The sequence below is a fragment of the Gemmatimonas sp. genome (assembly GCF_036405635.1).
Classification (GTDB): domain Bacteria; phylum Gemmatimonadota; class Gemmatimonadetes; order Gemmatimonadales; family Gemmatimonadaceae; genus Gemmatimonas.
The window spans coordinates 1-41,151 of the sequence record NZ_DASWXE010000244.1; the positions used below are offsets into that span (position 1 = coordinate 1).

Genomic DNA, 41,151 nt, shown 5'->3' on the forward strand with positions numbered 1-41,151 from the left:
GAGCGGCATCACACCACCCGAACGCTCCAGCGTGGGACGCGCGAGGTGCGGCAGGCCGCCCGGCTGCAGCTCACGCAGATAGCGCAGCAGCGCACCGGCAGCGCCCACCGCGGCCGCATCATCGGCACCGAGCCCAAAACCTTCGAGGCTGCGAATCTCGAACTGACGAGAGAGGTCATCGGCGGCGAGCTGGGCGTCGAACTCCCACCCTTCACGAGAGGTCACCAGCGCCTGCTCGGCCTGACGCAGCACCGGCGCGAGCTCGGCGTGCGCCGTGTTCTTCACCAGCAGCAGTTCGCGTGGTGCGAGACGGGCCAGCACGGCCGGCGCGTCGGCAATGGTCGCCCCGAACAGACGCAGCTCACCCGTGCTGAGGTCTGCAGCGGCGATGCCCACCGGCACGGCATCACGCGGCACATCACGCATGACATCGCGTGCCATGGCCAGTGCGCACACGTAGTTGGCGCGCGCACCATCGAGCAGGTCATCGGCGAATGCGGCGCCCGGCGTGATCGTTTCGACCACTTCGCGCTTGACGATGCCCTTGGCGAGCTTCGGGTCTTCCACCTGCTCGCAGATGGCGACGCGATGTCCCTGGCTCACCAGGCGGCGCAGGTACTCGGCGGCCGCCTTCACCGGAATGCCGGCCAGCGGCACTTCAGCCGCGCCACCGTTGTTACGCGACGTGAGTGTCAGCCCGATCGCACGCGACGCCGTCTCGGCGTCTTCGTAGAACATCTCGTAGAAATCGCCCATCCGGAAAAACAGAATCGCATCCTGATGGCGCGCCTTGATCTCCCGGTACTGCTGCATCAACGGTGTTGCCGTACCACTCACGGACTGATCTCCGCGACGAATCCGCCCTGCCCCTGCTTCTTGAGCTTGGCCAATGCCGCCGTGGCCTCGGCGCGCGTGGCATAACGACCGGTACGCACGCGGAACGGCTTCCGACTGCCATCGATGCGGGCTTCCACGCCGGCGCGCTTGAGGCGTGCCACGGAGGTTTCCGCTTCCTTGCGTGTGTCGAATGCAGCGAGCTGCACACTGAAGCGTCCCGAGCCTGCCGTTGGCTTCTCGGGTTCGGCGGCAGCGGTAGTTGTGGTGGACTCCACCGGCGCAGCCGGCGCCGGCCTGGTGGCAGGAGCCACAGCGGTGTTCTTCGGCGCCGCCGTCGTCGCGGCATCCGTCACCACCGACGTGCACCGACGACGCAGCTCATCCGCCTGCAGGCGGAGTTCGCCCTCCGGCACATTGCCCACCGGCAACGCGCGCAGCGTCTGACATCCGCGCGGCAGTTCGCTCTCGTCGAAGTAGCTGCGCACCAACCAGATGGTGCCACGCGCAATGCGGGTGCTATCGGGGAACTCCCGCACCACGCGCTCGAAATACGGACGCGCATCGGCAGGGCGCCCACGCAGCATGTCGAGTTCGCCCAGGCGCAGCAGCGCGTCGGGCGTGCGAGGCGACAACGGGGCCTCAATCACGAGACGCTTCCAGTCGCGTTCTGCATCGGAGATGCGTTCGGCCAGCACCGCGCGCCAATACAATGCTTCGGCGAGGTCGAGGCTGGCCAGTGGTGCGGCCTGCACCAACGAATCGAGCACTGTACGCGCATCCGCACCGTCACCCTGCTCGATGAGGGCACGAGCCCGCGTGACTTCGCGCGCCAGCCCGGCGCTCACCCCTTCGCCGCCCGTGGCCTGTGCTGTCACCGCGCGCATCGGAAGCGCCAACGCGCCGGCGATGCACAGTGCAGCGGCTCGCCGCATGAACGGCGATGACGTGGACCATGTCTGCATGGCCTTCATGCCGCACTCCGCGACGAGGTGTGCGAAGCGCACAGCCCGAGAATCAGCGACATCAGGATCTGCTCCGCATTCGATACCGTGGTTTCCTTGAGTGCCATATCTGCTTCCAGCAACAACCGGAGCGCACGATCACACGCCGTGCGACTCCATTTGTCCGTGACCTTGGTCCAGGCCGAGGCGGCATCGCCCCAGGGCCTGCCGGGAAAGCCGCCGGTTTCCTTGAGAAACGCGAAGTACTCCTGCGGCAGCCGATTGGTGGGGATGCCGGCATCACGGCGCGCGCGACCAAACGACAGGGCAAACGCCTGTGTGCTCAGCATCATCACGATCTGCACGCCGGTCACCTTGGGCTGGCCGAGCACGTGTCCCACCAGCGTGATCGCGGTGGCCGCGTCCTGTCGCGCTACGGCGTCGAGCAGGTCGGTGACCGTTTCACCGCGCCGTACACCCACTACTGCCGACACCGCATCGATGTCGATCGTGACACGCATGGAGTCTTCACCTGCTGGTGCACTTGCTGGTGCACTTGCTGGTGCACTTGCTGGTGCAGCAGTACCCGCTGCGTCGTGTGCGCCCAGCACATAACTCGCGCACTTGTCGAGTTCTGCCGCGAGCAGGTGCAGATCGTTGCCCACGGCTTGTTGCAGCAGCTCGGCGGCATCGGCCGTGATGTCGACGTTGAGCGCCGTGCTGGCGTGGTGCGCAATCCACCGGCGCACCCGTTCCGGCGTGAGCGGCGTGAAAGCCAGCGACGTGGACGCATCGACCAGCGCTGTGTCCACCTTGATACCGGCTGCACTCACCAGCAACAGCAGCGTGTCCGACGCGGGTCGCGTGAGATAGCGATCGAGTTGCGCGCGGGCCGCTTTCTTGAGGGCGTTCACATCGCGCAGCACCACCGCGCGGCGTTCGGCCAGCATGGGCGGGGTATTGAGCAAGCTGCCCAGCGTCTCGGCGTCGATATCACCGCCGCGGCGCATTTCGCTATTGAAATCGCGTGTGCTGGGATCGATGGCCGCTTCGAGCAAATCGCGGATCGCGCCGTCCTTCAGGTAGTCGTCATCACCGTGCAGGTAGTACACGGGATCGAACTGGCGCGATTGAACGGCCGCCTGCACGGTGCGCAGGGGTGACGCTTCCTTGCTGGGGGCAGCGGCTCGTGGCGGCATCCCTGCAATCTAAACCGATTGCCCCGCGGTGCCCTCGTGGAGCATCACGCGGGGACGTGCGCCTTAGCGAACCTCGAAGGAGAAGTGCGCGCTGACCAACTGCATCGGCGCATCCTCAACGATCATGGCGGCGGGCCACACCGGGTTGCCGGTCGCCATCACCTGCACGAGTGCCGGCGTCACGTACGTCGGCGCGCCATTCAAGGCGTCGTGGTGAGCAGGCAGGACCGCAGAAAGCGGAACGGGGCGGGAAGGCTGCGAGGCAATCACCGGCTGCATCGACAGCTCGGACGGGCGATCGCCCTGGAAACTCTGGATCGCGATCACGCCCAGTACGGCGCTCGCGGCGACGGCGATCAGGGCCTTGGTGGCGCGCGGTCGGGGAAGCCCCAGTTCATCGCCCGCCGGATATCGACCATCGGCCGATCGACAGGTGGCGAGCCGCTCGCGCAACCGAGCCTGGAACTCGTCGCTCGGCGAGAGCGACGGCAGGCTCCTGGCGACCATGAGTGAGCGTCGGACCATGGTGTCATGCGCCGCACACGGGTCACAGGCCATCACGTGACGCTGGGCGGCGGAAGTCGCCTCTCCCGACAAGGTGTTGTCGAGGTAGGCGAGATGCTGTTTGCGAAATTGCTTGCAGTCCATCGGTACGGATCGGAGTCCTGCGGAAAAACCGGTGGCACCCGCTGCAGTGGGGCGGCTGCATGCGAGGATACCCGGGGGGCCATCGGACGGTTCCGACGAGCACCGGCACGGGGAAAATCCCCGTGCTGACTCCTGGAGGCAATACCCGTCCCGGCTCTGGCTGGGACGAATGACATGGCATTGAAGAAACGGGCCGGCGGCTGCGCGCCGGTTTTATATCAAAAGGGAGCAGGGGGCAGTTGGAGAGAGTGCAGATCGATAGGATCAGGTCCTGTTGATCTGCTTCCTCTCCAACTGCCCCCTGCTCACTCCAGAAATCAGACGCCTTTCCTCTTACCGAACCATGGGCGCGATGATCTCGGCGAAGGCCGTGCGGGCGCGGTTGAGGCGCGACTTCACGGTGCCGAGGTTCACGCCGGTGATGTCGGCGATTTCCTCGTAGGACTTGCCTTCGAGTTCGCGCAGCACGAACACCTCGCGGTGATGCGCCGGCAGCTTGCCCACCGACTGTTCGACCATCTCCCGCAGGTGACGCTTGCGGAACAGGTCATCGGGGCGCGTGTGCACGTCCTCGAACTGCAGGGGACGATCTTCGTCCTCGAACTTCGCCTTGATCGTCTGGAAGAGCACGAGCGGATTGCGCGAACGGTTGCGCAGCTCGTTCTTCGCCAGGTTCGAGGCGATGGTGTAGATCCACGTCGAGAACTTCTTCGAGCGGTCGAAGCGCGCGATGTGGCGATAGACGCGGATGAACACTTCCTGCACCAGATCTTCGGCGCGGTCGCGGTCACCGATCGTGCGATACACAAAGTTGAGGAGCCGTCCCTGATAACGGTCGACGAGCTCCTCGAACGCCCGCTCCTCACCCGCGAGGAAGGACGACACCACATCTCCGTCTTCGAGCGTGCGCAGGTGTTCGCGCACAGGCACGGTGGAGGTGTTCTGTGAAGTCCGCTGCGTACGAGTCAGTTCGGCCAAGGCCATGGGTCGAGTCCTCCAACTGCGGTGACGCGAGCCTGAGATCCTGCACGCTCGCGGCGCTCACGTCCTGCCGGGTGGACATCCCGGTCCGAGGTCGGTGCGCACCACCCCATATCGCACGGGTCGTGCCGCGAGGGAACTTTTGGGAACATTTCCACTTAACACGTTTCCAGTCAACAACTTACGGCGACACCGTCGAGTTTGTCTCCGAGAGAGATCATCGGGAAACGTCCCCATTTCCAAGCTTGGCGTCCGAGAAAGTGGACACCAAGACCGTCATTTCGGCTCAGCCGATCCGGAACTCTGCCGCATAGAACAGGGCCAGCGCCGTTTTGGCGTCCTGAATCTCACCATTCCGAATAAGCCCCATCGCGGCTGAGAGCGGCATCGGTGCCAATTCGACGAACTCATCCGCTTCACGGTGCGCCTCGCCTTCGGTGAGACCGGTCGCCAGAAACAGGTGGATCTTTTCGTCGGTGAAGCCGGGTGTCGTATACATCGTGAACAGGTGGTCCACCCGTTCTGCTGTGTACCCCGTTTCCTCCTGAAGCTCCCGATGGGCGCACTGATCCGGTGATTCGCCCGGATCGAGTCGGCCGGCCGGGATCTCATACAGGTACTGCTCGGCGGCATAGCGGTACTGCCGGATGAGCAACACGGTGGGGTCAGCGGTCAGCTCCCCGATCACCGGTACCACGGCGCTCGCACCCGGATGCCGCACCATTTCCAGCGACCCGATGGAGCCATCGGGAAACCGGACCTGGTCGAGATCGACGGAAATCACGCGCCCGGTATAGGCGCGCGTTCCGCCGACCTTGCCGACCGGGCCGGTCTCTTCGCTGCTCACCGCTTCACCGCGCGCGCGGATTTCTTGGCCGACTTTTTTGCGGCCTTCTTCACCGTCTTTTTCACGACCTTCTTGGCCGCCTTTTTCGCAGCTTTCTTGGCCACCTTCTTCGCGCTCTTCTTCGCCGTCTTGGCGGACTTCTTCGCCGGCTTGCGGGGCTTCTTCACGTCGTTGCCGGCCAGCCACTCGCGCACGGTGGCGCGCAGGTACACCGGCACGCGCAGGATCGTCCCGCGGCACTTCTTCGATCCGCAGCGACAGGCGTAGTACCGCACGTCTTCCGGTTCGTACTCGTCCTGCCACTCGAACCGGTAGTCGTACACGAGCTCTTCATCCACTTTGATCGGCTTGATCGCGGCAATGTTGATGTGCCCGTCCTCGATCTCCGTCTCGCAGTTCGGATCACACGAGTGATTGATGAACCGCGCGTCCGTGCCCTGGCGACGTGCGTCAATCACGGTGTTGTCGTCCAGCACGAACAGGAACGTGTGGTGCCGGCCCTCGGTGTCGTCGTAGCGGCGTTCCGCTTCGTCGTGCGTGATGCGTTCGCCCCAGTACTCGTCGATGTGTTGCCCTTTGCGGATCGGCTTCACGGCGAACGCACCGCGTCCCTGAATGCGCGAACGCCGCACTTCATAGAGCTCGGACTTGGGCGGCTTCGCGGGAGTGGCGGACTTCCTGGCTGGACTCACGACGGTGGATGCAGGGGGGCGGTAGTCCCGGTCTTCAAACCGGGGTGACGACATCGTCGTCCGTGGGCTCGTACACACTAATCGGTCCGAGTGCCAATGCGGCAATCGGCTCGCGGATGGCGTCGGCATCGCCGACCACCACGACCTGCAGGCGCGACGGGTCGAGATGGGCGCGCGCCACACGCAGCACATCGTCTGCGGTCACGGCGGCGATGCGCTCGCGATACGTATCGAAGTACGTTGGCGGAAGGCGGAAGATTTCCACGTTGGCCAGTCCACCCGCCACTTCGGCCGTCGTCTCGAAACGAATGGGGAACACCCCCACCAGGTAGCTGATGGCCAGTGACAGCTCGGCGTCCGTCACCGGCGCCTCGCGCATGCGCGTGAACTCCAGCGCGATTTCACGCAGGGCATCGGCCGTGACGGCGGTTTCCACGGCCGTGGAGATCTCGAACGGGCTCGCGCCGCGCCGCCAATCGAACGCCGAGTGCGCGCCGTAGGTGTAGGCGTGCTCTTCGCGCAGGTTCAGGTTGAGGCGGGAGGAGAACAGTCCGCCCAGGATCGCGTTCATCACGACGACGGGGAAATAGTCCTCGTGCAGACGCGGAATGGCCACGTGTCCCACGCGCACCTCCGACTGCGGTGCGCCCGCCTTGTGCACCAGGTGCACACGCGGCTCGAGATGTCGCTGCACCGCCGAGGGCTCGGCGATTGCCGGCGCCTTGCCGGTCCAGTCACCGAAGTGCGTGGTGGCGAGTTGCACCGCATGCTCCACATCGATGTCGCCGACGATCATCAACGACGTGGCATCGGGGCGGAAACACTGGGCATGGAACGCCAGCACATGCTCGCGCGTGATGCGCGCGATGCTGCGCTCATCGCCACCGGCCAATCGTGCAAAGCGCGAATCCGGCTCGTACAACAGACGCGAAAAGAACACGTCGGCCAGCCCGCGCGGTTCGGCCTGCAGCTGCGCGAGATCGGCCAGACGTTCGGCCCGCAGTCGCTCCAGCTCGGCTTCGGGGAATGCCGGGTTGCGCAGCACGTCGGCCAATACCGCCATCGCATCGTCGATACGCGTCGACAGTGCGGTGAGCTGGGCGATGGCCGAGTCCCAGTCGGCGCCGGTGTCGAGCGTGGTGCCAAGCATTTCGAGTCGTGTGGCCAGAGCCAGCGCGTCCATGTTAGCGGTGCCCTCGGTGAGGGCATGCGTGGCCAAGCGGGCGAGCCCTTCTTCGTCACGCGGGTCGCGCGTAGCGCCGGCCTCGATGACGGCGAGGGTGGTGACCACCGGATACGCCGGCACCGGCGCCACCGTGACGCGCAGACCGTTCGGCAGCACGCGGGTCTCGAACGCCGGAAAGCGATACGCTCGCGGCGCTCCGGGTCCCGGACGCGGCGGTCCGACGGGTGCGTTGTCTGACACAGGCTCTGGCACGGGCTTGGTGGATTCCTGACTCATGCCGTGGCCTCGACCAAAACTTCGGCTTCGTCGGCGCTCGCTTCGGCGGGCACAAACATGAGCAGGACCCGATTGTCAGGCCCCAAGCGCTCGCGAGCCAACGCCGATACATCGGCGGCCGTGATCGCGCGATATCGATCGACCTGGGTGTTCACCAGCGATGCGTCACCGAAGTAAGTGGCAAACCGGGAGAGCTGGTCGGCCCGTTCGGCCGCCGACTGCATGCCGGTCACGAAACTGGTTTCGATGAGCGCACGGGCGCGGGTGATTTCCGCCTCGGTCACGCCATCGCGATGAATGGCATCGAGTTCGGCCAGCACCGCAGCCTCGAGTTGTTCGGGCGAGACGCCGGGGTGGGCCGTGGCATCCACCACCAGCATGTCACTGCCCTTGGCGAGGTCGTACGTGAAGGCGCTGGCCTGTGAGGCGACGCGCTGACGGCGCACCAGTGACTGTTCGAGACGGCACCCGGTGCGCAGACCGAGCACAGCCGCGGCCAGGCTGGCCGCGTAGTAGCCATCGGTCCCGAACACCGGTGTGCGGCAGGCCACAAACAGGCGGGGCAAAGCGACGGCGTCGGGTACAACTTCCCGCCGCGTGTCTCCAAAGACGGGCGGAAGGGTCATGTCGCGAAGCGGCGGCCGGTCCTCGCCACGCGGAATGTCACCGAAGTATTCCGCGATCCACCGCATCGCCTCACCGCGATCAAAATCGCCGGCTACCGTCAGCACGGCATTGTCGGGCGTGTAATACAGCTTGAAGAACGCAGCGATGTCATCCAGGGACGCATCGGTGAGATGCTCCATCGAGCCGATCAGCGAATGGTTGAACGGATGGCCTTCGGGAAAGACCAGTGCGGGCAAGCGCTCCCACCACGTCCCGTAGGGCTGGTTGTCCACCGTCCAGCGCCGTTCGTTCTTCACCACATCGCGCTGCGTATCGAGCTTCTGCTGTGTCATCGCAGGCAGCATGCGTCCCATGCGGTCGGCTTCGAGCCACAGGGCGAGCGCCAGTTGGTGGGACGGCAGAGTCTCGTAGTAGTTCGTGCGGTCGAGCCAGGTGGACCCGTTCAGGGTGCCGCCCGCACGCTGCACGAGTTCGAAATGTTCGTTCGCTTCCACGTTCGCCGACCCCTGAAAGAGCATGTGCTCGAACAGGTGGGCGAACCCGGTGCGTTCCAGTCGCTCGTTCGCCGAGCCGACGTGATACCACAAGTTGACCGCGACGATCGGTGCCGTGTGGTCCTCTGAGAGTACCACCTGCAAGCCGTTCGGGAGGCGGTAGCTCTCGACAGGGATGTGCATGAGTCAATATTCAGGGCCGGTCATGCAACCCGGAACCCCGGGTTCTCCTCTTTCCGTATCTGCGATGCGCTTTGCGCTGTGCTCCATTCCGAATGCCGTGCGTGCTGCCGGCGGGACACTCGCACACACCGTGCGTGCGATCACGCGACTTTCCGCGCGCACCGCTGCGGGTGTGGCGTCGGTGGCGGCACTGACCATGCTGGCCGCTTGCGGCGATGATCCGCAGGTGCCCACCGAAGCGGTGCCCACGGGCAGCCTCACAGCCAATGCGACGGTGGCCACCGCAGTGGGCGCGGCGCCATCGGTGCGCATCACCGACGCCAAGGGCAAGGGCATCCGCAATGTGCTGGTGCGCTGGCGTGTCGCGAGCGGTGGTGGGCGGGTGGTGAATGACTCCATCCGCACCAACGCCTCGGGAGAGGCGTCATCGGGCGGGTGGACGCTGGGCACCACATCCGGCACACAGACGCTGCAGGCGCTGGCCGATGGTGTCCCGACAGTGACTTTCACCGCCACCGCGGCCCCCGGCCCCGTCGTGCAACTCACACGCGTCAGCGCCGAGGTGCAGAGCGGCACGGTCAATACGCTGGTGACGGCGCCGCCATCGGTGCGCGCCGAGGATCAGTATGGCAATCCAGTGCCCAATGTCGTCGTACAGTTCGCGGTGACCTTGGGCGGCGGCAGCATCACCGGCGAGCAACAGACGACCAGCACGCTTGGCATAGCCACGGTGGGTTCGTGGCGACTGGGCACGACGGCGGGCCAGCAGGTGCTGAGCGTGTCGGCTACCGGCACGCCGGGTACCGTGTTTGGCGCCACCGCTCTGGCTGGCCCCGCGGTGGGATTGCTCAAGATCGCGGGCGACAACCAGCAGGCCGTGGTGGGATTGCCGGTACCCATCGTACCTGGCGTGCGCGCGGTGGATGCCTTCAACAATCCGGTGGGCAACGTGCCGGTGAGCTTTACACCAGGGCCGAACTCGGGCACAGTCACCGGCGCCACGGCTGTCACCGACTTGGCCACTGGAGCGGCCTTTGTGGGCAGCTGGACATTGAGTGCGGAGCCCACGCAGACACTGGTGGCCACCAGTTCGATGCTGCCGGGCGTTTCGGTCACGTTCACCGCGCGCGCCACCACATCCCTGTATGACATCGACGTGCGATTCATCGGCGAGGGCGGCAGTACAGTGGTGCGCAGCGCCTTCACGAATGCTGCCGCGAAGTGGCGTCAGATCATTGCCGGAGACATGCACAACACGCGCGTCACCGTCGCGGCGGGCAGCTGCACCACCTGGATGCCGGCGATGAACGAAGTCGTGAACGATGTCGTGATCTTCGCGCGCATCACACCCATCGACGGCCCCGGCAAGATTCTTGGTCAGGCCGGGCCGTGTTTTGTGAATACCGGCTCGCGATTGTCGGCCGTCGGCATCATGGAATTCGATGAAGACGACATGGCCTCGCTCATCGCCAACGGCAGCCTGACCGAGGTCATCCTGCACGAGATGGGGCATGTGCTCGGCATCGGCACGCTCTGGAACTTCCAGCGTACGCTGCTCGTGGGTAGTGGCGGCGACGATCCGTATTTCCAGGGCACCACGGGTCGGGCGCAGTTCGCCGCCATCAGCACCCTCGCATACAGTGGCAACGCGGTGCCGGTGGAGAACACGGGCGCTGCGGGAACGCGTGACAGCCACTGGCGTGAATCGGTGCTGACGCGCGAACTGATGACGGGCTTCCTCAATCGCAACGTGACCAACCCGCTCAGCCGACTCACCGTGGGCTCACTGCAGGACCTGGGCTACGTCGTCAATCTCAGCGCGGCCGACCCGTACTCCATCACCGCACAGCTGCGCTACGCGTTCCCGTTCGTCGAGAGCGATGTGGTCTCGCTGGGCAACGACATCGCAGACCTCCCGTTGTTCGAAGTCTCGCCGGCGGGCACACCGGTGCTGGTGCGCGCTTCGCTACGCAGCCGGTGAGTCGTCGCTGAGTGACATCCCGCACCACGTGGAGGCTCGGCGGAGGCCAGTCGGTCTCTGCGTGGTGTTGGTGTCAGCGCTCCACCATCTCGCGCCCAGTGGCCTTGAGCCACAACATCAGCGCGACATCGGCCGGCAGAGCAATGGATTCCCGCACCATGTACTCGAGCACCGCGCGATTGGCGGAAATGGGACTGGTGCGCGTGGGTGACGTCATCGGCTGCAAGCCATGCAGTCGCGCCAGCAGATCCAATCGCAGCATGTGAAACGGGTCGCTCACGAGCAGCACCCGTGGCCGATCCGCCAGCGGCGCACGCGCATTCTGTCCCGTCCCCCGTGGCGCCGCGGCGAGCGAATCACGCAACGCGTGCAACAGGTTCGACGCACCCTGCATCGACGCGAGTGACGTACGTCCCACCTGCTCGAGCCGCACCGTCTGGTTGGGCACGCCACGGCGCACGAGATAGCGCCGACCGGCCGCGGCTTCGCTGATCTGGTCGCCCGGGCGGCGGCCTCCCGTCAACACCACCCATGGTGCGCGTTCACTGCGCCAGAGCCCCAGTGCGTGATCGAGACGTGCTCTCAGCACGGGGGACGGTCGGCCTCCATACTGCGCGGCGCCCAATACCACGATGGCGTCGGCCGATCCCTCGTCGCTGCCGCGCGACCAGTACACGATCGCGCCAAGACAGACCAGCCACCCCATGAAGGCGCCGACCAGGATACTGGCGATCAGTTGCTTGTAGGAGAATCGGCGCACGCGGGCCATGCGGCCAAACTATTCAGTCCCCCTGCTTTCGGTACTGGACCACGTCGCGCGAGCGCCGTCTCAGAGTGACACAGTCGTCCCTGGCGCCGGAATGTCGACATGAAACCCGTCGGCGCGCAGCCGTTCGGCAAAACTCTCCTGCGCCGGCGCTTCACCGTGTACCAGACACACATGCGGATGGTCGCGCCCGTCAGCCGCACCCGATGCGCGCACCGACTGCAGCCAGCGGTGCAGCTCTCCGCGATCGGCATGGGCGCTGTAGCCCTGCAGCACCTCCACCTGCGCCCCCAGCGGCACCTCTTCGCCGAAGATGCGGAGTACGTCGCGCCGTTCGACGATGCGGCGGCCCAGCGTATGCTCGGCCTGGAATCCCACGATGAGAATGGTGTTGCGTGGGTCGCTCGCCCCGTTGCGCAGGTGGTGCAGGATGCGCCCCGATTCGGCCATACCCGACGCGGCGATCACCACCATGGGTCCATGCAGGCTGTTCAGTCGCTTCGATTCCGCCACGTCCCGCGTGAACGTCACCATGGGGAAGTCGAACAGATCCTTGGTGCGCCGCACGAGATCTTCGCTGTGATCGAACACTTCGGGGTGCATGGCAAACACCGATGTCGCATCGGTGGCGAGCGGCGAGTCGATGAAGATGGGAATGGCGGGAATCTTCCCCTCGCGGCGAAGTCCATGCAGGTCGTACACGAGCTCCTGCGTGCGTCCCACCGCAAACGAGGGAATGATCACGCGGCCGCCACGCGCCGCCGTCTCACGGACCACGCGCGCCAGTTGCTCGCGTGCGCCCTCGACCGATTCATGATCGCGATCGCCGTACGTGCTCTCGCAGATGATCACATCAGCGCCCGTGGTGGGCGGCTGAGGATCGCGGATGATGGCCAGGCCGCTGCGTCCCACGTCGCCGGAAAACACGAGGCGACGGAAGGTGTCTCCCTCACGAAGCTCCAGCGTGACGGAGGCGCTGCCGAGGATGTGTCCGGCGTCGGTGTACATGGCCCGCACGCCGTCGGTGACGTCGAACCATTTGTAGTACGGCATGCCGATCATGCGTTCGAGCGTACGCGTGGCGTCCTCGACGCGGTACATCGGCTCGACGATTTCATCGCGGTGGCGCGCCAGAAATTCGGCGTCCTTTTCCTGGATGTGCGCGGAGTCGGCGAGCATGATCGCGCAGAGGTCGCGCGTGGCCGACGTGGCCCAGATGCTGTTCTTGTAGCCCTGCGCGACGAGGTAGGGCAGGCGACCGGCATGATCGATGTGGGCGTGAGAGAGCACAATGGCATCGATCTCATCCACGGGCACCGGCAATCGCGCATTCTTCTCGCGCGACTCGCTGCGCTTGCCCTGAAACATGCCGCAGTCCAAGAGAACCGTGCGGTTTCCTACGCGGAGAATGTGGCAGGAGCCCGTGACTTCCTGGGCAGCGCCGGAGAACTCGATATGCATGAGCGGTGGGCTAGCGGTTGGTCGTCAACAGCGGACTCCTCTCCCATCGGCATACACACGAGTGGGCCCGTCCGGCAATGTTAGCCAACCTCGCTCGCACCTACCAGCGTGGGGGTGGTGCGTGTGCGCGACGCGCCCGCAGCGGGCGCGCGGGTGCCTGCTACCAGTCCCGCTGGCGCGGCCAATGCGCGATCGATTCAGCCCGATGCGTGGACAACCAGTCCCGCATCGCACCCCAGCACTGCATGAACCAGCGTCGGCCCATGTCGGTCATCGTCAGTCTCCTGCTCAGATATTCGTGGCACCGCCGTCGGCACCCGTGTTGTGACAGTATAAGCACCGCGCGGAAACAGCACAGTGACGGAGCGCATTATGTGCGCTGTGACATGAAACTTCCGTTCGTCGTGACATCGCTCCGTTTCATGGCTGTCGCTGGGCCCGCCACTGCACGACTCAGATCACTTGCGTCACACCACATGGCACATCGCATGCCGCTCCAGCCCCTCTCTATCACGGAGCCGGCATGCCCAAAGAACCCCAAGAACCCAAACCACCCTTTCCCGCGCAACACCAAAAGCGCCCGGGACTCGAAGCCCGTATGGAGCCACGCCCGAATTTCGAGGGCGCGGAATACCGTGCGGCCGACAAGCTCAAGGGGCGGGTGGCGCTCATCAGTGGGGGCGACTCTGGCATTGGACGGTCGGTTGGCGTGCTTTTCGCGCGTGAGGGTGCCAACGTCGCGTTTCTCCATCTGGAGGAGGAACGTGAGGATGCCGCCGAGACGCTGCAGCACATTCGGGACGCCGGCGGTGAAGCGCTCGCCCTGGCCGGCGACATTCGCGATCCGGCATTCTGTCGCCGCGCCGTCGCGCATGTCGTGGATACCTTCGGCGCCGTGGACATCCTGGTGAACAATGCGGCATGGCAACATCGCCAGGATTCACTCGAAGACATTTCCGACGAACAACTCGATCGCACGATCAACACGAATATCCTTGGCAGTTTCTACCTCACACGGGCGGCACTGCCGCACCTGCCACGCGGAGGGGCGATCATCAACACAGGATCGATTACCGGTCTGGAAGGCAGTGAAGACTTGCTGGACTACGCGGCCACCAAGGGCGCCATTCATGCGTTCACCAAGTCGCTCGCGCGGAATCTGGTCCATCGTGGTATTCGTGTTAATTGCGTAGCGCCCGGACCCGTGTGGACTCCACTCAATGTGGCCGACAAGCCTGCAAAGGAAGCGGGACGCCACGGCATGAAGACCCCCATGGGGCGCCCAGCCCAACCTGAAGAGATTGCACCAGCCTTTGTGTTCTTCGCGTCGGCGGCTGACTCGAGCTACATCACTGGCGAAGTGCTGACGCTGCTCGGTGGCAACGTGACGGCTGCATAGCCATCCCGCGCGTGAGCAACGCGATGCTCAAACGGCTACGAGCCGCCTGGCAGGGCATCGCGACACCGATACCCGACCACGCGGCCCGTTCCGGCTCTCGCACTACTCCGATCAGCGACTGGCCAATCGGTTCCTGCCTATCAGCTCGTCATACCGGTGCGCTGCTTGGCCTGCTTGGAATCGTCCGACTGCTGCTTACGATCGGCCGACCCATTGGCGCCATCTGCGCGCTGCAACCGAATCTGGTTCTGCACTTCGCGCACGCCGGCCACATTCTCAGCGATGTCTTCCGCCATCCGCTTCATGCGGCGGTCGGATGTCGTGCCGGACAGCGTAACTTCTCCGCTCTGCACCTTCACTTCGATCTCGCTCGCATCGATTGCCGAGTGGCGTTCGAGCTGCTCGTTGAGTTCTTCCTGGATGCGTTCGTCGGAGCGCTTCCAACCCTTCGGGCCACGACCGCTGAAGTTCGACTGTGAGTCGAAGCCGTCCCCCCGCTGCGCATAGCGTGAGTCGCTGCGGCCGCGCTCCATGTCCTGGATGAACTCGGACCCGTAGTACGGCGCGTCGGTGCGGTGGTCGTTCTCCTGCTGGCGGGCGCTGTATCCGTTGCGGCCCCGGTCGGCATTGGCGCCGCCGTTGTAGCCGCCACCGCCGTAGTTGTCACTGCGGGTATCGCCGTAGCCGTTGGAGCGGTCCGCATACTGACCGTTGTACGGACCATTCTGACCACGGTTGTAGCCGTTCGTGGGCGCTACGGTGCGTCCACCCTGGTAGCGGTCCTGATCCTGACCGTATCCATCGGCCTGGTTGCTCACGCCGTTGCGATAGCGCGACGGGCCGCGATCGTACGGCTCCCATTCCGCGTTGCCGCGGCTGCGATACGTCTCGCCGCGATCACGAGATGAGGGACGATCATTGTACATGCCCTCATCCATTGATTGGCGTGAAGAATAAGGCGAGTTCCAGTCATCCGGACCCTGCTGCCAGTGGCGGTCGTCACGCATGCGCGCCTCTTCGGCGCCATACCACGCATCGCGCTCCCGACCCTGCTGGTAGCGCTGGTTGTTATAGTCTTCACCGCGATACTGCTCGCGATTCGGATATCGGGTATGCTGTTCACGAGCCATGTCTTCGCTCCGGCATTAAGTGTTGATCTGCGTCGATCAGTCGACCTTCGCCGACTCTTTCAATGGCAATCCGCGTGCCGTTCCTGGAATGCACTGTCACTTCGTGTGGTTTCCAGCACGGTGCCAAACACATCACTGCGCTGCGTCACGGCGGGGCACCAATTCTGTGCGCATTCTCCCGTTTGGTGTGATTCCTCCGACGCAGGAGAGCCCATGACGATGCGATGTGACGACCTTGCCACTGCGGGAACTTTTCTGGTGCACAGCCCGGTGCGCTGGGATGCAGCCTGGGAGCGGCCCCAGGAGATTTTCTCGCGTCTCGCCCGCACCTGCGACGTGCTCTATGTGGAGACGCCGCTCTTTCTCGATGACGTGGCGCGGCCGGCGCTCGACCGCAGCGAACCGGTGCCCGGCGTGCTACGCCTGGTCCCGCGCCTTCCGGCGATGTACGCGGCGCTCGAGCATGCGACGCAGGTGATCGTGCAGGCGCTGCTGAATGATCTGCTGGGCGCGTTCGCGGAACGCACCATCGTGTGTGCACACTGGAGTGGCGACGACGACCGCATGCTCCCCAACGACATCGGGGTGCCTGGCGGTTTCTGCCACGCACCCCGATAGGGAGCTAGTTCGAGCTGGGTCCGGCTCGCATGTGCCTTCGCGTGAGGAGCTTTTGCAGGCTTTGTCGGTGCAGCCCGATGGCGCGCGCCGTCTGAGCGATGTTGCCGTCGTGCTGCGACAGCGCGGTGGCGAGGTAGGAGCGATCGAATTCATCGAGGGCCAGTTCGCGCGCTTCCACAAAGGTCAGATCCTCACGCAGTTCCACACCAGACACTTGCCGGTGCGGCAGGTGCGCGCTCGTCGTGCTGCCCGAATGGGGTGCGGCGTCGATGAGACTGGACGGCAGGTCGTTCAGCGTGATCGCGTCGCCATCACAGAGGATCAGCGCGCCTTCGATGCAATTGCGCAATTCACGGATGTTGCCGGGCCACGCATAGGCTGCCAACGCCGCATGAGCGGTCCTGTCCGGCATGCGCGGCACCAGCCCGTGACGCTCGGCGAAGTGCCGCACGAAGTGTTCCGTGAGCAACCCAATGTCGGAGGAACGCTCCCGCAGGGCCGGTAACGTCAGCCCGATGACCTGCAAACGGTACAGCAGGTCTTCGCGAAATTCTCCGAGCGAGACCATCTGGGGCAGATCGCGGTGCGTGGCTGCAATGATGCGCACATCCACAGACGTGGTCTTGGTACCACCCACGCGCATCACTTCGCGGTTCTCGAGGGCGCGCAGCACCTTGGCCTGCGCGAGCGGCCCGAGGTCGCCGATTTCGTCGAGGAATAACGTGCCGCCATCTGCGGCCTCGAACAGTCCAGCCCGATCACGCATCGCGCCGGTGAAGGCGCCACGCGTATGACCGAAGAGCTCCGATTCGATGAGTTCCGACGGCAACGCCGAGCAGTTCAGTGCAATGAACGGACGGTCGCGGCGCGGGCTTTCCTGGTGCAGTGCCTGGGCGACGAGCTCCTTGCCCGTGCCACTTTCCCCGGTGATGAGCACCGAGGCGTCGGTAGGACCAACGCGACGGATTTTACGGAACACCTCTTCCATGCTGGCTGCCCCGGCCAGCATGCCGTGAAACACCATGGGCGCGCCCATCGTGCGCGCCGGTTGTTCCGGCTCCTCCACAGCCTGCATGAGACGGCGAAGGTCACCCGTATCCACCGGCAACTTCAGCCTGCCGATCGGACCATGCGGTAGTGCAGGAAGGTGGTCGTTGCGATGCGGGGGCGCATCGAACCAGGCAATGGGTAGTGAACTCTTCGATCCACGTATGGCGCGCAGCATCTCCACTCCATCGTCGGTGACCAACCGCTGGTCGCAGATGACGAGGTCGATCTTGGCTGGCTCGATCATGCGACCCAACCCTCCCGGGTTCTCGGCGTGCAGCACTTCGCGATGGATCGCCTCGAGCCCGGCGCGCAATGCCTCGCGCGCTTCCTCACAGGGGGTGACCACCAGCACCCGCACTACGGCACGTCGTTCGGCCGCCGCTACGGACAGCCGCGATGATTGCACAGCACCCGGTCCATCTTCGCCCGGCATTCTCTGATGCCACGGACGCGATGCACCGACATTGATCTCGAGCATATGGCCTCGTCTGCAGCCGCGGTGTCGCGTATGAGCGCCACTTCAAGGCTGCGGTAAGCGTCTTCGCCTCTGAGGAACACATGCAATGTCGAGCAGGCACCACACGTTTTCTGTGATTTTCAGCCAGATCTCATTGATCACGTCTGAATTGCATGTGCATTGCATGTGCAGAACTGTCGCTGCGCCCACATTTCTGCACATTGCCAACATCTGTATCACATAATGATCAGGCTGTCCGCGAACTGGCGTCGATCACGTTGTGATCGTAGACCGGTCGCCCACCAATCATGTTTCGCCGAGCCGCAGCCACCGACGCACGACCGGCGCATCGAACGTGGAGAGCGCCTGGAGAAGCTGCACCGGGTCCTCGCTCACCTGCAGCCACCGCCGGGGCGTCCCGCGCAGGAAACCTTCCTGTTCGATCCGGTCGAACAATTGCTGCAGTGGTGACCAGAAGCCTTCCACGTCCAGCAGACCGATTGGTTTCCGGTGCACACCCAGTTGTGCCCACGTCCACGTCTCGAAAAACTCCTCGAGTGTGCCGATGCCACCCGGCAGTACCATGAACGCGTCCGCCATTTCCGCCATCATCGCCTTGCGCTCGTGCATCGAGTCGACGATATGCAGCGCGGTGAGGCCTGTGTGTGCCACCTCGCGCTGCACCAGTCCGTGCGGCATGACACCGATCACTTCGCCGCCGGCGGCCATCGCCGCATCGGCCACCGCGCCCATCAATCCCGTGCGGCCACCGCCGTACACCACCGCCAGGCCACGCGTCGCGAGCAGTGTACCCACCCGTCGTGCGGCCTCGACATATGCGGGCCGCGCCCCGTCGTTGGACGCGCAGTAGATGCCGATGCGCCGCAGCGGGGTGGGAATCGTCACGGTGGTGGCGGACTCTGGAGTGTTGTTCATGCCGGGAAGCTAGCAGCGCCCGAGGCCAACGTCCGCAGCCGGCGCCATGCCCCCCACAGCACGGGAGCGGTGAGCGCGGGTGCCATGCACGCCACCGCGATGATTGCCGCAGCAAGCCATCCCGTTCGACGTGGCCAGTTCCAGAGTCCCGCCTGCGCCAGGGTGAGCACGGCGTCACACGACACCGCGGCCGCCAGCCACCATCCCAGTTGTGCCGCCCGCGCGCGGGCCGGTTGCCCACGTTGCGTCGCCTGCAATCGCAAGCGACGGAGTCCGAACACCAGCAGCACATCGAACAGCACCCACGCAGCATGGACGGTACGCGAGGGAAACCACGGTGATGTGGGCGCCAGCGACAGCAACACGGTCCAGGGCACCAGCAGCCACTCCAACAGGTGCAGCAGGGACGCCGGCCCACGCGCGATCGTACGCACACCGAACCACCACAGCGGTCCGTCGGCAAACGCGCGTAATCCGTCGTGTAGCGCTCGCCATCGCGACCCGTCGCGCGGCCACGCGAGGTAGATCGACTCCCACGCGGCCGGGCGTAGCTTGCGCTTGAACGCAGCCAATCCATCGAAGTTGAACAGGGGCCGCGATGCACGGCGGATGTGCGCCAGCCACGGCGCGATGGAACCATGTAGCGGTGCCAGTCCCAGCGTCGCCCACGTCACGCCCTCGGTGCCCATGACGCGCATGGCCTGATCCACCAGCAGTTCCGCTGTGCCGTTCGGCGCATCAGGGTCGCGCAGCAAGTGTTCCAGCAACCAGCCTCCGCGCGCCGGAACCGGCGCCATCGACAGCACGCCAACAAGCTCGCGGCCGCGCAACGCCACAAACGTGCGCCGCCATGCTGCACCCGCGTCCAGATCCACATCCACGAGAAAACGCATCGGCGGCATACTGCGCGTGGCATGCCATCGGCGAATGAGGGTGTCGAACGCGGCACGCCATGTGGGCTTGATGGCGGTGGACGCATCCAGCATCTGAACGGACACACCTTTGGCCCGTGCCCGCCGCAATTGCTCGCGCAATGAACGATGCCCGCGCACATGCGCGTCCCACGCCTGCGGATTCCACACCGGCTGCTCGCCGATCAGCCAGCGATCGAGCTGCTGCGAATGCAGCAGCCGCCCCTCGGTCGCGAAGAAGGCCACCCGCGTTCCCTGCGCGCGCATCTGCGCCAGAAACAACTCTGCCACCTCGACCAGCTGCGCCGGCGCAGCAACAGGCTCACCCGCCGTGACGACGCCACCGGGCACCGTGGCATACGCGACGTACGAGGCCGGCGCCGGGAACTCGACACGCATGCCACGCAGCATCGCACTGAACGCCGTGGACGTACGCCCCTCCGCGGACAGAATCGCAGAGATGGCGAGGACGGCGTCGGACGGGCTACCTTGCCCCACTATGTCTTCACCGCTCGACTTTCCCACGCTGAGCATCGTAGACCACCCGCTGGTGCGTCACAAGCTCACGTTGCTCCGCGACCGCGCCACGCCCACCAAGCAGTTCAAGGAACTGGTGGACGAAATCGCGATGCTCATGGCCTACGAAGCCACGCGCGACCTCGCGCTCGAGCCCAGCAGCGTCGACACACCGCTCGAAACCACCAGCGGTTGGACGGTGCGAGGGAAGAAGCTCACGCTCGTCCCCATTCTTCGGGCCGGATTGGGTATGGTCGAAGGCATCCTGCGCCTGATCCCCTCCGCGCGCGTCGGACACATCGGGCTGTATCGCGATCACGATACGCTCGAGCCCGTCGACTACTACTTCAAGGTGCCGGGCGATGTGAGTGAGCGGGATTTCCTGCTCCTCGATCCGATGCTCGCCACCGGTGGCAGCGCGTCGGCGGCCGTGTCATCGCTCAAGCGGGCGGGGGCCTCACGCATCCGCTTCCTGTGCCTCGTCGCAGCGCCCGAAGGCGTACGTCGGTTGGCGACCGATCATCCTGACGTATCCGTGCTGACCGCGTCGCTCGACCGCGAGCTCAATGAGCTCGGCTATATCCTGCCCGGGCTGGGCGACGCGGGCGACCGACTCTTCGGCACGCGCTAACGCAACCGACTCACCGCGGGGTGGATCAGTCGAACCACTCCCGCGGTTCGACCATCTGCTGGTGCGCCGTCATCATCACCCAACTCTGCTCCACCGGGTCGACGATCTCGGCCACCACGCGCTCGAACCATTCGTTCGCGAGGCGCTCGTCACCGATGCGCCGCCACAGCTCGCCGACCAGATACGTGATCACGGCGCGTTCTTCGGACGGGATATTGTCGAAATCGGCCAGCGCGTCCATGAAACGCCACGCGGCCTTCCGACGGAAGTAACGCTCGGCTTCGGTGTCTTTTTCGTCCACACAGCACCACGCGGCACGCAGGTACAGATCCGCCAGGTAGCGCGGCTCGTATCCCTGCCACTCGGCCACTTTGGCCGCGTGCTCGTACTTCAGGGATCCTGACGGGGCCTCCTCATGCACCGTCGGCGCCAGACCATCCCACACCTGCTCGCGCAGGATGTCGGTGAGGGCCACATCTTCGTCGAAGTCACGGGTCACGCCCGCATAGCCACACTGCGTGCAAAGGTGCACGAAGAACGGCAGCGGCTGCGTGCCACTCGCGCGCTCGTGAAAGTCGGTGCGCTTGCCGCCATGTCCGTTGGTCGCCACGACCGTCTGCGAGCTGAAGTCGCTCGCGCAGACGGGACAGGTGAGTTCGATGTGATTGAGCGTCGTCATGGTCGTGGCGGGTCCGGGTTCCTGCTTCGATTGTGAGTGTCGGCAGCACCGGTGGGTGAGTTGAATGCAAGCGCCTCCGTACAAATCCCGGCTTCAGAATCGTGCCTTGTTGCCGACACTTTCGCGGGCTATCTTGCCGCGTCACTTCATGACATGTGTGCGGCGAGTGGTACGCGGTGTTCCACGATCGCGCCGGCTTCCCGACTCCGGGTTGTTGATGTTGATCAATCTCGTTCCCGATTTTCTCGCTGTACTCGACGCCGCGGATCGCCACGCGGCGTATCTCGCGTATTTCGAGCGCCACCGGGCGCTCCTGTCGGCTTACTGGGACAACTACGTCCTCGAGCCCACTGGCCCCCACTTCGAAGAAGTGGTGCGCGCCACCGTGGCCGCCGATCGCAGCGATCTCCACGCGCTGCTCGCCAACACCGACATCGTCGCGCTGGCCCGCAGCACCGAGGAGAGAGTCCGCACCCTGCTCGACGTCGATGTCAGCTACGACATCGTGCTCATGGTGGGTGTGGGCGCTGCCAACGCGGGCGAATTGGTGGTGAACGGCCGCGGTGTCGCGTTTGTGTGCCTCGAGCACTTCACCGGTGTCGCCAATCCCGACACACAGGGGCTTGGTCTCGATCCCGAGCTGATCCCGCTCTGGCTGGCGCATGAAATCGCCCACGTCGTGCGCTACACGTCGCCGAGCAGCCGCAGCATGATGCGCGATCTCGTGCTGGATGCGGGTGGGTACTACTCGTACTGGGAAACCGGGCGCCAGGCGCCGCTGCGCGAGCTGCTGGTCAATGAAGGTCTGGCTGTGCAGGTCTCGCGCGCCGTGAGCCCGGGTCATGCGACCTGGGAGTATTTCGGCTTCGCGCGTCGGCAGTATGCGCGCACACGCGAGATCGAGCCCGTGCTGCAGCGCGCCGCCACGCGTGATTTCGACCGCGCCGCGCTGGGTCTTCGCCTGCGCTACCTGTCGGGCGGCATGAGCGACGAAGCCCGCACGGTCGATCGCGTCATTCTTCCCGAGCGCGCCGGCTATTTCCTGGGCGCGCGCATGGTGGAGTCGGCAATCACGGCGCGTGGCTACTCGTGGTCGGTGCGCGCGAGCGCTGAAGAGCTGGCGGCGGCTGCCGAACCGGTGATGGAACGCCCGCGACTCACCGTCGTCAGCTGATTCCCCTGGGCGCACGATTTTTCGTGCGCTGCATCACTGTTTGTGCCTCGTCATGCAGGCGCGCGATCGCGGTTCTATTTCCCGATACAGAAGTCGCGGAAGACCCGGTCGAGCACATCGTCTGTATCGATGGTGCCGATCAAATCGCTCAACGCTTCGCGCGCGGTGAACAGGTGCACGGCTGCCACGGGCGCCGGAAGCGCACCACGGGTCCAGGCATCGAGAAAGGCACGCACTTCGTCGCGCGCCATCGTGAGACCCGCACGATGACGCTCACGGGTGATCACGACATCGCCCGACGCAGGCGACACGGCGGACGATCCCAGCGCCACATCGATGGCCTGCAGCAGCGACACGAGACCTTCACCCGATTCGGCGCTCACCCGATGAACATTTACGCCGGTCGTTTCTGATCTCACCAAGTCCCATTTGGTGTGCACGGCGATCACGGGGGCGGTGGTGTAGGGCGCCAGCGCTGCGGCGGTTTGCGTGACGCTATCCGTATCGTCACCACAGGCGAGCACCACCTGCGCCTCGCTGAGATAGCGGCGACTCACTTCGATCCCCAGCTGTTCGATCGGATCGGTGGTGTCGCGCAACCCGGCGGTGTCCACCAGGCGCAGCGGCCATGGCGTGCGATCGAGTAGTGCCTCGATGGCGTCGCGTGTGGTGCCGGCAATGGGTGTGACGATCGCGCGTGACTGTCCGAGCAGGGCATTGAACAGTGAGGACTTGCCCGCATTGGGCGGCCCCGCCAGCACCACCAGTGCACCGTCGCGCACCAATGCGCCGGTGGGCGCCGTACGCAACAGCGCGTCCAGTGAACTCACCAGCGCGTCACCAGCCGCCGTGATGCGTGAAGCCGCGATCGGTCCATCGTCTTCTTCGGGGAAGTCGATGTCGTAGGCAATGAGCGCCTCGAGGTGCACGACCGCTTCACGCAGGGCGAGCAATCGGCGCGACAGTCCCCCGTCGAGCTGGGCGAGCGCCTGCTGCTGCATGGCGGAGGTACGCGCGTCGATGATATCGGCCACGGCCTCGGCCTGCAGCAGGTCGAGGCGTCCATTGAGTACCGCGCGGCGGGTGAACTCACCCGGCAGCGCCGGTCGTGCGCCGGCTGACACACATGCGGCCTGCACGCGCTGCGGCGCCACGGTGCCACCGTGCGTGGTGATCTCCACCGTGAGTTCGCCCGTGTACGAACGTGGCGGCGCGAACCACGTCACCAGCACTTCATCGAGCGGCTCGCGCGTGGTCGGGTCGTGCAGAATGGCGCGCAGGGCATGTCGGGGCTCGGGCTGACCCTCGTCATACGCACCGAGGGCGCGAGCGATATCCACCGCCCGCGCCCCCGAGAGTCGTACCAGCGCCACCGCGCCACGTCCGGGCGGCGTGGCGAGGGCGACGATGGTGTCATCGCCGCCTGCCATCACCGCGGCCGGAGCATCCGGCATGCGCGCCTATCCCCGCACGAGCGGCGCAGCCTTGCTGCGCTCGCGCGAGATGAGCCACTGCTGCGGCAGCGACGCGAGGTTCTGGATGAAGTAGTAGAGGTTGAGACCCGACGCCATGTTGATGAAGAAGATCAGCATCATGCCCGGCATCAGGTACATCATCATCTTCTGCTGCTCGTTGGCCTTGATGCCCCGCATGCCCAGCCACGACAGCACGAGTGCCGTGATCGCCACCAGCACTGGGATGATGTAGTACGGGTCCTTCACGGAAATGTCGGGGAACCACAGGAACGACACGCCGCGGAACTCGATGGTGTTCTGGAAGACGAAGAACAACGCGAAGAACACCGGCAGCGGGATCAGCATCGGCAGACAGCCGGACAGGGAGCTGAACGGGCTCATGCCGTGCTCCTTGTACACCTGCATCATCGCCGCCTGCAGCTTCTGCGGGTCACCCTTGTGGCGCGCCTGAATGGCCTGCAGTTCCGGCTGGATGCGCTGCATCTGCATGGAGCTGCGCATGGCGCGCTGGTTGAGCGGCCACAGAATGATGCGCACCGCCACGCCGAAGATCACGAGAATCCAGCCGTAGGAGACACCGAGCGTCTTCTTCATCCACAGGAGGAGCGTGATGACCATCGTGGCGAACGGCTGCACGATGCCCTGAATCCAGCCGCCGTACGGGTTCGACGTTTCGAACTCGCGGCCCATCGCGACAAGTCGCTTGAACTCCTGCGGACCGACATACGCTTCGAACGCCGCATTGCCGGCCTTGAGCGGCATGACCAGCGTGGCTTCACCACGCGTGGCGGCCTTCGCGACGCGCGGACCGCCGGTGAAGTCGGCTTCGAGGAATGGCGTGCCACCCTTCGGTACGAGCACGCCGAACATGAAGTACTTGTTCTTGGCCACGGCCCAGCTGATGGGGCCGGGTTCGATGCGGCGTTCGCCCGGATCGAGTGAGCGGAACGTCACGCCTTCGGCGCTCTTGAGCTCGGGCTTGTAGGCGTATGCGAGATGATTCTGATCTTCGACGGTGTCGGCTTCCGAGCTGCGGAAGCCACGCGGCAGGTCGACGAGCAGGAAGCTGTTCTCCGGCACACCGGTGACGGCGGCCGCGATGTTGACGCGGTAGCTGTCGGGCTGGAACGAATAGCTGATGGCGACCTGGCGCGCGGCGCCGGCCACTGCGGCGAGCTCGGTTTCGTAGCGCACCGTGCTCACACCATTGGCCGCGCTTTCGGTGGTGCGGAACACCTGCTTGTCGAGCGCGATGGTGTCACCGGGCACGACCAGACGGAAGCTCAGCAGGCGATCGCCAGCGGCGGCCAGCTCGACGACGCCTTCCTTGGTGCGTCCCCGATTGGACAGCTCCTGGTAGCGCGTCATCGTGGCGCCGACGAGCGCCGCGCCCTGATTCGTGGTGCGGTAGTCGGCCACCGCCGTCTTCACGAGCGTGGAGTCGATCAGCACCGGAGCGGACGCTGCGGCGGCGAGCGAATCACCGACCGCACCAGCCACGGGGGCACTCGCGGAAGCGCCGGCGGTCGTGGGGGTGGTGCTGCCAACGCGCGCGGCGGCGGCAGCCACCGAGTCACGCAGCGTGTCTGCGGCGACGGCCGTGCTTCCGGGTGCCGGCTTGGCCGTCGGGAAGATGTACGGCGTCAGAATCAGGACCGCGGCCATCAGAACGACGGCGAGGGCGATGCGGCGTGGTTCCATGAGAAATAAAGGGGGAGGTGCTCAGGGCACCGGATCAAAGCCGCCGGGGCGGAACGGATGACAGCGTGCAATGCGACGCGCGGCCAGCCACCCACCCCGGAGCGCGCCATGTTTCTCCAACGCTTCGATGGCGTACGCTGAGCAGGAAGGATAATACCGGCACGCCCCCCCGAAGATGGGCGAGAGCGTGATCTGGTATCCGCGTACGAGCAGCACCAGCAGCGTGCGCGGCCATGTACGGAGATCCATACGCCGCGCGCTCATGCCGGTGGTCATGGGATGGTGTGCGGAGGCGTGACGTGGGGAGGCACCACATGAGGTGGCACGACGTGCAGGCGCGCGAGGCGCGCGGCGAGTTGCTGCACTTCCTCACGCAGCGCCTCGAACGGGCGGTGGTATGCGGAGGGCACGACGCGAAACACCACGTCACAGGCAGGAGCAGTCGGCAGCACATGCAGCCGTACGAGCTCGCGCAAACGCCGTTTCAGTTGGTTGCGTGCCACCGCGGAGTGTTTGTACCGCGGCACCACCAACCCCACACGGGGAAATACAAGAAGGGAAGCAGTGGTGCGCGCCTCGATGGACGCGCTGCGCACTCGCTTCCCTTCCAGTCGAACCCGTTCGAGCTCCGGCCCGCGCGTCAGTCGTTGCGCGCGCGGGAAGGTGCGGGAATCAGGCGCCCGCGTACTTCGACGGGAGCTTAACGGTCAACAGCTTGCGCCCCTTCTTGCGGCGGCGAGCGAGAACTTCGCGACCCCACTTCGTCTCCATGCGCGCACGGAAGCCGTGCTTGCGGATACGACGCGTGTTGCGCGGACGATAGGTGGGCTTGCCCATGACAAACTCTGACGAAAACGGATTGGCGTGGTGACAGAAATAGCCTCCCAACTTACCCCTGCCGGTAGCGCCCGGTCAAGGGGTGGGGCTGGCCAAATGTATCTCTGACAACGAGTTGACCATCAACCCCTCCACTTGCTTGCGAACACGTATCGGGCAGAGGGGCGAACGATTAGACATGTCCTGCCGAAGCCGAGCCTGATTGACTTATCCACACCGGCCCGGGTACCTTCGCCCCCCCTTGGTCGGCATCCACGTCGTGCCCGCACTCTGCGCGCAGGCACCGTCCCGACCTCGGCGGTTTCCCGGTCTGCACCGCGTCCTCTCTCGCTGCCCCTCGCTGCCATGTCGCTTTCGCCTGCGGAAATCTGGGATCGCCTGCGCCAGCGCGCGCGCCAGGTGCTCCCCGAGCAGGCCTATCGCGCCTGGCTCGAGCCCACCGAAGCGATCGGACTCGAGAACGACACCCTGCTGGTCGGCGCGTCGGACCAGTTCACGGCCGACTGGAACGAGTCCAAGCACGCCGACCTGCTCGCCACGTTTGCCCCGGTCGCCCTGGGGCATCCCATCAAGGTGCGCTTCAAAGTCCACCAGGAACGCCTCGGGCGGGTCCAGATGGACATGTTCGTCGCCCCGCCTCCGGTGGTCGCGAGCGTAGCACCAGTGGTGCAGCAACCGCGCATCTCAACGCCACTCAACCCCAGATACACGTTCGACCAGTTTGTCATCGGCAAGTCGAACGATGTCGCCGCCGCCGCCGCCCAAGCGGCCGCCCAGGCCCCGGGCAAGGTCTACAACCCGCTCTTCATCTACGGCGAAACCGGACTCGGCAAAACGCACCTCATGCAGGGCATCGCCCATGAGCTGCTCCGCCGCACGCCCAACCTCCGCCTCGCCTACGTCGGCACCGAGCAGTTCACCAACGAGTTCATCGGCGCCATCCAGGCCGGCGCGATGGGCGACTTCCGCCGCCGGTTCCGCGAAATCGACCTCCTCCTCGTCGACGACGTCCAGTTCCTCAAAGGCAAGGAATCGACGCAGGAAGAGTTCTTCCACACGTTCAACGCGATCTACGAAGCCGGCCGCCAGATCGTCCTGACCTCCGATCGGCCGCCCAAGGAGATCCCGGGACTCGAATCCCGCCTGGTCTCCCGCTTCGAATGGGGCATGGTCGCCAACATCGACTCGCCCGACCTCGAACACCGCATTGCCATCCTCAAGAAGAAGGCGAGCCTCGACCACCTCGAGCTCACCATCCCCGATGAGGTCATCGAGTTCATCGCCCAGCACGTGAAATCATCCGTGCGCGAACTCGAGGGGTCGATCATCAAGCTGCTGGCCTACGCCTCACTCAAGCACCGCGACATCTCGGTCGACCTGGCCCGTGAGGCGCTGCGCGACAAGCTGCGCGCCGGCGGCACGTCGGATTTCCCGGATGTCCCGCCTACCACCATTACGGTGGCCACCATCCAGCAGGTCGTGGCCCGTGAATGGGGCGTGACACCCGACGGCCTGCGCTCCAAGACGCGTACCAAGCAGCTCACCGTGCCGCGGCAGATCGCCATGTACCTCTGCCGAGAACTGCTGGCACTCCAGCTGGTGGAAATCGGCAATGCTTTCGGGGGTCGGGATCACTCCACGGTGATCCACTCGCTCGATCGCGTGGCGGAAGACATGAACGCCGAACCGACGTTTACCGAGCGTGTGCTCAAGGTTCGGGGCATGTTGGAAAGTCTGCGGACAACTGGACAATTGGGTTCCTGAGTCCCCAGCCATCCACATCCGCCCACAGAATCAGCACCAGGTGATGTGCACAGGCGGGGACAGGACCGGACTCCCAACAGGGAGTTCACATTACCGATCATGGCGAAAGCTGTTCTGGATGCGTAGCTTGCAGCGTTTGTAGACATGCCCACATCCTCTGCTACTACGACTGTTTTTATCTCTAAGTCTGTTTTTTAACAACAGGCTTCAGCAGTCCTTCCACAAACCCGCGCATGAAGTTCACGATCTCGCGTGAGAAGCTGCAGGAAGGCCTTCAGGCCGTGACTGCTGCCGTGCCGGCCAAGACCACCTTGCCGGTGCTGGCCAACCTGCTGGTCGAAACGACCGACCGGGGCATTCGCTTCTCAGCGACCGACCTCGATATCGCGGTCAGTACCGAAGTCAGCGCCGATGTCGAAGCGCCGGGCGCCATCACCATCCCGGCCAAGAAACTCGGCGAGATCGCGCGCGAGCTGCCCCCGTCACCCGTGAAGATCTCGGCCAGCGGTGAGCAGCGCGTCACGCTCGAATGCGGCCGTTCCAAGTTCAAGCTGCTCGGATTGCCACGCGACGAATTCCCGACATTCCCCAGCGTGCGATTCAACGACTCGTGGCGCGTGAAGTCGGGCGAGCTGCAGAAGCTCATCTCGCACACCGCGTTCGCCGTCAGCACCGAGGAGTCCCGTCCGATCCTCAACGGCGTGCTGTGGGAGCTTCGTGAGGAGCGCATGCGCATGGTGGCGACCAACGGCCACCGACTGGCCAAGATGGAATTGCCGGTAGAGGCCAGCAGTGCCCCGCCAGGCGATTTGATTGTGCCGCCCAAGGCCCTGGAGCAGATCCGCCGTCTTTTCCCGGCAGAAGAGGAGCTGGAGATTGCACGCGGCGACAACCACCTCGGCTTCCGTTCGCCGTTCACGTCGGTGTTCACCCGTCTCGTCGAAGGGCCGTATCCCAACTACGAGCAGGTCATCCCGAAGGACAACGATCGCTACGCCCTGGCTGACAAGGCGGCACTCACCAGCGCCCTCAAGCGCATGAGCGTCATTGCGTCCGACCAGACGCACCGCATCAAGATGTCGTTCAATACCGGCATGCTGAAGTTCAGCGTGACCACGCCCGACCTCGGCGAAGCCAGCGACGAGCTGCCGGTGAACTACACGGGTGACCAGCTCGATATCGGCTTCAATGCCACGTATCTGCTGGAGATCCTGCGCTTCATGCCCACCGAACAGGTGCGTCTCACGTTCAAGGCGCCGGAACGCGCGGCGACCATCGAGCCCGAAGGCTGGGATGATCCGGCCAAGTATCTCTGCCTCGTGATGCCACTGCGCCTGATGGATTGATGGCGGCTTGAGCGCGCGTTGCTGTTCGCTATGGTGCGCGCAGCCACAGCACCCAGCATCATCGAACGGGTCGTCCTAGCGGGCGACCCGTTCTGCTTTCAGCTCCATCCGCTGCACAATCTGCTGCGCCCGCGGCGCACCCGACGGCGTGCGTTCACTCACCTGCAGCGTGAGCGTGCTGGTGCCTTCGAGTTTCTCGAGCACCCCGGTGGACCGCAGGACCTCGGCGCGCTGTGTACCGCTCGATACACCGGTGAGCTCCAGGCCACGAAACGCCGACCCGCCTTTGCCTTCCATCGTGCCGGACATCGTGCGGATGATGACTGCGCGTTGGTCGTCGAGCCGTTCCAGTTGGTGCTGCGTGGTGGTGTAGACGGTGATCGGTATGCCCGTTCGGCATACGAGTGACACGGTACTGTCGCGCCAGCGATCTCCCACAGCGACGCCTTCCGGGATGCGGATCAACACGTCCTTGGCCAGAGCAACGGCACCGAGTTCCGGGCGATCACACTCGTTGGCCAGCAGCGGCCGCGTCACGACACGCGCCACGCTGCTGTCAAATACCGCATCGAGGAGAAGCAGCGCTGGTCGGGTCGTGGCAGGCGGGGTGGCGCGATTGGGTGTTGCAGCTGTCGCGCCGGTGCGCGCATCGCGGCGTTGTCCCTGCGTTTCCAGTGCATCGAGCGTCGAACGCACGGTGAACGAATCCACCTGACCGGTCGCACGCAAAGCGCCAGTCGCTGAACGGTCCATCGTCCAGGAGACAATGGCGCGGGACTCGATGCGCTGCTCGCCACGTATTTCGCCGCGGGGATCCGTGCGAACCTCCGTCGACGGGCGCGCATCACTGGGCCGGAGGTCGGTGGCCGTCATACGGGCGACCGTACTCACCTGCCAGTTGCTGGCAATGCGCGCTGGCAAGGTCAGACGCGCCGTCGTCACCCGAACGGCAGGAGGCGCATCCGGTGTCGGTGTGGGCGTCGAAGCAGGCGTAACAACAGGTCCGCCACCGCAGGCACTCAGCAACAGCACGAACACCGCCATCGACGAAGACGCGATGGCCGAACGGTGATTGGCGACGTGCGCGGGAAGGAGGCGGGGCACTGGATGCATGAACGATGCAAAACTATGCAGAACACGGATGTCACCGGCCTATAAGCCGGGTTCTGTCGGTACACCGAGGTGCACCGGATGGTCATTCCTCTCGGCGTGTCGTCACCAACACGCTCCAGCAGCCTACCCGCGGCTCGATGTCTTGCGACATCCTGTCGAGACGGGCCGTCTCTCACCGCCTATTTGGCCTTGCTCCGACCGGGGTTTACCGAGCCACATCCGTTGCCGGATGCGCGGTGGGCTCTTACCCCACCCTTTCACCCTTACCGCCTTCTTGCGAAGACGGCGGTTTGCTTTCTGTTGCACTGTCCGTCGCGCAGCGCTCACGCAATGCGCGCCCAGGCGTTACCTGGCGATCTGCCCTATGGAGCCCGGACTTTCCTCGGAACACGGGCGTAGCCATGAAGGCCCGTTCCCCTGTTTCGCGACCATCCGGCCGGTGACATCCGTGTACGCAATATATCGCAGTGCTGCTGCAGTGCTGCTGTGGTACACGTCAACGCGAGGGAATGACGAATGACTGACGAACCACTCTAGCGTCGCCGCTGTTCCTGCCACGCCCCGCGTGACCACTCTGTCGTCATACATCCGTCAGACATCGAGGGAGCCATGAGCAGCCTCGGCGGTCCGTCATCCAAAGCCGTTCTCACCTTCCTCACACCCGCGGAACGATCACGCGTCGACGCGGCCGGGCAGGGATGTTATACGACGATGCACCGCGAAGACCTCGAGCAGGTGCTCGTCGACCTGCGCTCACGACCGGTGTCCGCCATCATTGTCTCAGTGGCGCGCTACCAGCAGCAGCATGCCTCGCACATGGCCAGACTGGTGCGCGAGTTTCCACGGGTGCCTGCGGTGGCGCTGCTGACAGCGAACGAAGCCCGCACCACGCAGGCCCTGCTTTCACTCGGTCATCAGGGCGTGCGCACTTTGGTCGACGCGCGCGATCCCGCCGGATGGCGCGATCTTCGGCAGTTCGTCGCCCGAGAGATTCCGGGCAGTATCGAGTCCATCGCCATGCAGCGCATGCGTCGGGAGCTCGAACCCATGCGACCCGCATGCCTGGCGTTTTTCGACGCGCTGTTCACGGTGCCCACCACACTCACCACCGTGCGCGAACTCGCCCGATTGCTCGGTGTCATGCCCACGACGTTCATGAGCCGCTTCTTTCGTCATGGACTGCCCGCGCCAAAGAAATATCTCGCCTTGGCGCGTCTCGTGCGCGCTGCGGCGCTGATGGAAAATCCGGGTTATTCCATCACGCAGGTTGCGCTGCTGCTCGAATACTCATCGCCACAGAGTTTCTCACGCCACGTGCAAGGCATGCTCGATTGCGGCGCCGCCACGTTTCGCCGACGATACTCCGGCGAATCGATGCTGCAGGAGATGTGTGAGCGGGTGGTGATTCCCTATCGGGACGCACTGCGCACCTTCGACCCCATCGACGCGCCACCCTCCTGGCTCACGCGGCAGCAGGAATCCTCGGTGGATACCAAGGTCCCACTGCCGCAAGCCGGATGATTCACAACGCGATGGCCGCCATCAGGCGCGCGCCATGTTCTCCACGATGCGCGACCGCTGCATGTGCTCCACATCGGAGTTCAACAGGGCGCTGATACGGCCGTCGGCGTCGAGATACGCCTGTCGCACATCGCGCAGATGTTCGATGCCCAGTTCACGAAGCTGCGCCTGTATTTCTGCGCGCGAGAGCATCACCCGCCGCAGATTCTGGCGCAGCAAACGACCATCACGGATGAGCATCAGCGGACCGCCGTTGAGCAACGAGCGAAGTCGCGGCGATTGGACCGACAGTGCCTCGAGCCCGTATTCCCACAGGTACACCACAGCCACCATCACCACACCTTCGGTGATGGAACGGAAATCCGAAGCCACCGAATTGCGCGCTGCTTCAGCGATCAGCACGATGGCCAGAAAGTCAGCGCCAGTCAGCGCACCCTTCTGCCGTCGCATGAGCCGCAAGACGAGCAATACCGCCAGATACATGCCGGTGGCGCGAAGAAACAGCTCAAACGGGCTCACCGTAGGCGTGAACATCGTTTGCCAATCCAAGGCTGCAGCAGCCAGCAAGGCCGTCGTGATCATGAGCACTCTCGCAGTGTGAGGTGAGACACGCGAGTTTTCATCGTGCAACTGCCGCACCGTCAGCAAGAAAAAAGCTTCATACGACACAGCGTGATGAAACGCACGCCGGTCGGACTGCGGTTCAAACAGTCAGGCGGCGTGCCGTCGAGCGACGGCGCGCAGACGCGCTGTCGCATCAGCGAGTTGCTGGGCACTGCGCGAGAGGGCGTCATTGCCCACGCGTTGGGCTGCTGAGGCATCCACGGCAGACCGCGCATTGGCCGCAGCGCGCTGCGCGGAACCATCCAGCGACTCGAATGCGGAAGCGGCCCCGGCACTGAGTCGTGCCTGCGTGTGGGCCAAGGTCGACACTTCGTCGCTCTGGCGCGCAATGCGTGTGATGCCGTCCACCATCGAGGCCAATGCGCGTGTGGCATCACGGGCAATGGAGCCGGCACCCTCTACTTCCTGTGCCGTGGTATCCATCGCAGTGACCGCCACGGCGATGTCGCCACGCACCCGCTGTACGGTGCTGGCCACCCGCTTGGCAGCCTGTGCACTCTCCACCGCGAGTGCCCGGATCTCATCAGCGACGACCGCAAATCCGAGCCCGTCCTCACCAGCCCGGGATGCTTCGATGGCGGCGTTGAGCGCCAGCAGGTTGGTCTGTCGTGCGATGCGCGAGACGGTGTCCACAAAGTCTCCGACCTGCTCCGATGCCGGGGCCAGCGCGCGCACCTGCCTGGCCGCATCACCCACCTCGCGGCCGACATCGAGCAGCGCCTGAGCGGCCCGCTCGATGGCTTCGCGACTCGTCGCCGCGGCGTCATCGAGTGCATGGGCATCACTGGCCGTTGCCTCGGCGGTGCGCCTGGTGGCTTCAGCCGTCTGCCTGGCATCCTGACCGGTTCGCACACCAGACGCGGCACGCTCACGCTGCTGACGCAGTTCGTCGCTCAGGGCTTCAGAACCCGTCGCCACCTCCTGCGAGCGTCGGTGCAGCACGTCGGACGTACTCGAGACCTCCGTTACGATGGACGCCAACTCCTCGGCCTCACGCTGCACGGTCTCGATCAGCAGCGCGAGTTCATCGAGCATCCGATTGAACGAGTGTTCGAGAAAGCCCAACTCGTCGGCATGACGAGCGTCGGCGCGCGCAGTGAGATCACCGCGCTCCACCTGGGCCATACGCTCGCGGGTACGCCGGATGCGCCGGATGATGCGGGACGGCATGGGAATGACCTGCTGGGCCACCACCATCAACAGCACGGCCGCGAGCACGACCTGCGGCCACGGCGCCGCATCGGCCGGTCGGGCCTGGGCAAACCCAGCGCTGGCGGCCAAGAACCCAGCCACCGATGCCCCGGTCGCGACATAGCCGACCATGGGCCCACGATCGAACGAATACGGCACAATGGCGAGCACGTAGGCCAACACGAACACCGGTTGGCCGAACATATAGACAACCGCACTCACGAGGAGAGTGTCAAACACTGCAAAAACATACTTGAGCCACCAACGGTACAGTTTGTACGATCTTCCGGCGCTTGCCAGCAGCCAGTTGAGTACAATCGCACCGCAGAACATCGTCAGGACGGCTGTCAGCGATTCGTGCGCCAGGCCGAGTCGGAGGCCGGTGAGCAGGATGCCAGCGACGACAATGATGCTCCAGAAGCGCCGGCGGGCAGCCACGGCGAACGTGGCCATGTCTTTGGCGCGCTCCTCATCGAACAGCGAACGGCTGTGCACGCCCGCGCCCTCGTGCTCTTCCTGAGGAAAGGCCGAGGAGCCGGGCATCGGCGAGAAGGAGCCGAACGGGTCGTTGGGGATATGCGATGGCATATCCCCACAGACGCGCGAACGGGGTGTGTGGTCTCGCGAAACTCCGGGAGACCAGTGGCTCAGGCCGGCAGTGCGGGCAGGAGCGGCAGGATTTGGCTGGCGGTGGCGAGCGCGCGCACGGTCAGGCCGGCGTTCTGCAGAGCCTCGCGGCCGCCTTCTTCACGGTCGACCAGGGCGAGCACCCCGAGCACGTTGCCGCCGGCGGCGCGGATCGCGTCCACGGCCTTGAGGGCGGAGCCGCCGGTGGTGATCACGTCTTCGACGACGACGACCTGGTCACCGGAGCGGAACGGGCCTTCGATGAGCTTTCCGGTGCCGTGCTGCTTGGCTTCCTTGCGCACGGTGAAGGCGCGCACGAGCTCGCCATTGCCATTCTCCTTGGCCAGCGCGCTGGCATGGGCGATGGCGTAGGCGATGGGGTCGGCGCCCAGGGTAAGACCACCGACCGAGTCGACGGTCCAGCCTGATTCGCGCAGGTTGGCGAGTCCGGCCCGTCCGATGAGCAGCTGTCCTTCGGGGCTCATGGCCGTGAGGCGGCAGTCGATGTACAGCGAGGAGCGGCGGCCGGAGGCCAGCACAAAATCGCCCCGCTTGGCCGAGCGATCGGCGAGCAGGGCGACGAGTTGCGACAGCGTAGAATCAGTCACGAGATACTGAGCGGGTTCGGGAGCATCGACCGTGTGCGGGGATGGTGCACACGGTGTTGGCCTCGGCCATTACCCGCGGCGGAACAGCCCTCGCACCTTGCCGAGCAGTCCGGACTTTTCGTCGCTGGGCTCGGGGGTCGGAGCGGAAGTCGGAATCGCAGCGGGGGTCGCCTGACGTGGGGACTGGGCGACCGGTGCCGACGGGTTGAGCGCGGCCTGGGTGAACGCATCGGCAAACGCCTTCACCGATGGATACCGATCCGCGGGCTGCTTGGACAGCGCCTTCATCACCACCGACTCGATCGCCGCCGGAAAGGTGAGGTTGGGACGCGCCTTGTTCAACGCCACAGGCGGCTGCGTGAGCAGCTGGGAAAACAGCTCGCGCGGGGACTTTCCGGTGTAGGGCAGTGTACCGGACAGCAGGTAGTACGCGATGGTGGCCAGCGAGTATTGGTCGGCGGCCGGACCCACGAGTTCGCCGGAGAGCGCTTCGGGGGCCACGTACATGAGGGTGCCGACGAAGAAGCCGGCGCGAGTCAGGCGCTGGTCAGGTGCAGCGTCGGTGTCGGCAGCGATGCCGAAATCGAGCAGCTTCACCTGCTTGGTGGCCGGATCGTACATCACGTTCTCGGGCTTGAGATCGCGGTGGACGATGTTGACATCGTGTGCGGCCTGTACGGCGCTGCAGATCTGGGACAGGACGCCCGCGACGTCGGGCGCCGGGAGCGGGCCCGCCTTTTCTGCGTACTTGTCGAGGATCTCACCGGAGGCCCACTCGATCGCGAGGTAATAGCGATCGGCGTCGGACTGCCCGTAGTCTAGGGTCCGTACGATGTTGGGGTGTTCCACCCGTGCGCCGAACTGCGCTTCGCGCAGAAAACGCGCGACGGCGGTCTTGTCATGCTGCAGTTTTTCACGCAGCACCTTCAGGGCCACGGTGCCATGCTGTGCATGTTCGGCGCGGAAAACGGTGGAGGTTCCACCCTCACCGACCTTCCCGCGCACCGTGTACCCGGCCAATGTCGTCCCGACTAGCGTCTCGATAGCCACGGGGCGAACGTAACGCCGACCTCTCATAGCAGCAAGTTGAATTTCTGATGACGATACCGGTCTGCAACATGCGCCCAGTGTTTGTTCACTCCACATCACGTCGATCGGTGTTCCGATCGACCTTTGCGCGCGTGGCAACTCCGGCGATGGCGTTGGCGACGCTGCTGGTGGTCAACGCCTGCGCCAAGCCGCGGCCGACCGGTGATCCCGGTGGTGGCGCATCCGGTAACACGCCGGGCGCCCCCGGCGGTGCGCCAGGGTCACCCGGGGGACCTGGTGCCGCTGCAGCCACAACGGGCGACATGCAGAGGCTCTATCGCAACATGGGACTCGTCGCGGGAGCTGCGACGCTGCCATTCGTTGCGTCGGTGTCGTTTCTGCCATCCCCCACTCCGGACAGCACGCTGGTGCTGCTCTCTCTGTCACTGCCGTCACGGGCACTTGGTTTTGGCCGCGAGGGAGAGCGTTACGTCGCGGGCTACACGGCCCGCGTGGAGCTGCGCCGGGGCCCGACCGTGCTGCGCACCATCGAAGCCAACGAAACGGTGCGTGTGCCCACGTTCCGCGAAACGTCGCGCACGGATGAAAGCATCATCTGGCAGCAGTTCGTGCGTCTCGCGCCGGGTCGCTACTCGATGACCGTGGCCATCCGCGACGAAGGCGGCCTGCGCAACGCAGCCGAGGATGTCAATCTTGACGTGCCACCGGTACGCCTCGGGTCACTGGCCTCGCCGATCGCTGTGTACGAAGCCATCCCGCGACAGAGCGCCGATTCGCTGCCGCGTATCATCGCCCGTCCCCGGTCCACCGTGATCTTTGGCCAGGACTCGGTGTTGCCCGTGTACATCGACGCGGTTGGTGCCAATGCCCCGACCCGCGTGGATGTGCGGGTGGTGGGTGAGGGCGATCTGGTCAGCTGGACCAACAGCATCGAGCTGCCCCAGCGCGGCAATGCGCACAGCACCACCATCACCATTCCGGTCACCCGGATGGGCGTGGGGCTGAACACGGTGCAGATGGCGATCCCGGGTACAACGGACACCGTTCGTACCAGGGTGTTGGTCACCCTCGGCGACGACCTGCCCATCGCCACCTTCGACGAAATGCTGGCCTATCTGCGGTACTTCACCACCGCGGAACGACTCAAGCCGCTCCGTGACGCATCGCCAGCCCAGCGGGCCGACGTGTGGACTACGTTTCTGCGCGAAACCGATCCCGTGCCGGCCACGGCTGAACACGAGGGGCTCCGGGATTACTTTGGACGGATTCGCACCGCCAACACGCGCTTCAGAGATGACGCGCAAGTCGGCTGGCAGTCGGATCGCGGTATCGCCTTTGTGGCGCTCGGCGATCCCGACAACATCGTGGACACCGGCCTCATCGACCCGAATGCGCGCGTCCGCCAGCAGATCTGGGAATATCGTGAGCTGCGCGTGCAGCTCCTCTTTGTCGACCAGACGGGCTTCGGCCGCTGGCGGCTCAACGCGCAAGGTCGCGCGGATCTCGACAACGCCATCCGTCGCAAGATGGCTCAGCGCGACCAGTGATCGCGTGATGAATGCGGGTGACATCCATGGCTGATGTCACCCGCCCGACCGCGCCGCGCCTCTTTCTGGTCGACGGCTACGCGCTGATCTATCGCGCGTTTTTTGCCCTGCTGCAGCGACCGCTCTCCACCAGCCGCGGTGAGAACACATCCATCGCGTGGGGCATCGCCAGCTTTCTCAAGCGCCTGCTCAACACGCACCAGCCTGAGTTGCTGGCCTGGGTGCACGATTCCGGCGCCACGTTTCGCGACGAGCTGTATCCCGACTACAAGGCCACGCGCGAAAAGCTGACCGACGATTTGCAGGCCGATTTCGATCAGGGGCTTCAGCGTGTGCTGCAACTGCTCGCGGCCTACGATATTCCGGTGCTCAGCGCGCCGGGCTTCGAGGCCGACGACGTAATCGGCACGATGGCCGCGCGTGGTGTGGAAGCGGGCTACAACGTGGTGATCGTGTCTGGTGACAAGGATTTCCAGCAGCTCGTGCGCCCCGGCGTGTGGCTGCTCAATCCCGGTCGCGGTGGGCCGGCCAGTGTCGACGAAAACTGGGTGGGCGTGGAAAACGGCAGCGATCGCCTCGGCGTGCATCCCGATCGCGTGATCGACTACCTCGCCATCGTCGGCGACACGTCCGACAACGTACCTGGTGTAAAGGGCATCGGTGAGAAGGGGGCGATCGAACTGATCACGCAGTACGGTCCGCTCGAGAACATCCTCGCCAACGTCGACAACATCACCAAGAAGCGTCCGCGCGAGGCGCTGCAGCAGTACGCCGATTCGGCGCGCTTGTCCAAGCAGCTGGTGACCATCCATTGCGACGTGCCCATTGCGTTCGAGGCCGAGAAGCTGACGGTGGGCAAGCCGGATGCCGACGCGTTGCGCGCGCTGTATCTCGATCTCGAGTTCACGTCACTGCTCAAGGATGTGGGTGGTGCCGTGCCGTCGACGCCAGTTGCCGGTGCAGCGGGTGCCGCATCAGGTGCCGCACCAGGTGCTGCCGCAGGCGATGCCTCCGCTGGCACGCCAGTGCCGCCGCCCACGGTACCGGGTCGTCCACCTGCGCCTGCGGTCACCGTCGGTGAGAGCGGCGTGCCCGTGCTGGCCGACGCGCGCTATGTCACGGTCGATACGGAGGAAGCACTCGCGTCATTGCTCGTGCGCGTGCGTGAAGTGCCATACATCGCGATCGATACCGAAACGGTGATCGAACCCGGTGCGCCGTTCGAGGTGGATGCGCTGCGTTCACGCCTGGTGGGTCTTTCGATTGCTGTGGCGCCTGGTGAGGCGTACTACCTGCCGTTCGCGCATCGCCGCGATGATGGTAGTGGTAACCTGGCGCTGCTGGCCGGCGATGTGGGCACGGGCATCGTCGGGCGCCGCATCAATGCGGGCACACCGGAGCCGGTGAACCTGCCGCCGTTCGACAGCGAGGCCTGCGCGCCGCTGCGTGCCATGCTCGAAGATGCGAGCGTGAAGAAGATCGCGCAGAACGCCAAGTACGACCTGCTCGTACTGCGCGGGCATGGTGTGCGCGTGGCCGGTCTCGCGTTCGACACGATGCTGGCCAGTTACGTGCTCGATCCGGGTCGCCGTTCGCATGGTCTCGACCTGCTGGCCCTCGAGCAGTTGGGCCACACCATGACGGCGTACGACACGCTGGTGGGCAAGGGCAAGACACAGCTGCCATTCGACGTTGCACCGGTAGACACCGCTCGTGACTACTCGTGCGAAGACGTCGATGTGACGATGCGCATCCGCGCGAAGCTCGAACCCATGCTGGCCGAACACGCGCTGCTGTCGCTGTTCCAGGAGATCGAAGTCCCGCTGGTGTCGGTCCTGGCCGAGATGGAGTGGGAAGGCATCGCCATCGATCTCGAATGGTTTGCATCGCTCAAGGCCCGCTTTGCCGCCGAGCGTGGGCGCGTCGAACAGTTGATTTATGGCGAGGCGGGCGAGGAGTTCAACATCAACTCCAACCCCAAGCTGCGCGCGATCCTGTTCGACAAGCTGGGTTTGCCGGTAAAGAAGAAGACAGCGACTGGCCCAAGCACCGACGCGAGCGTGTTGCAGGAACTGGCGGAAGAAGGCCACGTGCTGCCGACGCTGCTCATGGAGTATCGGGAGATCTTCAAGCTGGAGGGCACGTACATCGACGCGCTGCCGCGTCTCGTGCACCCGCGCGATCAGCGGTTGCACACGTCGTACAGCCAGACGGTGTCGGCCACGGGCCGTTTGTCGAGCCACGATCCGAACCTGCAAAACATCCCCATTCGCCGTGAACTGGGCCGCGATATCCGTCGTGGTTTCGTGCCACGTGAGGGATGGCGTTTGCTCAGTGCCGACTACTCGCAGATCGAACTGCGTGTGCTGGCGCACCTGTCGGCCGATCCGGCGTTCGTGAGTGCGTTCAAGGCGGGCGGCGACATTCACCGGCAGACGGCGGCGATCATCTTCGGCGTGCCGCTGGAAGACGTGACGAGTGAGATGCGCGCGCGCGCGAAGACGATCAACTTCGCGACGATCTATGGGCAGGGTGCGCACGCACTCTCGCGGCAGCTACGCATCACCAACGCCGAGGCAAAGGCGTTCATCGAGACATACTTCGAGCGCTTTGCGGGCGTGCGGGCGTTTCTCGATGCCTGTGTGGTGGACGCGCGGGCGAAGGGGTACGTGGAGACGCTGTTCAAGCGGCGTCGCTACATCCCCGAGCTCAAGGAGCGCAACTTCAACATCCGCGCATTCGGCGAGCGGGTGGCGCAGAACGCACCTATCCAGGGTTCGGCGGCCGACCTGATCAAGATCGCGATGATCAACGTGCGGCAGGCCATGGCCTCGGGCGGTCTCGCGTCGCGCATGCTGCTCCAGGTGCACGACGAACTGGTGTTCGAGCTGCCGGTGGAGGAGGCTGACGCCCTGTCGGCGCTGGTGAAGCGGGAGATGGAGGGCGCGGCGGTGCTGAACGTGCCGCTGCTGGTCGAGATGGGCCTGGGCACGGACTGGGTGTCGGCCAAGGCCTGAGGTTGCGCGGCAACCGGGCAGCGCGAGTTGCCCGGAATCGCGAAGTCCCCTGTCTTGCACTTTGCAGCAATTTGCGAGACGTGCGAGACCCGGGACGGGCCGTCGGGATG

General features: G+C 64.9%; 34 protein-coding genes, 1 other RNA gene and 2 pseudogenes. 10 read left to right on the forward strand and 27 right to left on the reverse strand.

Going from position 1 to position 41,151, the window contains the following annotated elements:
- From VGE27_RS19260 to VGE27_RS19300, 9 genes and pseudogenes are all read right to left on the reverse strand, one after another.
- A pseudogene (locus tag VGE27_RS19260) lies at positions 1-837 on the reverse strand (DNA mismatch repair protein MutS); the annotation flags it as partial.
- Positions 834-1,808 (reverse strand): SPOR domain-containing protein, encoded by a 975-nt coding sequence (locus VGE27_RS19265; RefSeq protein ID WP_331051304.1) that lies wholly within the window; start codon positions 1,806-1,808, stop codon positions 834-836. The pseudogene VGE27_RS19260 and the gene VGE27_RS19265, both read right to left, overlap by 4 nt.
- Positions 1,805-2,977: a DNA polymerase III subunit delta gene (holA, locus tag VGE27_RS19270; RefSeq protein ID WP_331051305.1), complete on the reverse strand. Its 1,173-nt coding sequence runs from the start codon at positions 2,975-2,977 to the stop codon at positions 1,805-1,807. The genes VGE27_RS19265 and holA overlap by 4 nt, the downstream gene beginning before the upstream one ends.
- A 63-nt stretch (positions 2,978-3,040) precedes the next feature.
- A complete protein-coding gene (locus VGE27_RS19275; protein ID WP_331051306.1) occupies positions 3,041-3,625 on the reverse strand; it encodes a zf-HC2 domain-containing protein in 585 nt (194 codons plus the stop codon).
- A 333-nt stretch (positions 3,626-3,958) separates the two neighbouring features.
- Positions 3,959-4,609: a sigma-70 family RNA polymerase sigma factor gene (locus VGE27_RS19280; protein ID WP_331051307.1), complete on the reverse strand. Its 651-nt coding sequence runs from the start codon at positions 4,607-4,609 to the stop codon at positions 3,959-3,961.
- Positions 4,610-4,892: 283 nt separating this feature from the next.
- Positions 4,893-5,453, reverse strand: coding sequence for an NUDIX hydrolase (locus tag VGE27_RS19285; protein ID WP_331051308.1), 561 nt, complete (start codon positions 5,451-5,453; stop codon positions 4,893-4,895).
- Positions 5,450-6,145, reverse strand: coding sequence for an SET domain-containing protein (locus VGE27_RS19290; protein ID WP_331051309.1), 696 nt, complete (start codon positions 6,143-6,145; stop codon positions 5,450-5,452). The genes VGE27_RS19285 and VGE27_RS19290 overlap by 4 nt, the downstream gene beginning before the upstream one ends.
- Positions 6,146-6,179: 34 nt before the next feature.
- Positions 6,180-7,607 (reverse strand): pitrilysin family protein, encoded by a 1,428-nt coding sequence (locus VGE27_RS19295; RefSeq protein ID WP_331051310.1) that lies wholly within the window; start codon positions 7,605-7,607, stop codon positions 6,180-6,182.
- A complete protein-coding gene (locus tag VGE27_RS19300) occupies positions 7,604-8,911 on the reverse strand; it encodes a pitrilysin family protein (RefSeq protein ID WP_331051311.1) in 1,308 nt (435 codons plus the stop codon). Before VGE27_RS19300 ends, VGE27_RS19295 begins: the two co-directional genes overlap by 4 nt.
- Before the next feature lie 64 nt (positions 8,912-8,975).
- On the opposite strand from VGE27_RS19300, the gene VGE27_RS19305 reads away from it, so the two are divergent.
- On the forward strand, positions 8,976-10,892 hold the full coding sequence (locus VGE27_RS19305; protein ID WP_331051312.1) for a leishmanolysin-related zinc metalloendopeptidase: 1,917 nt from the start codon (positions 8,976-8,978) through the stop codon (positions 10,890-10,892).
- Between the two features lie 73 nt (positions 10,893-10,965).
- Here VGE27_RS19305 and VGE27_RS19310 read toward each other — a convergent pair whose 3' ends face one another.
- Positions 10,966-11,661 (reverse strand): YdcF family protein, encoded by a 696-nt coding sequence (locus VGE27_RS19310; protein WP_331051313.1) that lies wholly within the window; start codon positions 11,659-11,661, stop codon positions 10,966-10,968.
- Between the two features lie 60 nt (positions 11,662-11,721).
- Entirely contained in the window at positions 11,722-13,119 is a 1,398-nt protein-coding gene (locus tag VGE27_RS19315; RefSeq protein ID WP_331051314.1) for an MBL fold metallo-hydrolase, read from the reverse strand.
- Between the two features lie 523 nt (positions 13,120-13,642).
- Here VGE27_RS19315 and VGE27_RS19320 point away from each other — a divergent pair.
- A complete protein-coding gene (locus VGE27_RS19320; RefSeq protein WP_331051315.1) occupies positions 13,643-14,518 on the forward strand; it encodes an SDR family oxidoreductase in 876 nt (291 codons plus the stop codon).
- Positions 14,519-14,658: 140 nt separating this feature from the next.
- Here the strand turns inward: VGE27_RS19320 and VGE27_RS19325 are convergent, their stop codons facing one another.
- Positions 14,659-15,648, reverse strand: coding sequence for a BON domain-containing protein (locus VGE27_RS19325; RefSeq protein WP_331051316.1), 990 nt, complete (start codon positions 15,646-15,648; stop codon positions 14,659-14,661).
- A gap of 213 nt (positions 15,649-15,861) precedes the next feature.
- Here VGE27_RS19325 and VGE27_RS19330 point away from each other — a divergent pair, with 213 nt between their 5' ends.
- A complete protein-coding gene (locus VGE27_RS19330) occupies positions 15,862-16,266 on the forward strand; it encodes a hypothetical protein (protein WP_331051317.1) in 405 nt (134 codons plus the stop codon).
- 4 nt (positions 16,267-16,270) lie between these two features.
- Here VGE27_RS19330 and VGE27_RS19335 read toward each other — a convergent pair whose 3' ends face one another.
- From VGE27_RS19335 to VGE27_RS19345, 3 genes are all read right to left on the reverse strand, one after another.
- Positions 16,271-17,794: a sigma-54 dependent transcriptional regulator gene (locus VGE27_RS19335; protein WP_331051318.1), complete on the reverse strand. Its 1,524-nt coding sequence runs from the start codon at positions 17,792-17,794 to the stop codon at positions 16,271-16,273.
- A gap of 285 nt (positions 17,795-18,079) precedes the next feature.
- Positions 18,080-18,709: a TIGR00730 family Rossman fold protein gene (locus VGE27_RS19340; RefSeq protein ID WP_331051319.1), complete on the reverse strand. Its 630-nt coding sequence runs from the start codon at positions 18,707-18,709 to the stop codon at positions 18,080-18,082.
- The gene (locus VGE27_RS19345) at positions 18,706-20,154 is read right to left on the reverse strand and encodes a DUF2156 domain-containing protein (RefSeq protein ID WP_331051320.1); all 1,449 of its coding nucleotides are present in this window, start codon (positions 20,152-20,154) and stop codon (positions 18,706-18,708) included. Before VGE27_RS19345 ends, VGE27_RS19340 begins: the two co-directional genes overlap by 4 nt.
- Between VGE27_RS19345 and upp the strand changes: the two genes are divergently transcribed.
- Positions 20,120-20,767, forward strand: a complete 648-nt coding sequence (upp, locus tag VGE27_RS19350) for a uracil phosphoribosyltransferase (protein WP_331051321.1) — start codon at positions 20,120-20,122, stop codon at positions 20,765-20,767. The genes VGE27_RS19345 and upp overlap by 35 nt on opposite strands.
- Before the next feature lie 25 nt (positions 20,768-20,792).
- Here the strand turns inward: upp and VGE27_RS19355 are convergent, their stop codons facing one another.
- Complete coding sequence (locus VGE27_RS19355) at positions 20,793-21,446, reverse strand: DUF2225 domain-containing protein (RefSeq protein WP_331051322.1); 654 nt, start codon at positions 21,444-21,446, stop codon at positions 20,793-20,795.
- A gap of 217 nt (positions 21,447-21,663) precedes the next feature.
- Here VGE27_RS19355 and VGE27_RS19360 point away from each other — a divergent pair, with 217 nt between their 5' ends.
- A complete protein-coding gene (locus VGE27_RS19360) occupies positions 21,664-22,620 on the forward strand; it encodes a hypothetical protein (protein WP_331051323.1) in 957 nt (318 codons plus the stop codon).
- A 74-nt stretch (positions 22,621-22,694) separates the two neighbouring features.
- Here the strand turns inward: VGE27_RS19360 and mnmE are convergent, their stop codons facing one another.
- From mnmE to rpmH, 5 genes and pseudogenes are all read right to left on the reverse strand, one after another.
- Positions 22,695-24,074, reverse strand: a complete 1,380-nt coding sequence (mnmE, locus tag VGE27_RS19365; protein ID WP_331051324.1) for a tRNA uridine-5-carboxymethylaminomethyl(34) synthesis GTPase MnmE — start codon at positions 24,072-24,074, stop codon at positions 22,695-22,697.
- Between the two features lie 6 nt (positions 24,075-24,080).
- A complete protein-coding gene (yidC, locus tag VGE27_RS19370; protein ID WP_331051325.1) occupies positions 24,081-25,796 on the reverse strand; it encodes a membrane protein insertase YidC in 1,716 nt (571 codons plus the stop codon).
- Between the two features lie 21 nt (positions 25,797-25,817).
- Positions 25,818-26,072, reverse strand: a complete 255-nt coding sequence (gene yidD / locus VGE27_RS19375; RefSeq protein ID WP_331051326.1) for a membrane protein insertion efficiency factor YidD — start codon at positions 26,070-26,072, stop codon at positions 25,818-25,820.
- Positions 26,069-26,446 (reverse strand): annotated as a pseudogene (gene rnpA, locus VGE27_RS19380) (ribonuclease P protein component); the annotation flags it as partial. The gene yidD and the pseudogene rnpA, both read right to left, overlap by 4 nt.
- Before the next feature lie 22 nt (positions 26,447-26,468).
- Positions 26,469-26,633 (reverse strand): 50S ribosomal protein L34, encoded by a 165-nt coding sequence (gene rpmH / locus VGE27_RS19385; protein ID WP_331051327.1) that lies wholly within the window; start codon positions 26,631-26,633, stop codon positions 26,469-26,471.
- Between the two features lie 345 nt (positions 26,634-26,978).
- Between rpmH and dnaA the strand changes: the two genes are divergently transcribed.
- The gene (gene dnaA / locus VGE27_RS19390; protein WP_331051328.1) at positions 26,979-28,397 is read left to right on the forward strand and encodes a chromosomal replication initiator protein DnaA; all 1,419 of its coding nucleotides are present in this window, start codon (positions 26,979-26,981) and stop codon (positions 28,395-28,397) included.
- A 233-nt stretch (positions 28,398-28,630) separates the two neighbouring features.
- Positions 28,631-29,743 carry a DNA polymerase III subunit beta gene (dnaN, locus tag VGE27_RS19395; protein WP_331051329.1) on the forward strand — a complete coding sequence of 371 codons (1,113 nt, stop codon included), beginning with the start codon at positions 28,631-28,633 and terminating at the stop codon, positions 29,741-29,743.
- Positions 29,744-29,818: 75 nt separating this feature from the next.
- Here dnaN and VGE27_RS19400 read toward each other — a convergent pair whose 3' ends face one another.
- Together VGE27_RS19400 and rnpB are read right to left on the reverse strand one after the other, a co-directional pair.
- Positions 29,819-30,856: a hypothetical protein gene (locus tag VGE27_RS19400; protein WP_331051330.1), complete on the reverse strand. Its 1,038-nt coding sequence runs from the start codon at positions 30,854-30,856 to the stop codon at positions 29,819-29,821.
- 26 nt (positions 30,857-30,882) lie between these two features.
- Positions 30,883-31,300, reverse strand: an RNA gene (rnpB, locus tag VGE27_RS19405) — RNase P RNA component class A.
- Between the two features lie 165 nt (positions 31,301-31,465).
- Between rnpB and VGE27_RS19410 the strand changes: the two genes are divergently transcribed.
- Positions 31,466-32,377: a helix-turn-helix domain-containing protein gene (locus VGE27_RS19410; RefSeq protein ID WP_331051331.1), complete on the forward strand. Its 912-nt coding sequence runs from the start codon at positions 31,466-31,468 to the stop codon at positions 32,375-32,377.
- 21 nt (positions 32,378-32,398) lie between these two features.
- Here the strand turns inward: VGE27_RS19410 and VGE27_RS19415 are convergent, their stop codons facing one another.
- From VGE27_RS19415 to VGE27_RS19430, 4 genes are all read right to left on the reverse strand, one after another.
- Positions 32,399-32,959: a DUF421 domain-containing protein gene (locus VGE27_RS19415; protein ID WP_331051332.1), complete on the reverse strand. Its 561-nt coding sequence runs from the start codon at positions 32,957-32,959 to the stop codon at positions 32,399-32,401.
- 129 nt (positions 32,960-33,088) lie between these two features.
- Positions 33,089-34,735, reverse strand: coding sequence for a methyl-accepting chemotaxis protein (locus VGE27_RS19420; protein WP_331051333.1), 1,647 nt, complete (start codon positions 34,733-34,735; stop codon positions 33,089-33,091).
- 104 nt (positions 34,736-34,839) lie between these two features.
- Positions 34,840-35,427, reverse strand: coding sequence for an orotate phosphoribosyltransferase (gene pyrE, locus VGE27_RS19425; RefSeq protein WP_331051334.1), 588 nt, complete (start codon positions 35,425-35,427; stop codon positions 34,840-34,842).
- A 69-nt stretch (positions 35,428-35,496) separates the two neighbouring features.
- Positions 35,497-36,477, reverse strand: a complete 981-nt coding sequence (locus tag VGE27_RS19430) for a serine/threonine-protein kinase (RefSeq protein ID WP_331051335.1) — start codon at positions 36,475-36,477, stop codon at positions 35,497-35,499.
- A 107-nt stretch (positions 36,478-36,584) separates the two neighbouring features.
- Between VGE27_RS19430 and VGE27_RS19435 the strand changes: the two genes are divergently transcribed.
- Positions 36,585-38,024, forward strand: a complete 1,440-nt coding sequence (locus VGE27_RS19435) for a GWxTD domain-containing protein (protein WP_331051336.1) — start codon at positions 36,585-36,587, stop codon at positions 38,022-38,024.
- A 26-nt stretch (positions 38,025-38,050) separates the two neighbouring features.
- The gene (polA, locus tag VGE27_RS19440; protein WP_331051337.1) at positions 38,051-41,041 is read left to right on the forward strand and encodes a DNA polymerase I; all 2,991 of its coding nucleotides are present in this window, start codon (positions 38,051-38,053) and stop codon (positions 41,039-41,041) included.
- Positions 41,042-41,151 lie beyond the last annotated feature (110 nt).

Bases quoted from the DNA above. Each gene is read 5' to 3' on its own strand.
- VGE27_RS19265 (WP_331051304.1), bottom strand. From the start codon at position 1,808: ATGAAGGCCATGCAGACATGGTCCACGTCATCGCCGTTCATGCGGCGA.
- holA (WP_331051305.1), bottom strand. From the start codon at position 2,977: ATGCCGCCACGAGCCGCTGCCCCCAGCAAGGAAGCGTCACCCCTGCGC.
- VGE27_RS19275 (WP_331051306.1), bottom strand. From the start codon at position 3,625: ATGGACTGCAAGCAATTTCGCAAACAGCATCTCGCCTACCTCGACAAC.
- VGE27_RS19280 (WP_331051307.1), bottom strand. From the start codon at position 4,609: ATGGCCTTGGCCGAACTGACTCGTACGCAGCGGACTTCACAGAACACC.
- VGE27_RS19295 (WP_331051310.1), bottom strand. From the start codon at position 7,607: ATGAGTCAGGAATCCACCAAGCCCGTGCCAGAGCCTGTGTCAGACAAC.
- VGE27_RS19300 (WP_331051311.1), bottom strand. From the start codon at position 8,911: ATGCACATCCCTGTCGAGAGCTACCGCCTCCCGAACGGCTTGCAGGTG.
- VGE27_RS19305 (WP_331051312.1), top strand. From the start codon at position 8,976: ATGCGCTTTGCGCTGTGCTCCATTCCGAATGCCGTGCGTGCTGCCGGC.
- VGE27_RS19310 (WP_331051313.1), bottom strand. From the start codon at position 11,661: ATGGCCCGCGTGCGCCGATTCTCCTACAAGCAACTGATCGCCAGTATC.
- VGE27_RS19315 (WP_331051314.1), bottom strand. From the start codon at position 13,119: ATGCATATCGAGTTCTCCGGCGCTGCCCAGGAAGTCACGGGCTCCTGC.
- VGE27_RS19320 (WP_331051315.1), top strand. From the start codon at position 13,643: ATGCCCAAAGAACCCCAAGAACCCAAACCACCCTTTCCCGCGCAACAC.
- VGE27_RS19325 (WP_331051316.1), bottom strand. From the start codon at position 15,648: ATGGCTCGTGAACAGCATACCCGATATCCGAATCGCGAGCAGTATCGC.
- VGE27_RS19330 (WP_331051317.1), top strand. From the start codon at position 15,862: ATGACGATGCGATGTGACGACCTTGCCACTGCGGGAACTTTTCTGGTG.
- VGE27_RS19335 (WP_331051318.1), bottom strand. From the start codon at position 17,794: ATGCTCGAGATCAATGTCGGTGCATCGCGTCCGTGGCATCAGAGAATG.
- VGE27_RS19340 (WP_331051319.1), bottom strand. From the start codon at position 18,709: ATGAACAACACTCCAGAGTCCGCCACCACCGTGACGATTCCCACCCCG.
- upp (WP_331051321.1), top strand. From the start codon at position 20,120: ATGTCTTCACCGCTCGACTTTCCCACGCTGAGCATCGTAGACCACCCG.
- VGE27_RS19345 (WP_331051320.1), bottom strand. From the start codon at position 20,154: ATGCTCAGCGTGGGAAAGTCGAGCGGTGAAGACATAGTGGGGCAAGGT.
- VGE27_RS19355 (WP_331051322.1), bottom strand. From the start codon at position 21,446: ATGACGACGCTCAATCACATCGAACTCACCTGTCCCGTCTGCGCGAGC.
- VGE27_RS19360 (WP_331051323.1), top strand. From the start codon at position 21,664: ATGTTGATCAATCTCGTTCCCGATTTTCTCGCTGTACTCGACGCCGCG.
- mnmE (WP_331051324.1), bottom strand. From the start codon at position 24,074: ATGCCGGATGCTCCGGCCGCGGTGATGGCAGGCGGCGATGACACCATC.
- yidC (WP_331051325.1), bottom strand. From the start codon at position 25,796: ATGGAACCACGCCGCATCGCCCTCGCCGTCGTTCTGATGGCCGCGGTC.
- yidD (WP_331051326.1), bottom strand. From the start codon at position 26,072: ATGACCACCGGCATGAGCGCGCGGCGTATGGATCTCCGTACATGGCCG.
- rpmH (WP_331051327.1), bottom strand. From the start codon at position 26,633: ATGGGCAAGCCCACCTATCGTCCGCGCAACACGCGTCGTATCCGCAAG.
- dnaA (WP_331051328.1), top strand. From the start codon at position 26,979: ATGTCGCTTTCGCCTGCGGAAATCTGGGATCGCCTGCGCCAGCGCGCG.
- dnaN (WP_331051329.1), top strand. From the start codon at position 28,631: ATGAAGTTCACGATCTCGCGTGAGAAGCTGCAGGAAGGCCTTCAGGCC.
- VGE27_RS19400 (WP_331051330.1), bottom strand. From the start codon at position 30,856: ATGCATCCAGTGCCCCGCCTCCTTCCCGCGCACGTCGCCAATCACCGT.
- VGE27_RS19410 (WP_331051331.1), top strand. From the start codon at position 31,466: ATGAGCAGCCTCGGCGGTCCGTCATCCAAAGCCGTTCTCACCTTCCTC.
- VGE27_RS19415 (WP_331051332.1), bottom strand. From the start codon at position 32,959: ATGATCACGACGGCCTTGCTGGCTGCTGCAGCCTTGGATTGGCAAACG.
- VGE27_RS19420 (WP_331051333.1), bottom strand. From the start codon at position 34,735: ATGCCCGGCTCCTCGGCCTTTCCTCAGGAAGAGCACGAGGGCGCGGGC.
- polA (WP_331051337.1), top strand. From the start codon at position 38,051: ATGGCTGATGTCACCCGCCCGACCGCGCCGCGCCTCTTTCTGGTCGAC.